The following is a 44618-nucleotide window of genomic DNA, read 5'->3' on the forward strand; positions in this document are numbered from 1 at the left end:
GCAGCAAAATATCGATCAGCGCTTGCCCGACATCCTCGCTTAAGGCCCGTATCAGCAGGTGCTGGCGATAGGTTGTCGGCAATTTTTCATACACTAGCAGATATAAAAACTCGGCATCGGCGCAGATAGCCAGCAAACCGTCATAAAACCCTACGTCCTGCCGCCATTGTTGCTGCAAAGCATGCGGGTTGCTAATTTGCGGATAAAACTCTAAGGCCGGTGGATGGTAAGTCTGCGGTAAGGGCTCGCCTTGGGCCAAACCTAAAGCCGACTGTTGATTACCGTCTGTATCCGTATACTGTCCAGCCAACCAAACCCGGCGCAGATTATCCACACATAGACGCTGCGGGACGAAATCCAGCGCACAGGTTTGTTGCCAGCGGCGTTGTAAATCCACCAGCATTAAAACGTTTTCAGCCCCGCTGACCGCCAAAGCTGCCAGACTGCCGCCACCAATATGTAAATCAACAAAATTACTAAAATCGGGAGCGACAACCGGTGCTAAGCTCAAATCGGCGATACTTTGCGCATCCGGCCTTTCGCTGTTGGCTAACATGGCATGCCAATCAGGGCTTTGCCAATCGGCTTTGACTAAAAAATGCTTGCCATCCGGGCTGATAGCACCGATCTGGCCATAATTATCAATTACCCGTGCAGGAGCATTTTGCCAGGCAAGTAAAGCGTTTTCGGCTGTGATTTCAGGGAAAAAATGCGCTTGCTGTTGTTCCAGCCGAAACACCTGCTGCTGGCCATCCCAAACAAACTTTAACGAGCGAGTGACAAAATCACTGGCTTGTTTGAGGACTAAAAAGGAGCTGCGATTGCTGTCCATATGGCTAACAAATATCCGGAATCACAGGGGTGGGAATCCAGTCTTTTATGGTTTCCCGTTCCGCCGCGCCGCTGACGATACTGGGCGGCAGCGGTGTTTCACCGCGATTATCGGCTTGCACGCTAATGGCTTGTAACTCCGGCAATTGCCAGGGCTGCAAACTCAGGCTTTGACCTTCAGTCAGCGTCAGCCATTGTTTATCGCTATTTTGCACATACAACTGCACTGCACCTATCGATTGCACGCCGCTTACCCGGCCGGCAACGGTGCGTAATTCATTCACATCCACAGCCTGCCCTAACGGCCAGCCCTGTTTTAGTCTGCCCCCCGGCGCTAACGGCCACAAAAACTGCAACAGACTTTGTTCCACAGCCTTATACACCTGCTGCCGGGTTTGCGGATCTTGTTCCAATACTGATACAGAAATAGCCACCGGCAGATACTCCGGACTCAATACATATAATTCGGTACCTAGCAAACTGCGCTGACTTAAATAGCCGTATACATCTTTCAATAAGCCAACGCTGGTTCTAGGAAAGGCCGCGATCGCCATTTCGGCAGGCGGCAACACGAAAATACTGATCACACCCGGCACATTAAAACGGGCGGTGGCCAAGCTGGACCCCGGTAAAAAGCCGGTAATTAACTCGGCTTTTGCTACCGGATTAACCGGATTATCCAAAGCCAGCCGGGTAAAATCATCCCGGGTTACGGCCCGGTTGCGATGACTTAAAAATGCTGAGATGCGTTGTTCCATCTGCGACACGGATTCGGCATCGATACCACCCGTGGTAGGCCAGTCCTGCCGCACTTGCAATCCGGCTGCGGCATTTTCCAATACCTTAATACTATTGCCAGGTAAGTTACCCGCTACACCGCCGCCATACCGATAATAAGCCGCTCTGACGCGTTTGCCGCGGGCCGGCAACTTGCCGCGATAACCGTCGCCAAACCGCAACCTGCCTTCCGCTGCATCCAGCATATAGACCCGATCGTCGGCATTGGCAGCGCCGAAATGATCCACTCGCCGCCAGGGGATAAATTGTGCATTTTCCTCTACATCGATTTGCAAGGATTCGGCATCGATATTTTGCTGTGGAAAGGTCAGTTCCTGATCCGGCTGTCCGCTGGCCAACCCCAGCATCAGATCTCTTTCTACACCTTGACCGATTAGATCCACTACATTGACAGCCAAATACGCCAAACTCAGATCAGCTTGCTCAGGACAACGCAAACGCAACCAAAACAGCATTTGTTCGGGTTTAGTCGAGCCGGGTTGTTCCGGCGGGCTGTTGCGCAAGCCGGCATTGGCTGGGTCGTCAGGTAAATGCGGGGTTAATAAACTAACATCTTTAGGTAAGCGTAAACGCACCACACCGGCCTTGCGGGCACCGTTGGAACTATCGGCCAATTGTTCTAACGGCAGATAATCAAAATCCACTACACCAGATTGTTGCCAGGCCAGCTCCCAGAGCAAGTTACGCGGCAAGGGTTGGCTTTCCTGTTCGGCCAGCAGATCGTCTGCAGGCGCAATACCAATATTTAACGTAATACCGGCCAGATTTTTGCGTAATTCAGTTTTTTGCCCCACCAATGCCAACGGGATGCTGAAACCTAAATACAAAGCCTTATCGACGCTAGTCGCCAAGACCAAATTGTCCCGCCCCGGCAAAAGATGCCGTGGCCTAAAGGCAATCGCCGCTTTACCGGCAGGTGAAGTCAAGCGCAGCTGTTCCGGGGTAATGCCCATTTCCGCCAGCTGTTGATCGCTGATGCTTTCTTTACAGACGATATCCAGCAATAAAGGCGTGGGTTGCAGATCTCCGACGCTACTGAATAATTGCCCGGCAGCCGGAAAATGGCTTTCGGCGGGAATGATGGCGGCCAGATTGGGCGTGCGCTTGCGAGTGGCATCGATACACACCAGGCCACGGGCCGGCGTTGCAGGCCGACGCGGGATTTGCAATAAATTTAAAAATGCCTGGCGCTGGCGTTCCGGGATTAAATTGGCCCGATACAAAATGGTTTCGGTCAACCAGGCAAACACATCCACTAAAGCATGCACTGGGTCGCCCGGCACGATTTGAGTCAACTCCGGCAGACTGTTCAACAAGCGCGCCTTGGCTTCTTCTACCAAGTCATCGAAGCGGCGGTCATCAAGATTGATCATGGGTTTCATAGTCACCTTCGTATTTACGCTGCCGAAAAATATTTCATCTGCCGCTACCCAGTTGCAGGCTCAAATCCAACTGCCCGGAACCGCCATTTTGCCGAATCCGATAATGTATGCTGACGTTGACGACGCTAATCTGTTCCCTATCGGGTAACACTTGCACACTGGTCAGTTCCACCCGCGGTTCCCAACGGGTCACGCTGCGAAACACAGCATCTTTGATCAGATTGCGGGTGGTTTCGTTATTGGGCTGATGAATATAGTTATACAAACCGGCACCAAAATCAGGTCGCATCAGACGTTCGCCGGGACGGGTGGCCAGGATGTTCCAGATCACCTGCCGAATGCTGGGATTATCCTCGGCATAACGTAATTGACCGTTTTCCAATTCAATCTCCAACGGCCAGCTCAATAAGGGCGATAAGCGACTGTTCATTTGGGTTTGGGAATCAAAGTTATGGCATAAGGCAGCCATTGAAAAAACAAATTCAGCAGATTCAACACTATCATCAACAGCAACATGGCGCAGATGGTAATCACCGGCAGGCTAAAGCTGATAATCCATTCCAAACCAAAACTGTTACCGCTTTTTTCTGTCGGCGGCATTTCCAGACCGATTTTTTTTAAGGTTGCCGCCAAATCCTTGGGGGCGACAAAGGTGGCACCTTTGGCCAAGCCGCGTTTTAAATCGGACAATTTCGGCATTTGTATGGCTTGCGGCCGGCTGGCCTCCGGATCAAACGGTGCCGCCACCCGAAATGTTTCGCTGTTGCTGCCCCAGACGATTTGTTCGCAGCCTTTGTCATCCCGATACCGAACAAAGGGTTTGATGTAATAGCTATCGCCCGGGTTTTGTTGGTAGCGTGGAATTTGTAAACTGTCTACATAGTCCTGGGTATGGTTTATCGAGCGCTCGAACAGGTGCTCTCTTAGCGTCATTGCCTGTTGTTCGTTGATAAATAAATGCCAGTCTGCTTCCAGATTAAGCAAAATATCCGCCTGCTCCTCGTCAATACTGGCTTTGGCTAATAACTGAGTTTTGTTGGTATCCAGATAGGTTTGCAGACTTTGCAATTTAAAGTTATCAATATTGGACAAATAACTTTGTAAGGACCTTAAACTGGCATCGGCAGCACTGATAGCGGCTTGTAAGGCAAACACGGCTGGATTAGCTGCTGCCTGAGCGCGAATTTGTTGGGTTAATGTCGATACCCCTGCCAACCATTGCAAGGCTTGCACGGTATCCGCAGCCAAGCGGTCGGCAGCAAAATCATCAGCCTCAAGCAAATTGGGATAGGGTAAACCGGGCTGGCTGGCTCTTTTTATCGCCAAGGCCTGAATTTTCTCGCCCAGATTACCGATAGGCAACAGGCTTAAGGCTTCGGCAACCGCTGTACAATTTTGCCCGACCAGGGCTAATTTTTGTCGCGATTGCTGATAGCGAGCCGTATCCGGCAAACGATAAAAATGCACGTCATTTAATAAGGCATTCAAAGGTTTATTGGCGGCTATTGAGCTGTCCAGTAATTGATAACGACTGACCAATTGATTGATAAGCTTGACCAAAGCCGGTTTGGCAGCGGCATTGGTCATTAAATGCCCATCGCCTGCTTGCCAAACCAGAACAGAATTTTCAGCCTGATCCTGCCGACCGAAAGGCCAGGGCAAGCTATCGACGAAATAATCCTGCCGACTGCGCTGCTCGATGACATTGGTTTGCACCGAGCCGGATAAGGGCAAATAGCCATACAGCAAAGTATGTTTGCGTTGCCGGCCATCGGCACGGCTGGCCGTAATCAATTGCGCGTGTAAAGGATAGCTTTCTTCGCCGCTGGGCAAAGGCTCGGGTAAACGTGGCCGAATCAATTTTTGCCGACGTAATTGCCGTACATGATCCGGGTCATCGTCTTTATTATTACCGGCCTGCCAACCTTGAGCCACACCATTGGTTTGCAGCCAGCGACTGCCATCGCGACGCCGCACCACGAATCCGGCTGAAGTAATGTTTTGCGGATTGAAGGCCGGACTGGCAAAGGTATCGCACACCACCTCGCAACTCACCATGTAAAATGTGCGATGTACCGGCAAGCGCAACCAGGGCTGGCTTTTGTCGTCGGCAAAGCGATCTTCGAAACGCCAGTTTTGCCCCCGATTACCTTGTAATGTACCTTGTTGCATGGCCTGCAAATGCCGAGTAACGAAATCCTCATCCAGATAGCGATGGATCAGGCAGCCATCGCCCTCATCGGCATAATACGGCGCCCGCAGCACGGGTTTATGTTGGGCTACCATATATTTCCCGCTCCCGGCGTGTAGCTACTGGAAACCACCGCGTTGCTGATTAAAGTGTCGCATTTGACCACACCGGAAAACTTGCTCATGCCGGCTTCCACTTCCAGCATACCGGCCGAGACTTTTACCTGCGCAGCTTCGATAGTGACTTTAACCGAGGCGTTGATTTTGATTTCCGAATTACTGAATTCTATGGTTTCGCTGCCTTTTTCGATTAAGACTTTGCCGCCTTCGGCTTCGGTGATTTGCAAGTGATAGCCGCTGCTGGTTTTGATATCGATCTGCGAATCTTCAGTATCGTCGAATTTAAGCTGCGAACCCGAGGGTGTGCGTATGCAATACACATCCTCCACCTCGCGGGCTTCCTGCGGATGACTGTCGCCACCTGAATACAACGCCCCCATCACCACCGCCACTTCCGGACTGATAAAGGCCAGCACCACTTTTTCATCGACTTTGGGCAATAAACTGACGCCATAATCCTGCCCGGCGCTGTTAGTCAGCACTGCAGCCCATAATTCCAAAGCCCCCACAGCACATTGTACTTTTATACGACCGCGATTATCCGGGTCCTGATTGTCCACTACCGTGGCCAAATGTAAGCCTTGCATCGCGCCAAAACTATGCCCTAGTGTTTTCATATCAAACACTCCAGTCGGCACGGTTGAGTTTCAAAAAACTTCTAAAGCCCTGGCTGCTATCGAAGCGATGGCTGCAATGCACGATTTGATAACGGCCGCGCAAACGCTCGGAGACATCGGTCAGTTCTATTTCCCGTCCAGCACCAAACTCCACGTTACCGGTGCAGACGGCTTCACCGGCCAAGAAAGATTTCGCCCGGCTGCGGAATTGACCCACGGCCCATTTATCGGCTTCGGCTTGGGTTTTTGCAAATGGCTGTGGGAAATACCCCTCGCCCGGCCAACCCAGTTCGTTTAACACATCGGCCCCTGAAGTGGCCTGCGGCGGCGGTTGCAAGGCTTCGCTTTGGGCTACAGTGGCTTCATCGGCAGACAGGTCGTAGCCATTGATCTGCGCCGCTGTAGGCTGACCGTTGAGGTCGGCAATCAGGCGCAGATACTCCATGCCATCCTGCGGACTCAAGCGCTGCGGGTTGCTATCGGCCTGTTCCGGTTTGATTCTGAGTTGGCTTTGTTGCCAGCGCACTGCAATGTCATAAGGTGCCAGCAAGCGCTGCATGAAGGACAGATTACTTTCGTTAAATTGATGCCAGTCACCGGTTTGGCTGGAAACCTGAATATCTGTCGACAAACCGGCATCGTCAGCCAAAGTCCGCAATACATCATCCAGACTTTGTGCTTCAAAACGACGGGTATGGCGTTGCCGGGCCAGTAAATGCATTTTATCTTCCAGTAATAACACTAATTGCGGCGCACCATCGCCGTAACGTTCTTCTATGGCGGTGATGTCACCGGTAAATAAAGCTTGTTGCTCTTGTTCACCCAGCATGATGGCAATTTCCGCGCCGTGTCTGAGCTGTTGAAACACAAAACCCGGCTCAGCCGCGCCTTCCACCCTGCCCCAATTGATCAATCTGACCTCCGCATGCGCGCGTCCGGACAATGGCTGCTGAATAGCCACATCCTTGACGGCTTCGGCCATGGCGGTGTCGTCGCGTCCATCGACAACAAATCTGGGGCGAGCATTGATGAAGGCTTCGGCCATGTTCAATCCACCAACAAACGTGCCTGCCGTTCTTGCAGGATTTGCAGTTGTCTAAGTAATAACTCTTCCTGTTCGTTGCTGGCGGCAAACGGCAGCGTAGTCAGTTGCTCGCTACTGTCGGGTTCAACCACTTCGGCAATCACTTCATTGATATAAACCGGCATAGATATCTCCTTAACTTTACGCTTTAAAACGCACCAGGTATCCGGGTACCCAGTGTCTCCGATTGACCATAGTTGTAACCAGCACCATTACCGGCGCCGCTGCCAGTATTGCTTTGGGTCATGCCGCCACTAGGTGGCATCACCACGCCTTGCTGATCACTAAAACGCGGATTATCCATACCGTTATACATCGCGGTATCGCGCCATTGTTTGGGATCGCGGTTGGCGGCCAGATTGGCATCGACCGCGCTGACGCCCTCGCCGTCCACAGCCAGCCGACCTTGCTGACGTAAAGCGGCTTTCAAATCGATGATGTCGAATTGATAGTTGTCCTGCTTAAAAGTCAGTGCCAAAGTGGCTCTGAGCGGCACGCCTTCCGGCGAGAAAAAGTCCAGGGTTTCGTTATAACTGCCGAGCATGCCGATAAAGGAAAAACTGCCCCATTGAAACCGGCAACGCTTGGGTGCTTTGGGTTGGCTGCTTTCAGCATCCTGCGGCTTCATGAACTCGGTAGCGATACGCTGAGTTTGCTTACGCACGTCTTCATGTAACAAGGTTTGGGTGCCATCGGTCTCGGTTAAATCTTCGGCATCTATCACGCTGGTATCGAACACTAATTCAATCGCCAGGGTCGATTCGCTTTTATCGACAAACTGCGCGGCTTTGCTTTGTCCGCTACCGCTATTACTATCTTTTAAGGTGTTCGATAAGGTGACTTTTAATGAAGCAGGATTGAATTGCACGGTAATCCAGGCCTCTTCGGTAGCATCCTGATTTTGCGCATCCAGCGGAATCAATACCGCTTTACTGAGTTTACTGTTAGCCACTTTGCACCACCTGAAACGGTTGATTCCAATCCAGCACAAAACCTTCATGGTTTAAATGCAGTTCTTCTATCGCCACCTGATTGGCGGTGGCGTTGAGATCAGGCCCTTTGAATTTGATCGGTAACACGTTATCCAGCGTCCAGACCATGATGGCTTGATCCGGGTCGGCTGGATTCAACAATTGAATGGCGCAACCCAAGCGACTGGCATAATAACTTTGTCGAAAACTACGATCGAACAAGCGCCACAGGCCTTCGGCATCGGTAATACCGCGTTTTAAAACCACCGTAGCAAAGGTAGTCGGACCGGCAAGTTGCACTTCGCCCCAGTTGCGACCGCCTTCTTTCAGAGTTTTCGGCGTCATGCTGGCTTCCAGGCCGCTGACTTCACTGAATGCGCCATTGCAAACCAAACCGCCGCCGGCCGATTGCGGCAGACTTAATTGCACATGAAAACGAAACGGGATGAATTCAGCCATTTTTGATGTCCAGTTGCCATTGACTGCTGTTACTGCCCAAGTTATGACTGAAATTTAAAATGATACGGTCTATTGGAAACACCGGCGCCAGCTCGATTTCATAAATCACTGTGCTTTCGTTATCGTGGGTGGCAGTTATCGAAAAGGCCTGTTCCGCTAAAGCACCACGTAAGGCACCGGCTTTATGTAAGCGGGTAAAAAATTGCGTCAATTGGGCTTTGCCCAGTGGATCGCGCACATCGCTATTGAACAACCAACTTTCGCCCAAGCGGATTAATTGACGTTGTAACCAGCCCAAAAAACGCGCTACTTCACCGGATTGATAACCTTCCAGCTGAGCAGTCGAAAGTTTGCGATTTAAAAAGCCATTAACGCCGACAACCGGCGCGGCGCGGCGCTCGTCATCCAGTTCCAGCCGGCCTTTATACGACAGCAAAACGCCAACGCCCGGTTGTTCTCGTAAGGCAAGCACTTGTTGACTGGGCACCGGTGGATAGAGTTGCCACATACCCGGCAAGGGCCGTCCGGCTATCGAGCGCCAGGGACCCAAGCGCTGACTGGTTTCCACCATGGCGCCGGCAATCAAGCCCACCGGACTGGATAAGGCTCTGTCTTTATTGCTTAAATACGGGAACAAAAACTGTATGGCATGCAGGCCGGCATTTTCACTGGTTCTGGCCTGTGCAATCGCCTGTTTGGCTTCGTTTGCTACAGTCGGCAAACTGCCTTCGCTGACTTGCTCTAACGGTAAGCTGAATAAACACTGCAGATCCGGCCGGCGTTTTTTTAAGCTTGTCAGTATCGGCGTCAGCAAAGACTGTAAAGTCCAGGGATTGCCGGGATGAGGAATTTCCTCGCTACGGCGACGTTCGCGATGATCGTCGGCAGTAGATTGGGTGCAGGGTAAAAATACCGGATCAGGATTAACCAAGCGCATGCGTCTGACATCCAGTAAATTCGGTGGAATTTGCAAACGCTCCAGATCGGGCATCGCAATGGCGCCTAAATTAGGAATCAGCATAGCCCGGTCAAACCCCTTCAAGCCTTGCGGCTGGCTATAATCGGCCTGCGGATCGGGTAGAAAGCCCTGTTGAGCATCTGCTTCCGGAATACGTAGCAACCAGAGTTTTTTAGCGCCATCGGCGAATGTGCCTGGCTGCGAAGACTGGAAGAAATCGGCAATCGCCGCCGGTAACCAAGCCGTATTGCCGGCCAGTTGGCTGCGGTAAGCGGTGGCTTGACGCTCGGCCTGCGGAAATAACACCTGAAAATGAGCCAGGCTGACCAAAGGTATCGGCAGATTATAAAGCTCCAGCTGGGCTTGTTTGTCGGCGGATAATTGCTTATACACCTCCAATGCGGCCTGATCTATCGGTATAAACTGCTGTTGTGCAAGCTTTTTTGCCATCTCGAAACATTGCATCAACGCCTCGATCTGCTCGCCAAAACCCAGTCGGGCTATTTCTCTGACCGTTTGGGCGTTTTCCAGCAGCAAATCCCAGCGGGCATTGCCGGGACAATGGCCGAGCATGGCTACGTCCAACTCGGCTTCTATTACCGAAGCCGGTCTGACCCGCATTTCCAGTCGAGAATCCGCCAAGGCCATGGCTTATTCCTGATCCACCGTCTCGACCGACAGCACCAGTTCTTCGATGGCCACATCACCGCCACCCTTACCGGTCAGGGTCGGCCCGGTCCATTTGATCGGCATGGCATTTTTTAAACGCCAGGTCACCACGGTGTCGGAACGGTCTTCGTTCAGCAGTTTGATGCTGACATTGCGCTTGGCGGACAGTTTGCCCTGCCGCACTTCATCCAGCCATTCCCACAGATTTTGCGCACCGATGATGCCGCGTTTCAAAGTGACATCGCCGGCTTTGTGTATACCGGGAATCTTAGTCACGTAATTGACTTTAGCATTGCCGTTGCGATATTCGGCGATGGTGACTTCGGCATTCAAGCCTGACACATCGGAAAAACCGGCATCGACCTGATCGCCCTGCCCCGGCTCCAGTTCGACTACATAATTAAAAGCTGAATAAGGTGTTTCTCTAAATACGGCCATAGTCGTTCACCTCTAGGCGTCTGCGGTCTTTTGACCGATGCGGAAAATCACGAACTCGGCGGGTTTTAACGCCGCCACCCCGACTTCGCATACCAGTCGGCCATTATCAAGATCGTTCTGGGTCATGGTGCTGCGGTCGCAACGCACGAAATAAGCATGCTTGGGCGTCGGTCCCAACAAATGACCGTTGACCCATTCGTTGTAGAGAAAATCTTCGATGGATATGCGGATGCTGGCCCATAAAGCTTCGCCGTTGGGTTCGAACACTGCCCATTGGGTGGATTTGTCTATCGAGCGCTCCAAAAACAAAAAATAACGTCGCACATTGACGTATTTCCATTCCGGATCGCTGGAGGTGGTACGGGCGCCCCACACCCGATGTCCGCGTCCCGGCATCGAGCGTAGACAATTGATACCGTTAGGGTTGAGCAATTCCTGTTGAAAACGGTTGATGTCCTGCTCGAAATGCAGCGCTCCCAGCACCACTTCATTGGCTGGAGCTTTATGCACGCCACGGCTGACATCCGTGTTGGCATAGACGCCGGCGATAAACCCACCGGGCGGTAAGCTTAATGAATCGCGTTGTCCGGTAGGATCGCTGGTAACCACCCAGGGGTAATACAAGGCCAAGCGGGTATCGTCCAGATTGGATTTAAAGTCGCGGATTTCGCTGATGCTCATATTGGCTTCGCTATCGACAACCCCCACCCTGTATTGCATGCGTTTGCAATGTTTCTGCATTTCGATCACCACCGCCAGATGTTTAGCGGTATCTAAAGCAGCGGCAGCCGGTGTCATGACAATGGAAATATCTTCGACTTGCTCAAATGTAGCCAGGCCGGTGTTGCCATCTTTATCATGAATTTCGCCGGCATAATCGCCACTTTCCGGGATGTCGCCATCACTACCATTTTGCAATTCAATCAGATAGCGCGGGCCGTTTACAGGATGCGGATTGTTCAAGGCATCTGCATCAAACAAGGCGTGTAACAGCGCAAATACGTCGGCATCGTTTGCCACTGTACAGGCAATCGGTTGCGTCAGTTGCGCATCGCGGGTACCCGGTTTATCCAACAATTTTTTGCCTAGCGAATCATCTGCGATTGCCGATGTAGACAAACCGCCGACTCGGTAGACGATCTCGCCACTGGCACCTTTGCGCAGTTTGTCGATATCGGCTATACGCAGTACATCCAGATCAAAATTTCGCCGCACCAACAAGGCACTGACATTACCAGGCAGTGCGGCGAGGGCTGAAATGGGAAAATCAATATCGGCCAGTACGCCTGCATTTTGGGCCACAGGAATGCTAAGCAAACTCAGTTTGCCACCGGCATCCAGTTTTAACTGGCCTTTCAGTACTTTTAGACTGCCCCAATGGGCTAAGCCGCTGACGTTGGATAAATCTGTGACGGCAGATAAACGTAATTCCACCGCAACACCCGCCTGCAATTTGCCGCTGGCGGGTGTACGTAACTGGATACGACTGACTTTACTGGTCGCTGTAGGCAATTGCGCAATCACTAAACGCGTCAAGGCCACTACCACATCGTCTTTATCCTTGATTTCGCCGGATAGCACATCGTAATTGGCACCATTGCGGCGAACCCTGGCTTTGATTGAAAGCGGAAATTTCCCGGCTTCCAAATCGCCAGCCACTACTCGCACTTCTTTTGGCACTTCACTGGCTTCCAGAAATAGTTCTTCGCCATCCACCGGTGCGGTGGTGGCTGCTATCGAAAACAGGTTTTCACTATCTTGCCAATGCAGCTCAAGAACATAATTACCCACCTTTCCGGGAAATCGACTTTGAAATTTCAGTTTGGTATCGGCACTGATACGCGAAGCTCTGACTGCACTGCTGCCATCGCCTGAAGGATTACTGCTGTTGACATCTTTCACTACACGACTGACAAACAACTGTTTACCGCCATTATCAAAAAAAGCTCGCGCGGCAAGTGCTGTGTAGTTTAATTGCGTGATGGAAGCTGCGAACTGTAAGTCCTCAAGATCACCGTAGATACGTTCGAATTCGGCAAAACTGGTGACCACTTCCGGTTTGCCACGAAAGGGTCCGGTTCGAGTCGGCCCGACGATGGCCGCCACGCTGGTGCCAACGCCTTCTATGGAACGGGCTCGAAAGCTCTTTTCTTCTATGTATACACCAGGGGCGAGATACTCAGGCATGGGTGCCTCCTTCAACGATCTTGAGATGAATAAACCTTATTAAGGACTTTTTAACTCCAGGGTGGTAACGCGTGTTTCATCGGGCACGAAACCCAATATCAGGCGATGCTGCTTTTGTTCGGCCAGCACGTTGATGCTGGCAGCGAAAATATTGCTATCGGCCAAGCCAATCAACATGGCCGTCATTTGATCAGGATCCGGAAAGGCACTGCCGCTCTGAGTTTTATCGGCTTTAACTGTAAGTGAGGCCGTAAAACCCATGCTTAGCATGGTCAGTGACAAACGGGTTAGCGGCAGCCGAAAATACCCCTGACTGTCGGCTTGGGCGTTAAAAATAAAACTATCGCCGGTGCTGCTGAGATTGACTTGTAAGGTCACTAAAGCCCATGAGGCCGGTTTTGCCGTAATTTCATCGGCTAGGTTTTGATAACTCAAAAGCCCTTGCAAGGCTTTATGCTGACTAAGTCGGGTACCATCCGGTGAGCGATATAAAGCAATTTGCGGGTAACTATTGTTGCCGCAGTTTTTTTGAAAAACCCGCGGATTAAACGTCCCGCTCGGATCGCTTACCGTGCCTTTTAACAAATAAGACACTTCGAGCGGACGCTGTTTTTGCTCTTCAGTGGCTCGGCCACTGTCTATGCTGCGCTGCAATTGTTGATTGTCACTCAATTGCGAACGCCAGATGACGCTGCAACCCGGTTTATGCAACAAAGACAAGCCTTGCACCGGCAAATCTTGATCCAGCTCGACCAGCAAATTATTTAAAACCGGCACCGATTGCCCTTCCCTGCCGGTGGCATCCAGCCAACAAATCACATCGCTGGCTTGGCGTATCAAGGTTTCCTTGACCCGGATCATTCCGGCTCTCCGATAGGCAACACAATAGTTTGTACCGGGCCAATGACTTGCTCTGTCAGCGGCTCTAATCGCAGGGTTTTGATGATGTAAGGTGCAGACAGGATATAGTCATGCGGCAGGCTGTCCCACATGCGCATAAAGTCTTCGCTGGACATGTCTTCCGGCAAAATCTGTACCCGGTCTTGATCCTGCCAGCCACTGCTATCGCCGCTGATGTGATCTTCGATATCGGACACATCCAGTTCGGTGCCGGAGCCTAAAATCTGCATGGCCCAGGCCAGCAAAATATGCTCGAAACTGGTTTTGCTCCAGCCGATTAATAAAATGTGTAAATTAAGCGGTAGTTCTTTACGAGGCTGATTGCCGAGACCGGGTTTGGCCGGCAAATGTCGGTTTCTGCCGAAGGGATCGATAGAGATGCGGTGTAGATAGATGCCGACTTTGTTGGTCGCATCGACCGGACCGGCTTTTAGACCTTCACTGCTGAGGATTTCTACGCTGACTGATCCGGCACCAGGCAGGTCTTTATACTGCTCAAGATAAGACTTGAGCGCTTCAAGAACCCCGGAAACAGCCGTAAAACTCGCCATAGCCTACCCCTTACGTCGATTTGCCATTGCCGGATCAGCCCGGACGCACAATAAATGGCAATCACATTTTTATTATTAAAATAAAAGGGTAGTTCATGTTTTTAAGCTTGCAAGGTTGACAACATTAAAATTTAATGAAGATCGTAATTATTCAATCAAAACAGCATAAAACACTTGCTGGATAAGTGAAGCGCATCCGGAAATGGCTGTAGTGGGTGCGCACGGCCTTGTATGATGAGTTTTAACAACCGATAGCCTAAAAAACCGATTAAGCAGTCATCGCTGATTGGGAGACTGTTCCACCCTTGCGTGAGCGTTGATTTGTTAGGCTTACTTGCGCTAACCTCCGAGTGCTCGGCGTGCAGCGAATATTGCTTGAGCCAGATGCCGCGGTGAACATCATCCGGTAAGGCCGCTTGACATCGGATCATTAGAGCCTATAGTGACGCGAAAAATTATATAGGCAGATTTGCCCGAATTTATGGCTAATATCAGGTTATCAAGGCAAATTTGCCCGGCTTGGGTGTTATCAGGGCAAATGTGCCTGAAAAGACCGCTAATACCAACTTATCAGGCAAATTTGCCTGATAATCAATAGTTATGCCCCTATTAGATATGAATAAAAAATTCAACATATCACTTACAATACAAGCAGCCCTTATAATCTGCTTTTTAGTCTTTACTCATCAAGCAGACCAAGCCATGAGCAAAGATGGTATTGGTGATTTACAGCAATGGCAAAAATATACAAATATTAGTACAGGTGCGCTTTACCTGTTGTGCGCCACTTGGCTTTCAACAATATTTTATGCTGCAATAACAAAGTGTTTTAAAACTAAGTCTGCGCAGCTAGCAATTGGCCTGCCACCATTATTTGCAGTTTCGGGTTGGGCATCCTTATGGTTTATATAAAACTACAAAGGCATAACAAGTTTGCGCACAATCGCGCAATAAATTGCGCTGGACTGCCACTGCTTCGCAGCGTCAGCCTGTGGCAAAGGCGTTAGGCATCAAAGAAAATGAAGAGCATTGAATTAAGGAAAATCAGATGCATTGACGGACTGCACTATTCTTTTGAAATTCTGGAATCATATCAAGCAAGTCTGTATATGGATTGTTGTGAAATTCAGAACAACAACAGTGCTGTTATAAAAGTTATTTCAGGTAGTTGGGGGTTTATTGATGCTTTACACAGAATAAGGGAAATAGCTCAATCGACACCCGGTATAAATGTCAAACATCAAGAAATGAGGGCATTTCTGAACGCTACCGAAATAGCAGAGGATTTTAGGCACTATATCCAACATTTACGAGGAGAATTGGCAAATGACCCTCCAAATACATTTCCTGTCTGGGGTTCTATTTCATGGGTAGATCCAAATAAACCCAATCGGTGCCATACCGCAATGTTCGGAGCACAAATACAAGGCACACAATTTTCAAGCTGTGTATATGATCGGCTCGAGGGTAAATGGGTAAGCAAGGTGGCACTTGGCATTGGTGGGAAATCATTCAACTTCGATCTAATGTACGAGGCAGTAGTAAGAGTACGGAAGTACCTAATTCCTGCAATAGTCGAAGGCTCTTCAGCTGAAATAGAGTTCCATGAAAAATTACCAATTCTTACTGTAGATGTGGAGATACCGAAAAATGCCTAACAAGCTAATCAAGATCGCCCCTTTGGGGCTGGGACCTCGCTACCGCTCGGCCCCTTATTTAAGTCATTATGTCTGACAGGAAAACATGACACTTTGGCAAAAATCGAGATATGTTTTTGCAATCATCGCCCAGGGAGTCGGTATCGTTTGGCTAATGATGGCAATTTATTTTATTGCCAAGTATTATCGTGATACAGAGAATCCCCTTCGTCACGAATATTGGTTTGCTGTGTGGATAGGAATTATTTATTCAACTGGTTTCTGCCTATCAAGCGCCTTACTCGCTGTTACCGTAAAAAACGCTATCCCAAGAGTTGCTTTCCGACTATTGACAGTACCTGCTCTAATCATTGGTTTGTTATTATTGATTATTTACCTCGGAAGTATGGCTTATGGAATTATGGTCAGAACATAACAAGCGCATAAACACGGACCAAAAGCTACGCGATGCTTCGCTTTTTGTGTCCGGTTATGCTTTACGTTATGGCAGCCCGCGTAGGTCCGATTAGCCCTGCGTAATCGGACGCATGCTGTTAAGACAATGGTTATGATCAAGGCTTTTCTATACAGGAAAGGGGATGCCAAACTATAGACGTGCATTGATTCCAGGCGGAACATGGTTCTTTACCGTAAACTCAGCGCAACGGGGTTTGTAACCCTGTTGTCGGCGCGACGGGGTTTGTAGCCCCGTTGCTTACGTTTTATTTCTGGAGCGAGGATGGTTACGCAAAACGTTACGGACGGGTTTACAAAACCCGTCCGGCTTTAGACCTGCACGAAAAGCCGTGCAAGCCAATGATTTCAAACTCTAACCATCAAAGGCACTCACCGATGCGAATAGACGAAATTGCCGAGTATGTCTGGCTGAATAGTAAAGAGATTGAGTTTGGTGAAATCGATGCCTGGGATGAAAGCCTATTTACATCCAAATGGGCTAAAGGCAAACCTTTTGAAAGCGCATTAAAGGACTCCGGTGCAGGATGGTATTGGTTTTTGGTAAACATGAATTATGATGACCTTCACGATGTTGTTAAACCGCCGACACTACCCGATAAAGGCTGCAACATTGGTTTGCTTTCCCACGAGAATAAAGAAGTTTTCGGTTCTTCTTTGTTATGCGCCAACGAGTCAGGCATCACGGTGATTTACAACGGCCATGAGGCAAATGTCACGTCACGCATCCGCGCACACTTTGCACTTAACAACAACAGCACAGGTGCGTTAGGAATAAAGCACTATCCACTTAGCCAAAAGAAATGGGCCGTTCGTTACTTCTCATCACCTTGCTTCACTAACATAGCTGCAAGTGATAAGTCGCGCATCGAGTTGTTAATGAATTCTTATTCTGGTCGTTGTGCCGTGGAGTCAGCATGGCGCGTCAAAAATGGTTGGCCTGTCTTATGCAAAGAGTGATGGCTAACAAATCATTCCAGCGGACCGTCAAAAAGCTATACTTTTCACTGTCAGCTTAATTCAACCGCTAAATTAACAGGGATAATCCTATGAATGAGCAACAACTTGCACAAGAAATTGCCATGAAAGTACTTAAAGACGTCCAGTTCTGGTCGGCTATAATTGGTTTAGTTGGCGTTATTATTGGTGCATTTATAACTATCGCTGGTAATTTTTTACTCCATTCGTACCAACAAAAAAACCAAAACAAACTAGATGAAGCGCGAAAAAAACTATTACGCGAAATGCTTGATAACCAAGGCTTCAAAGATGGAAGGTCTTTTGAAACCCTATCTAAAGTTACGGGTGCAGCACCTGAAGAATGCAGGCGCTTGTTAATCGAAATTGGGGCGAGAGGATTTACATTAGGCGATGACAGAGAAGGCTGGACATATATTAAAAACCGCCCTCTGAGTTCGCAGTGAATCTAACCCATCATTCAAGCCCGTGTAGATTAGCCCTCAATGCCATTAAGTTAAGAAAAAGCTCCCTCTCCTGCTGGAGAGGGTTGGGGAGAGGAGATTTATAATAAGGCAAAAAAGCTTTATTTAATCCCCTCATCCTAACCTTCTCCCGGAGGGAGAAGGGATTGTTCTTCCTTAACTTAATGGCAGTGACGCGAAGCGTAGGAACGATGCGCTTGGATTTCGGGATGTTATTTCCAACCATATCCTAAACAACCAGTTCGAGTACCTTCAAATCTTCCGACCAGCAGCCTATGGGATGACCCAAATTGAGTTCTTTATCCTCAAACCTTACCAGGAAAACGCTACGTTCGGGCGCTTCTTCTACATAGCCTTTCATGACGATGACGCCACGAGCGCCCTCTTCTGCCAGCACTTCATCTTCCTCGCTCTCCGGCATACTGCCATCATTAGTGATGCTGTGTGCCGCATAAACCACATCGCCTAAATCCAAATCTTCAATATTCATCATGTTCTCCTGAAACAGGTTTGTAGCAAAACCGACAAAAACAACCGGATTGTAATTAAACAGCTTGCCAATAAGGGTTGGCCAGCGGCCTTGGTCTGTGCAAATTCAGTGGCTTAGCTGAAGTTTTCTCGCATGGCATGCTGGTTGCTTTATCTCTTTACAAAATCAATGCCAAACCGTTCAGGAGATATAAAGATGATTACGTTAACAGATAGCGCTATTACTGCAGTAGGCCGTTTTATCAGCAATTCCGACAAGCCGAACGCAGGGCTACGTATTGAAGTGACCGATGGCGGTTGTTCCGGCCTGTCCTATGGTTTGCGTCTGGAAGATATGGAAACCAAGGAAGACACAGTGATCGATTGCGGTGAAGTCAAAGTATTTGTCGATCCGACCAGCCTGCCACATCTGGATGGCATGTCCATCGATTTTGTCGACAGCCTGGATGGCTCCGGTTTTAAATTTAACAACCCTAACGCCGTTAAGAGCTGCGCTTGCGGTTCGTCGTTTACAACCGCCAAGGATGGTGGAAGTGCTGGAACTGACGGGATCAGTTCCTGTACCACCGGCGAAAGCGGTGGCACCCCAAAAACCTGTTCTTAAGCTGCGGAGGCCTTAGCTATGTGGGATTATTCAGATAAAGTAAAAGATCATTTTTTCAACCCGAAAAATGCTGGTGCTGTGGTCAATGCCAATGCCATCGGTGAAGTGGGCTCCATTAGCTGCGGCGATGCCTTAAGGCTGTCATTAAAAGTTAACGAGGATTCCGAAGTCATCGAAGATGCTGGCTTCCAGACCTTTGGTTGTGGTTCGGCCATTGCCTCATCGTCGGTGTTGACCGAGATCATCAAAGGTATGACTTTGGACGAAGCCTTGAAAGTCACCAATCAGGACATTGCTGCCGAATTGGATGGCTTGCCACCGGAAAAAATGCATTGCTCTGTAATGGGCCGCGAGGCTTTACAAGCAGCGGTTGCCAATTATCGAGGCGAAGAGTGGAAGGACGACCATGAAGAAGGCGCCTTGATTTGTAAATGTTTTGCCATCGATGCGGTGATGATTGAAGAAATGGTTTGGGCGAATAAACTCCGCACCGTGGAAGACGTTACCAACTACACCAAAGCCGGCGGCGGTTGTGCGGCTTGCCATGAAGACATCGAAGCCATTCTGGAAAAAGTCTTGAAAGAACGCGGCGAAAGCTTTGATCCGACGGCTGCCTCTATCGAAAAAGAGGCCGTGGTTGCCGAGAAAAAACCCCTCACCAATTTGCAACGCATCAAAAAAATTGAAGAAGTTTTGACCGCATTGCGCCCGCAATTGATGGCGGACGGCGGTGATGTTGAACTGGTGGAAGTGATTGGTAATACGGCTTATGTGAACATGACCGGCGCCTGCAATGGTTGCCAAATGGCCGCTATGACGATTGCCGGCATTCAACAGCGCTTGATGGAAGTGCTGGGCGAATTCATCAAAGTTGTCCCCGCTTCGGAAATGTCAAAATTGGTCAACATCCAGGAGGCTAGCCATGCATGATATTTATCTGGATAACAACGCCACTACCCAGGTGGATCGCGCTGTAGTGGATGCCATGATGCCGTTTTTTACTGAACAATTCGGTAACCCATCATCGATTCATCGATTTGCCGACGGCGTGGCACGCGGTATCAAAAAAGCCCGCAGTCAAGTGCAGGAGCTGCTAGGTGCTGAGCACGATTCGGAGATTATTTTTACCTCCTGCGGTACTGAATCCGACTCAACGGCTATTTTATCGGCCATCAAAGCCCAGCCAAATCGCAAAGAAATCATCACGACTGCGGTTGAACATCCGGCGATTTTGAGCCTGTGTGATTACCTGGAAAAAGAAGGCTATACCATACACCGGATGCCGGTAGATAAATGCGGTCGCTTGAATCTGGAAGCCTACAAAAATCTGCTATCGGATCAGGTGGCTATTGTATCGGTGATGTGGGCCAACAACGAAACCGGCAATATTTTCCCGGTCGAACAAATGGCCGAAATGGCCAATGCCGCTGGCGTGATGTTTCATACCGATGCGGTACAGGCCGTCGGCAAAATACCGATGATGTTGCAGGATACCAAGATTGACATGCTGAGCGTATCGGGCCACAAACTGCATGCACCCAAAGGCATAGGCGTGTTGTACTTGCGCCGCGGCACCCGCTACCGACCTTTGCTACGCGGCGGACATCAAGAACGTGGTCGCCGGGCCGGCACCGAGAATACAGCATCTATCGTGGGCTTGGGAAAAGCCTGTGAGCTGGCGATGGAGTTTATGGAATTTGAAAACAACCAAGTAAAAGCCATGCGAGACCGGCTGGAGCGCGGCATTGTGGAACAGATTCCGCATTGCTTCATCACCGGCGATATAAATAACCGCCTGCCTAACACCACCGATATTGCTTTCGAATACATTGAAGGCGAAGCTATTTTGATGTTGCTGAACAAGGCTGGTATCGCGGCGTCCAGTGGTTCCGCCTGTACATCCGGCTCATTGGAGCCGTCCCATGTGATGCGGGCGATGGATATTCCGTATACCGCCGCCCACGGCACCATCCGCTTCTCGTTTTCACGCTACAACAAAATGAGTGAAGTCGATGAAGTGCTGAAAGTCATGCCGGATATTGCGGCGGCTTTACGAAAACTATCGCCTTATTGGGATAGCGTTAACAATGCCCCGGTTACCGATCCCGAGCAGGCATTTCAGCCGACGTATGCCTAATAATACGCGTACGAAATAACTTCAACGCCTTGCGCCCTCTCCCACCGGGAGAGGGCTAGGGTGAGGGAATTAAATGATCGAGTTAATTCGCGCGCATTCCGGCCTACCTGGTTTCTATTTAAACCGTCCATTTATCAGAGGATTTTTATGGCCGAAGACCTTATAGCACTCCGTTCAGTATTATCTCGAATGGAAAGTGCTTTGAGCAATATCAGTGAACTCGACGCAGAAGTGCTTGAGTTCATTGATGCACATTATCCGGATATGCTGAATGATCAAAAAGTGATTCAGGTGTTTAAAAATGTCGGTGATGCGGAAGATGAATTACAACGACAATTTAATTTCCTGCGCGCACGCTTAACAGCTGGCATACCAGAGTTTAAAAGCCTTTGTGATGCAGAAGGTTAGTCAAAATACGTAGGGTGGGCACGCTTTTTGTGCCCACACGGCATTAAAGTTATTGCCCTAAAGGGTGGGCAGAAAAGCATTACCCACCCTACAACTGTCCTTGGCTATATTTAAGTCATTGCATCGACAGCATTTATTCATAAGGCATTTAAATGTGTTTTGAACCAGCAATATTTACCTCTCATCCCACATCTGCCAACAAACTTTCATAAGGAATACGTAAACCATCATGCAGGCGCTTGATCATACGCAGACTTAACGGGCGTTTACGGTTGAGCACTTCCGACACTCGGCCACTGCTGCCGATATAGGCTTCAAGGTCACGGGCGCTGAGGTTTTGTTGTTCCATACGGAATTTTATGGCTTCAATCGGGTCGGGCGGCGTGATCGGATAATGTTTGTTTTCGTATGCTTCGATCAGGGTTACCAATACTTCCATTTCATCGGCCTCCGGGGTGCCATCATCGGCCTGGAATATTGCTTCCAAACGTTCAAATGTGGCTTTTAATTCTTCGTTGTTTCGGATGGGCTTAATAGTCATTTACAGTCTCCACATCGATCATGTCGTATTGGGTATGAGTACCGACAAATTTTATCCAGGCAATGCCAGCACGATATTGCATTTCCACTACCAATCGGTATTTGTTGCCAACAATATTGAATACCACTCGGTTGTTACCGCAAATGCTGGCATTACGGTACTGCGCTTTGATTTCTTGCGGCGATGCCCAATTGGCTTTGATAACTTCTTCGTACCAACTTTCTAGTGGTCCTTTGGCATCTCGATACTCGGGCTGCTCCCAGAATTTCTTGATCGTACTTTTAGCGATGATACGCATGATTTAAAAATTATTTTCTCCCGTAATGGGAGGATTATAAACAACTCAAACATATTCATCAAACCCGGAGGCAAATACTGCAAATGTGCTTGGGCACAAAAGCCTTGCCCATCCGACCCTTGCTAACCGTCAGTCTCAACCGGTTGAGACATCATAAAACACCCCATCCACACTATCCATCCAGCTTTGTAGGTTTTACGACAATTTGCTTTTCCTGCTGGGTATTATCTTGTCGATGTTGCGCCAAACAACCCTCTCATCCCGCTAATTTCGGCTTTTTCAACAGTTGGCAAGCGTTTTGCTTTGTAAGTTATGACAGCGATTTTCGCTAACTGCTTACTTAAGGTATAGCCATGATATTTGACCCTCGCAGCATCATTATCGACGACACCACGCTCCGCGACGGCGAACAATCGGCTGGGGTAGTGTTTTCGCTGGAGGAAAAACTGACGATTGCCCAACAGCTGTCTGCCATGGGCGTACCGGAACTGGAAATTGGGATTCCGGCTATGGGTGAGCAAGAACGGGAAGAAATAAAAGCGATTGTCGCATTAAATCTGCCCAGCAATTTATTGGTGTGGTCCAGGATGCGCAGTGACGATTTAAAGCATTGTTTAGGCTTGGGGGTTGGCATGGTCGATTTGTCGATTTCTGCTTCTGACCAGCATATACAACACAAACTCAAACAATCGCGTAGCTGGGTGTTGGCAACCATAGAGCGTTGCGTCAAAACCGCTATCGATGCAGGCATGCAGGTTTGTGTCGGTGCCGAAGATGCCTCCCGGGCCGACAGCGACTTTCTGGCCCAGATGGCAGAAACCGCACAAAAAGCCGGCGCCAGTCGGATTCGGTTTGCCGATACGGTCGGCATCATGGAACCATTTGGGGTTTTGGATGCTATTCGAAAACTGCGGAGCGTTACCGATATGGCGATCGAAATGCACGCTCACGATGATTTGGGTTTAGCTACTGCCAATACTCTAGCCGCAGCAGTAGCCGGGGCCACGCATGTGAATACAACGATTAACGGCCTAGGCGAACGCGCCGGTAATGCGGCATTGGAAGAAGTGGTCGTCGGTTTGAAACAGCTGTACAACATAGACACCGGCATAGACCTGAGGAATTTCACGGCTTTATCGCACCAGGTGGCCACAGCTTCCGGCGACACCATTGGTAGTCGCAAAAGCTTGATTGGTCGAGATGTTTTTAGTCATGAAGCCGGCATACATGTCGATGGTTTACTGAAAGATCCCAACAATTATCAAGGTGTGGATCCGGCCCTGCTCGGTCGTAACCATCAACTGGTTTTGGGCAAGCATTCCGGTAGTCAGGGAGTGATGTATGCCTATCAACAACTGGGTATTGTGATTAACCGCCTACAGGCCGGGCTTCTGTTACCGCAGATTCGACAATTTGTCAGTATCAACAAGCGTGCGCCGCAATCTGCGGATTTGAATCAATTTCTTCTGAGTCTTTAGTGAGGTTTGTCATGAATGTAAACGCCAAAGTAGTCTCGATGCCTTGTAGCGTCTATGAAAATAGATCAGAAGTTACAGCCAGCATTTCGCAAGCTGAATCGCGGCTGCCTGAGATCAATGAAGACGACCGCTATCCTGGGTCATTTTTCAGAGTACCAGGTTTGCCCACGCCGGGAAATACTACCTGGAGCTTAGCAAAATGATGTTTTTTTCGCCGCATTCTTCCAGTGTTAAGCAAAGTCTTTGGCAAGACTGGCGAGCCGATGTCGCTTGTGTATTTGCTAGAGACCCAGCAGCCCGCGGCGTATCTGAAGTTTTGCTGGCTTACCCGGGCGTACATGCGGTGTTATTGCATCGAGTCAGTCATCGTTTATGGTTAGCGGATTGGAAACTGACCGCTCGGTTAACAGCAGCATTTGGTCGCTGGTTGACTAATGTGGATATCCATCCCGGTGCGACGATAGGCAAACGTTTTTTCATTGATCACGGTGCCTGTGTAGTGATTGGTGAAACGGCGGAGATCGGCAATGACGTTACCTTGTATCACGGCGTCACCCTAGGCGGCACCACCTGGAACAAGGCTAAGCGCCATCCTACTTTAGGAAACAATGTACTGATTGGAGCCGGCGCTAAAGTTCTGGGTGCCATCACATTGGGCGATAACGTCAGGGTAGGCGCAAATTCGGTGGTGGTAAAAGACGTGCCAGCCTGCTGCACGGTGATCGGCATACCCGGTCGCATTATTCAGCAAAAAGGCACCAAGATTCAAAATTCACACGGCATCGATCTGGATCATCATTTGGTGCCAGACCCAATGGGCAGGGCCATCAATTGTCTGATCGAACGTCTGGATAAACTGGAAGCCAATCAAGAAAAATTTGTGGTAATGGAATCGGAAAATTGCGATGGCTGTGAAGCGGATGCTGTTTGCCACAGTGAAGGAACAGTCATGTTAAAGCAAGCCGCAGGGGGAAGATGATGGACTTACTGGATTTCGAAGCCAAGGATTTGTATTTCCAACAGGAAGATAGCCAGGAAGTGCAGGATCTGATCAAGTTTGCTTCCGAACTGTATGCCCAAGGGGAAGCCGAATTACCGTTATTAAAAGCCTATTTGAGAGCACCGGAGTCTTTAAACGTCTTGGTTGCGTTAAACAGGTTTTATTACTATCAGCATCGCTTGCCAGAAGCCTTGATCATCTCAGAAAAAGCACTGGGCCTGATTCGAAGCGGTATCGACCTTCCAGAGGATTGGCGTCTACTGGAAATGTCACATATCAGCGATGCACCCAAACAGACATTAAGCCGGATTAGACTGTATTTGTTTACCTTGAAGTCAATTGGTTTTTTGAACATGCGGCTGGAAAATTTGGATTTAAGCCGCAGCATTTTCGAAAAACTGGTAGCAGTGGATATCAAAGATCGTATAGGCGCCAAAGGACTGTTGGAACTAGTTTTACAGCGACAACAGGCTATAGCTTGATGCTTTAAATCTATCAAACCGGTTTATTTTCATTGATAAAAACGAGGTGATTGAGATGTTAAAACATTTGAACGCGACCCTGCTGCCAATAGTGCTGTTTGCATTGCTGGTGATTTATTTAATTGGCAGTGACCCCAACCAAATTGGACCATTTTAAAACGGCAGCATAAACCCTGCAGCTTGTAATTGTCGGTGGCTAATACCCATCCTAAATCTAAAGGTGATTGTCATGATTAAGCATAAATCCGATCCATTTCTGACCCAAGCATCTGTGATGCTGGTGATTTTGTTTGTTATGTATATTCTGGGTGGCGATAGCGGCAATCTGGATCACTTGATTGCTGCGAGGTAGCCCTATGAGTTTCGAAGATGATATGGAAGAACTCGAATCTGCCGAAGACTTTTTACAATATTTCGAATTGGATTACGATCAAACAATAGTCCACGTCAACCGCTTGCATATATTACAGCGCTTCCACGACTATCTGGACAAGGGCGGCGAGCAATTGCCGGAAGATGAAGACAGCAAGCGCCAAGTGTATAAAACGCTGCTGTCTCGGGCCTATATGGATTTTGTCGATTCCGATGCCCAAACTGAAAAAGTCTTTAAGGTATTCAATATGCCGGACCCTGCAAACGTATTTATTGCGCTGACTGACATTAAGACATGATTGAAGATCGCTACGACGAAGAACGCTTCGATTTTGGCGAAGCCGTGCGGGTGACGCGAAATGTACGCAATGATGGTACATATCCCGGCATGCCGGTCGGAGAACTCCTGATGCGACGAGGCAGTGTCGGTCATGTCATCGAAGTAGGCACTTTTCTGCAAGATCAAGTGATCTATACCGTGCATTTTTTGGATCATGGTCGCATGGTGGGTTGCCGAGCTGAAGAACTGATACCGGCAAGCGCACCTTGGAACCCTAGTCGATTCGAGTTTCGCGACAAAGTCGTTTGCAGAATTGATTTAGGCATGCAAGGCAAAGTCATCGTCGACAAAGGTTCGGAAGGGGAAGTATTAAAAGTGCTGCGAGAAAGTCTGCCCTTGCAATATCACGTGCGATTTCCCGGTCGCACTCTGCAAGTACCGGAATCCGTATTGGAACCGGCCGACCCGGAAAATTTCAGAGAACCGGAGGAGTAAACATGAATCAAACTCCCGAGTCAGTCATCGAGCCTTATACCTTGTTACGGGCAGCGTTGAGCCTGTTCAAAAAACCACCGGCCGACCTGGGAAACCAGGAATTGTCGCAAGCCCAAAGGCAAGCCAGAAACGAATATGACATTGAAACCCGGGTGCTTAATTCCAAACAGGCTATCAATGTGATGGTCTCGGAACAAGAGTTAGCCATGGCTTTCGCTGAGGTGCAAGGTCGATTTGAAGATGAAGAGGCATTTGCGGCTGCATTGGCCGCTAACCAGCTTTGCGAAGAACGCTTGAGAGCCGCCTTGTCCAGACAATGTAAAGTAAATGCAATTCTTGAGCGAGTTGCCTCGCAAGCACCTAAAGTCAACGACGTGGAAGTGGGTATTTTTTATCACTTACATCCGGAAAAATTTCACGTCCCGGAACAGCGGGTTGCCCGGCATATTTTGATTAGCATCAATCCGGATTATCCGGAAAATACCCGGGAGAATGCGCTTCGACGCATAGAAGAAATAGCCGAGACTCTACAGCGCAAGCCGCATAAATTTGCTAATCTGGCTTTAAAAAACTCGGAATGCCCTACTGCCTTAAATGGCGGTGAGCTCGGCAGCCTCGTTAAGGGCAAGCTTTATCCTGAATTGGATGAAGCGTTATTTATGCTGAAAGAAAACCAAATTAGCTCTACGGTGGAAACGGAAATCGGCTTTCATCTGATCCAATGCCTGAAGATCATTCATGCCGAAACGTTGTCTTTAATAAAAGCTACACCAAAGATCAAACAATTGATGCAAGATAGGTCTCGGCGCAATTGTCAACGTACCTGGTTGGCCAGTTTGCCGGCAACAAATCCAGCTAAGGTTGAATGATTATTTGCCCTTATTACTACCCAGTTAACGCAGGATGAAAAACATGGTCAAAGAATCCAAGCATTGTTCGTTTTGTGGCATAGAAGCTTCCGCTTCGGTGCCTATGATTGCCGGCACCGAAGGCTTTATCTGTGAGGCTTGCGTCATGCTGGCCAGTCAGGTGGTGTCCAGTTGGGGTAAGAAAAAAGAGCTGAAAGAAATGCAGGCTGCTTCACCCAAACCGGCCGAAATAAAAGCCTTACTCGATCAATACATCATCGGTCAGGATCTGGCAAAAGAAATCTTATCAGTAGCGGTTTACAACCATTACAAGCGTCTGAAACACGAAGGCGTCAAAAATGATGGTTTGGGTAACGCAGCTACCAATGTGGAAATAGGTAAATCCAATGTTTTATTGATTGGCCCCTCCGGTACCGGCAAAACGCTGTTGGCTAGCACTTTAGCCAAGATCGTCGGAGTGCCATTTACCGTAGCCGACGCCACTACATTGACCCAAGCCGGCTATGTGGGCGATGACGTCGAAAATATCCTGGTGCGCTTGCTGGATGTGGCTGAAGGACAGGTTAGTAAAGCTGAATGGGGCATCGTCTATATAGACGAAGTCGACAAAATCGCCCGTAGCCCGGAACAATCCATCAGTACCCGTGATGTGTCCGGCGAAGGTGTACAGCAAGCTTTATTGCGTCTAGTTGAAGGCTCCCACGTCAAAATTACCGCCAAAGGTCGACGTAAAGATAGCGGTAATGACACGCTGATGATTGATACCAGCAATATTCTATTTATTGCCGGCGGTGCATTTCCAGGTCTGGAAAAGCACGTAGAAAAACGCTTGTTGCCACCGAAAACAGCGATCGGTTTTCATGCGGAAATGAATGACGCCAGTCAGAAACCGGCTTTGGAAGCCTTGTTAAATGCAACACAGCCTGACGACTTGAAACGCTTTGGTTTGATTCCGGAGTTTATCGGCCGCTTTCCGGTGCTGGCCCCGTTGGAACCACTAGATGTAGATGCCTTGATTCAAGTCTTAACCGAGCCGAAAAACGCCTTGGTTAAACAGTATCAGCAATTATTTGCTTATGACGATGTAGAGCTTGAATTTACCCACGATGCGTTAGTGGAAATCGCCGAAAAAGCCATTGCCCGCGATACCGGTGCCCGTGGCCTGCGAGGCATCATGGAGCATGTATTACGTCGCACCATGTTTGATGTCCCGTCCCGCGACAATGTTCAGCGCTGCATCGTCAATGCCGATGTGATTAAAGGCGACAGTGAAATTCAAATAATTGAGCGTGAGACTAAAAATGATGATTTGCGTTCATCGGCGGCTGGATGAAGGCATTTAAGGGAGATGAATGGAAATACTTCACGCAACCCAAACGCTGGAGCATCCCCGACGGGGTTCCCACGCAAAGCATCACTGCCATTAAGTTAAGGAAGAACAATCCCTTCTCCCTCCGGGAGAAGGTTAGGATGAGGGGATTAAATAAAGCTTTTTTGCCTTATTATAAATCTCCTCTCCCCAACCCTCTCCAGCAGGAGAGGGAGCTTTTTCTTAACTTAATGGCATTGACGCAAAGCATGGGAACCATAAGCAGAAGTTAATTTGGCTAGGCAGTAACCAATCTAAATTTGTCGGCTGCGGATGACAGACCTTTTGAAATTATCAGGCAAAACTTCGAAATATACCTTTTTGAGATATTAATTATGAGCACCAAAGAAACCATACTGAAACAACTTGCCGATAACCCGATCATCCTCTACATGAAAGGCGTGCCCACTGCGCCTGAATGCGGCTTTTCCGGCAAGACGGTTGAAATCCTGAATGCCACCAAAGTGCCCTTCGCTTATGTTGATGTATTGAGAGCACCTTTTATCCGTGATCGCTTACCTTCAGTATCGAAATGGCCCACTTTTCCGCAGTTATTCGTCAAAGGTGAGCTGGTTGGCGGTGCCGATATTGTTGAATCCATGTACAACGATGGCAGTCTGTTACCTTTGCTGCAGTCTGCAGTAAAACCCGTAGATAACGCGGCAGATAATAATGTCATCACTCACTCGGAAGTAGAAGCATTGATCCTCGGTGATTATTCGGATGCGCAAATCGCCATCGAAGGACAAGGCTGTAACTTAACCATACGCGTGGTAAGCGGACAATTCGCAGATCAGAGCATGGTCAAACAACATCAAGGCGTCATGGCGACCTTAACAGAACCACTGGCAAACGGACGCTTGCACGCCGTGACTTTAAAAACCTTTACACCTGAACAATGGCAGACACAGACGCCGGATGCCAAGCCCGGCTTGTTACAAATTCAGCTTTAATTTTCTAACCAGGAGTCACAATCATGGCAAAAATAGGCATTTTTTTTGGAACCGATACTGGCAATTCGCGTAAAGTCGCTAAAACCATACATAAGCAATTGGGCGACGATTTAGCAGACAAACCAGTAAACATCAACAAAGCCAGCATCGATGATTTGCTGGCATACGATGTATTAATCATCGGCACCCCGACATACGGCGACGGCGAACTGCCAGGCCTGACAGCAGGCACCTCGACTGAAAGCTGGGAAGAGTTTATGCCAAATCTAGCAGGCGCAGATTTTTCCGGCAAAACCATTGCCCTGTATGGCTTAGGCGACCAGGAAGGTTATCCGGATAATTTCGTCGATGCTATGGGCATGCTCTATGACGCTTTCGCTGATTGCGGTGCGCAATTTGTCGGCGCTACCAGTACCGAAGGTTTTACTTACAATAGCTCTAAGGCTGCTATGGGTGATGAATTTGTAGGCCTGGTACTGGATGAAGACAATCAAAAGGAGTTGAGTGATCAGCGTTTGCAAGACTGGTTACAAGCAATCGAATCCAGTTGGGCCTGATGTAAGCACGATGCAAATCCTGCCTGCAGAAGCGTTAGCCGAAAAAGCATTCCTGACGGTCGATGTGCGGTTGAACAGTACATCGACCCGATCCAGTCAGGCCAATGTCGTGGTGTTTCGTTATCTGGGTCGGGTTTATGCTTATGTGAACCATTGTATGCATATGCACAAACCGTTGAATTGTCAGCAAGATGCCATTTTCGATGCCGAGCGACGCTGGTTACGTTGCTCGATGCATGGTTTCATTTTTGAACCTGAAACCGGCGTTTGTATCAGCCCGGTCTGCGAAGGACAAGCACTGCAAGCCATCAAAGTTATCGAGCAGGATGGCATGATCGTATTTAAAGAAAAGTACCTGCAAATCCTCACAGTTAATCTACCTAAACCTGCAGTCTCGGGGGTAAGCCATGATTGAAGAAACCGCCATCGTTACGCGCGTTATGGATGGTCAAGTCTGGATCAAAAGCCTGCAAAGCGGTGCTTGCGGAGGCTGCAGTCAGCAAAGTAGTTGCGGTACGGCAACGTTGTCAAAATGGTTACCCAAACGCGAATTTTCTGTTGAATGTGATCGCTCGTTAAAAGTCGGTGATCAGGTCAAAGTTGCCATCGACGACTCGCAACTGCTATTGAGTTCATTACTGCTGTACCTGCTGCCTTTACTGATCACATTAACCGGAGTAGGCCTGGCGAATACTTTTTTGCCAGTGACTTTAACCGATGCCTGGCTACCGGAAATGGCTTTGTCGCTTTTGTTGCTAACCTTCTGGCTGATAAACCGCTTGCAAAGCCTGTTATTGTTGTATTTTTGCTTTCGCCCACAAATCTTAGGCAAGCTCTAACTCCCCCTCAAACTTGATCACCTTGTAATGCTGACGGTGCAATATCCAGTTATATTGCACCTTTGGAACTACTCAATTGCCTATAGCCGATTACACGCCCGGTTATTTCCGGGTGCGTTTTTTAGAAACCGGAGCTAACGGCTGCTCAACGGGGGTAGAAGTGATATTGGTTGGTAAACGCGCGGTAACTTCAGTTAAAAAGTCGTTTTCCAACTTATTAGATGACTGACAAGTCACATTAGTGGGTTTATAGGCCACATCGACGGTTTTAGTGTCAGGTTCGCGTGAAGTGAAATTCCATTCACCGATCGATTCGATTCGATCGCCGATTTTCTGGGTAATTTTTAACGTGTATTGACTATTGATTTGTATATTGGTTTTAGTGTCCGATACCGGCCGAGCCATCACGTTTGCTCTACCTGATAAATGCATTTGTACATCACTAATAGTCATGTAGTTGATTGCCGATTTTGGATCGGGATGCGGATTTTTATAGGCTGCTTGAGTGCTGACAAATTCACCACAAGTGACATAAGCACCCACATTACCGCGCATATTGTCGTATTCCAACGTCATCAGACCACTACCCTTGTCAAAATTCTTGATGTTAAAAAAGGTGGCCCCTGCGACATTGGTAATAGCTGACCAAGTGGCATCGAAGTTGGCATTGACCTCGCGAGAATAATCCAAAGTTTGTGGCGCTTGTGGCGGTTGATACACGCCAGCGGGGACGCAGCCAGTCAGTAAGCTAGCACTAGCTGCCGCTGTGACAACAAAGAGTTTGTTCATGATTTTTGTCATTATTTTTCCATTATGTTTATAAAACACTCATGCTGAGTGAGTTGGTCATATCTGAAACAATCAGAACCGTTAGATGTGATATCCAATGCTATTAAATCCCAGATAGAAATAATTATAACCCTAGCATTCTAAGTGAGGGGTAAGAATATCTAACTTACCTACAAAAGTCGGACTTTGTAATCTAAGGCTGTCTCTAATACTGCGATATCCGGCAGTATTTAACATGATATTTGAGGCTCTACTCACCAAAATCAGAAACATTAATACCTGCCCAATTGAACAAACTTATTTCAATAAGCCGACTGGCGACCTGTTGGGCGAACATGTTAAGCGTTAACAAGAAATTTGCCTGATACACCTTATTTATGCTATTCAACAACAACTATTCAGCTACAAGCACGCCACACCCATAAGCCTATCCTTAAATAGATAGGTAAAAAGCACTGCTGAATGGCTAGGTGATTATCAAGAACAGAGAATAAAGTGGCAGCGGATTTGTGTTCATTTACAAGATTCGAATAAAGGCAAAACTTTACACTGCAACATTTTTCTAGCAACCCTGGCGGCCAACAATCGCAATAGTTAAAAACCTGCAAACTGGGTCTATTTTTAAAGTAAATCGCCTGATATGTAAAAAACCAAGGTAAGCCAAAATCGCAATAACTTTTTAATTTAAACAGGAGTTCAAAAAATGGGTCTTTTCAATTTTGTACGTGACATAGGCAAAAAAGTATTTGGCAGCGAAGAAGAAGCTCCGCTGGCTTTGGAAAATTTCATTAATGCTGATAACCCCGGCCTAGATAACATGAAAATCACTGTTGAAGATGGCGAAGCCACTTTGACGGGTGAAGCATCTTCTGCATCAGCCCTAGAAAAAGCAGTGTTGATGATAGGCAATGTATTAGGAATAGCAGATGTCAACGCCACCAGCGTCGTCATTAAAGACGGTAGTCAGGTAGGACAGGATGATGAGTTTTATGTGATCCAAAAAGGCGATACCTTATGGAAAATTGCTGAACAAACCTACGGCAACGGCTCCAAATACACTAAAATTGTTGAAGTAAATCTGGAAGTCATCAAAAACGCCGACCTTATTTTTCCAGGTCAAAAAATACGCATTCCCAAAAACATATAAGCGGGGTCTTAACCATGAATTCGAATGATCTTATGCAAATGGGAGCTCAGTTATTTAAGAGCCAACTGGACAACAACCGCGATGGGAACGTAGACATCACCGAGATAAGCTCGGCTTTGAATAGCCTGTTTTCAGCCGGTCAATCTCAAAGCAATAGTGGAGCCGGCGGCTTGGCTGGAATAATTTCAGGCATGCAAAGTAGTGGCAATTCCGATCTTTTATCCTTAGCGGCTTCCTGGTTAGGTAGTGGCACAAATAAGCCGGTTTCCGGCAATCAATTAGAGCAAATATTTGGTGAGGATAAAATTTCTGCATTTTCGCAACAACTGGGTATTAGCCAGGAACAGGCTTTAAGCGGCTTACAAGCCACAGTTCCGGATGTGGTCGATAAAGCCTCTCCTAGCGGTAACATTGATTTAAACGCAATGCTGGACTCCATCGGCGGTATTCAAGGCGCTCTAAATATGGCGGGCAAATTTTTTGCAAAATAATCCTATTCAGAACTGTATGTATGCAACAACATGAGGTAATTGCGCTTGCGCCGAATGATCCGATAAGTCGATAAACCCTTGCTTGGCTAGTGATATGGTTGGAAATAACATCCCGAAATCCAAGCGCATCGTTCCTACGCTTCACGTCACTGCCATTAAGTTAAGGAAGAACAATCCCTTCTCCCTCCGGGAGAAGGTTAGGATGAGGGGATTAAATAAAGCTTTTTTGCCTTATTATAAATCTCCTCTCCCCAACCCTCTCCAGCAGGAGAGGGAGCTTTTTCTTAACTTAATGGCATTGACGCGCCGCGTGGTAACCATAGGAGGAAGTTAATTTTGGCGAAATCCTAAGCTGTTAGCCCTGCTATTATTCGGCAGCTCTGCTTCTGCCTTTTTGGTCGGTCGCAAGGTTTAACTTAGACATCAGCATCAACCCATATTGGGCTGATGCTGATTGCACTAATATGACGATCAATGTTGCCCCGGTTCCAGTTTCACCCCACGCCGCTCGTACGTCACATAAGCTTGAATGGCGATCATTTTCGGATCATCCGCCGCCAAGGGTTGACCTTCCAAAGGATTACGCAAACACCAGTTGATCATCTCCCACAACGGAATCACCTTGCCTATTTGCTTTTGGAACTTAGGATAGGTTTCTGGATGAGTATTTGCAGCATTCGGGTGGCACTGGGCGCAGGCGACGCCATTGCTGCCTAGCGTCGGACTAGTCCACAACGCCCTACCCTGCTTCACCACATCCATAAATTGTTGCTGCCAGCGCTGTTCGTCTTCCTGGGTAAATTCATCCGCAAGTGCCAGATTAATACTGCTTGCCAAACAGATGCAGACCAGCCCCTTGATCATCGTTTTAAATGTCAACATATTGCTCTCCTGTTAATAGTGGCGCTGCGGATCGATACGTGCTTTTTCGGCTTGATAATCCTGGTCTTCCGGATGTTTGTTGGCTTTACTAAAACGCACTACCCGGTCTTTGTTGTTATACAAGGTAAAGTTTAAATCGACATTGCCGTTGGCTAGATTGACAAATTGCCAACCGGTAGCATCACGATCGAAGAACGGATCGGCGCGGTTCATTGGCACCGTCAACTTGGGTAGATACTGTTCGGCTTGCGCGTAGGATTGCGGATAAGGCCAGGGCCAAGCAGTGGCCATCACCGAATTAAAGCTGATGTTGCCGATCTGGTTATATTGAATCTGATGCACGTGACCATAGATCACCGAGACTTTTTTGTACGGTTTCAGCAAGGCTTGAATTTGTTCTGCATCTTCGGTCCAGAAATTCCAACCCTTGTAGATTTTTTGCAGCGGCGAATGGGAGAACACCACAATCGGCGTGTCCTTATTAACCTTGGTCAAATCCTGTTTCAGCCACTTGCGCTGCTCTTCACCGACCATGAAAGGCGAGCCGTTTGGGTTATCCAGGCCGGCCATTTCCAGCATACGTTGTTCGGCGGTCGGCCAGCGCTTATAGGTCCAATCGTCGTAAGTACGGATGCTATTCAAGACAATAAAATGCACGCCTTTGTGATCAAAACTGTAATACTGCGGACCAAACAATTTTTCCCAATAAGCCCCCAGATCCAAATAGTAATCGTGCTCACCCATCACGTATTTCAGCGGCTGCTTTAATGCCGACATGATTTCCGCACCATGATCCAATTCTGCCTGACTGCCCAATTGCGCCAGGTCGCCACCAAACATGACAAAATCCGGTTTTGGCGTCAGTAAGTTGGCTTCTGCCACAGCCCGCTTTAATCCCATGTCCCAGTTGCGCACAAAACGATTACCTTTTATGTGCTGTATATGTGCATCAGAAATATAGGCAAAAGTAAAATTCTGGCTGGATTCTGCAAAAGCCAACTCCACCAGACTGATAGGCAACGTACTCCCCAACGCCACTAGACCGCCAGTCTTCAGAAACTGGCGACGGCTTTGATTGATGTTACTCATGACGACCTCCTGTTTGGCTATCCGCGACTTGGGTTTTGGGGTAGTAGTCGCTGGTCAGGGCTTCCAAAAACGCCACCAAGTCGTCGATTTGCTTATCCAGTAAATTCAAGGGGCGGATGCCGCCGCTCAAATAAGGGTTAACAGGCGCAGTGGCCGGCGTAACGCCGCCGTTGTTGTAATGTATCACCACCTCCTTCAAGGTTTTCAGACTACCATCGTGCATATAGGGTGCAGTCAAACTTACGTTGCGCAGGGTCGGGGTTTTGAATGCACCGATTTCACTGAGGCCATCAGTCACCGCAAACCGGCCCAGTTCGGAAGCCTTCTTATCGGTCAACACCATTTTATCAACATCTCCGCCCTGGTTTTTAGCTGCCAAAAACGCTTCCGCCAGCCTGGGCACATCATCCTGCACTGCATTCATGCCAATACCGATATTGTGAAACCGACTGTCGGTAAACAAGGCATGATCTTGTTCAAGAGTATGACAAGATACACAGCGACCCTGCCCCAAAAACAGCTCAAAGCCCCGCTGTTGCTGTTCAGTGATGGCATTTTTATCACCTCCGAAGTAAAACCGATCAAATGGCGAATTACCTGCCACGATAGTTCGCTCAAAACTGGCTATCGCTTTGGCAACATGATCCATCGTCAACTGTTTACCAGCCACATTAAAAACATCTTTGAACGCAGCTTGGTAAGCCGGGTCCGTGCGCACAATTTCTAAAATCGGCTCATGACTGGGCAAGCCGGCTTCCACCGGATTGATGAAAGGCCCTTTGGACTGACCTTCCAAATCCGGTTCGCGACCATCCCAGAACTGAGATTTGTAGAACGCTGCATTAATCACCGTTGGCGCATTGCGAGTACCGGTCAGGCCACCATGACCCACCGACACCGGCAAGTTATCGGTAAAAGCTTGGTTGTCATCATGACAAGAAGCGCAACTGATTGTGCCGTCGATGGAAAAGCGTTTGTCGTGAAATAACTTGTCACCCAGGTTAACTTTGGCAGGGGTTTGCGGGTTGTTTATCGGAATCGGAACCGCTGGCAGGCCGAGAAGAGAATTTACAACAAGAGCGTTTGCTTCAGAAGCTGGCGGGGAATTGACTGCCGACGGTGAAGGCTGTTGACTGAATACCGCCGGACTAAAGCTAAAGACGACTGTACTGAACGTGAATAATAACAATCGGCACATAATGGCCTCCTTGTAATTTTTATTTTTGAATAACGTCTTTCAGGATCTTAACAAACATTTACTCCATCAGATTACTCTTCTCTAATGATTTAGCAAACCTCTTGCAAAATGACTATGCAGACCTGCTAATCTGAGTAAGGATTTGGTTTGGAATAAATTCCCGAATCGGCATCACCATGCAAAACATCGTCGTTCCGGCATGACGTGCTTGGATAGCGGGAAGATATTTATGGTAAATTCCAGGCGGTACTGCAAATTGCCCTGCGTATTTTGTGCAACGACAAAGACCTGATCGCTATTAAACCTGCCATTTGCACAGGCGTTTAGGCCTACCAGACTTGGTATTGCAATACGCAAAGACGTTGACAGTGTAGGGCGGGCAACGCTTTTCTGCCCACCAATTTAAGCGCTTACCTTGATTCCGCGTGGGCACAAAAACCGTGCCCACCCTACCGGACTTAATGGAGACAAACTTGCCAGTTGAAATAGAAACAGTATCGACGGATGAAGACATTGAATGTGTCGCTGCTCTCGCAAGAGAGATTTGGACACATCACTACGTACAAATCATCGGTGAAGAACAAGTTGAATATATGCTGTTGAATTTTCAAAGTTCAGCTGCGATTAAATCTCAAATTGCTGATGCTGCAGAATACTATCTCGTGAAACTAGAGAATGAGCCGGTGGGATACATCGGATTGAGCGCTGATAAGAATAAAGACAAAATGCTGCTTAGCAAGCTTTACCTAAGAAATGTCACCCGAGGAAAAGGCGCGGGTAAAGCGATATTGAATTTTGTTGAAAGCAAGTGTGTTGCGGAAAATATCTCTTTCGTTTGGCTGACCGTTAATAAAATGAACGCTGCAGCAAATAATTGGTACAAACATCGTGGCTTTGTGGTGATAGATGAAGTCAAAAGCGATATTGGTGGCGGTTTTTTCATGGATGACTACATCATGCAGAAGAGCATCGGAGGCAATGCATAGGACAAGCGAAGAAAACCACCCTGTCCGCCGGAGCGGGAACCGGCATTAAATCAGCCCGCTTAGGACGCAATAAGCAACGGGCATTGCTCCGTATTTAATTTGCAAAGCAGGCAATTATGAACAAATGGATTACCGGCGAATTTGGCATCCTGGCGGAACCTTTTTTTACTATCAATTTGTTGCAGACAGCGTAGGGTGGGCAACGCTTTTCTGCCCACCAATATAGAGCACTTACCTTGATTCCACGTGAGCACAAAAACCGTGCCCACCCTACTCGACTAATCACCGTGTTCCCACGCCGGAGCATCAATGCCATTAAGTTAAGAAAAAGCTCCCTCTCCTGCTGGAGAGGGTTGGGGAGAGGAGATTTATAATAAGGCAAAAAAGCTTTATTTAATCCCCTCATCCTAACCTTCTCCCGGAGGGAGAAGGGATTGTTCTTCCTTAACTTAATGGCAGTGACGCCGGAGCATGGGAACAATAACCGCATCATTCCTCAACCTTAACCACATCCCCCAAGCCCCGATACAAAATCTCGGTATCGTACATGCCTTCGGCAAACACCGACGGCACTTGGTAAGTGCCGGAATTCAACGGTTTCAAACGAAACTCGAAGTATTTTTCGCCGCCATCCAGATCGCCGAACAGCACCAATCTATCCTCTTGCACGTCGATGCAGTCCGGTTGCCACAGGGGTTTCTTGTCGATTGGCAACGATTTACGTTCGGCCAGACCGTGTTCGCTGAGGTCGATTTCGAAGCCGCCGGGGATCAGCATCACTACTGCCACATCCTGCATGGCCTGATCCGGATGCAGGGCTATGCGGATGTGCAGTTTGTCTTGTAAACCGAGGTGATCTATGGTTTCGCCTTTATCGTTTAGCAATTGCCGATTGATGCTGAGCTTGTTGGCTATCGCGGCACTGGGCGGTGCGCGTTCGTAGCCGGTTTCGCTGAGTTGGTAATACAAGCTCCATTTACCTTCGCCGCGTATTTCCAATGGCCGGCTGGTCGGCGTCAGCAGTGCGGTTTTGATGGATTTGCCTTGCAGTTCCAATTGCGCCAGCGGAGTGCCGGCCAGTACGGTAAAGCTTTGTTGCTGATCTTGCTCGAAACGGGTCCACAAACTGCCCAGACCCAGCAAGGCCATGGAGCCGCGGAAGGAGTTCATCCGCTGTCCGACCAAGTCCTGGCCTAGTTCCAGCAGATAACCGCCGAATTTAGGATCTTGGATATCCAGCAGCTCCGGCAGGTGTTTGCCGACCAGAAACAAATACAAGCTCAGGTCTTCCGGATTGTTTTGCATATCCTTGGGCAAGATGCCGCTGGCCTGCCATTGTCGCTGGATTTCGCCAAAATGGCGCTCGGCATCCTGATCCAGATGATGCAGTTTGTAGGCTGCGCCGATAAAGAAGCGTGTCCGGCTGGCGATTGGTTCACCGCTGCTTTTGCTTTGCGCCTGCAAATCGGCTTCGAAAGCCCGTAGTCGTTCGGCGACATTTTGGCCGTTGCGGGCCAGCAGGTAAAAGGCATAGGCTTTAGCGTCATGCTGATCCTGGCTATATTGACGGGATTGGGCAAACTCGTCGGCATAGCTCAGCGCCCGCTGCAACATGGATTCCGGCACGTTATGGCCGCGATCCTTGGCTTCCAGCAACATATGGGTGGCGTACATGGAATAAAACGGCATGCCGTCATCCGACGCCGACCAATAGCCGAAACTGCCGTCATGCTTTTGCCGGGTTTGCAAGGTGTGGATGCTGCGTTCCAACAGTTTTTGCACGTCCTTGGCCGACAAACCCAGCTCCGGATTGGCGCCCAGCACCACCGCCGGAAACGCCTGACTGGTGATTTGCTCGGTACAGCCGTACGGGTAGTTTTTCAAAAATTCCACGATGCCGCGCAAATAGGCAGCCGGGGTTAACGACAGCGCCAGTTCGGTTTGCCGCTGTTCCGGGTACATATCGCGTTGTAAATCCAATTGTCGTACTTCACCTTTACGTTGCTGATCCACGCTCAGCACGCCGCCTTGCAAGGTGGTCAGCAAAGGCTGTGACGGGCGGATACTCATTTCCTCGCTGTAAACGGCGGTTTCAGCAGCACCCGAGACCTGATAGCGCACATTCACCGGCCCCAGTTTATCCTTGACCCTGGCATGGAAACGTACCGTACCGTCCTGGCCTTGCGCCAAGCTCAGGGTTTGCGGATTGGCCGACAGCAATTCCAGCACCTCGCCGGCCACTACGCTGACTTGCAATTCTTGTTTGCCGGCCTGCTCGCTATTATTGGCGACCAGCACGCCCATGTCGAATTCGTCGCCCGGTGCAGCCACGTAAGGCTGCTGCGGCTGAATCACATAGGCCTGGGCGGCCACCGTATAAGATACCGGCACAGCCAGTTTACCGGCATTGACGGCCACGGCAATCACCCGAATCTTGCCGTTAAAATAATCCGGCACCGGTATGGATAATGTATGTTCGCCAGGTTGCGCATCGATAATGCCTGACCAAAATGCCATCGGCGCTTTGTGTTTACGGGCGAAGGGATTTTTGTATTTACCCAACTGCGCATCCTCGTCGCCGCCCGGTGTGGACAGATTATGCACCAGGGCGAAATCCGGCAGGATCAAATCCAGAATCTGATGACTCTTGACTTGCAAGGCGCGTTTACGGAAAAAATAATCCAGTGGCGTTGGGTTGCTGTAATGAGCAAATTGCAAAATACCTTCGTCGACTGCATAAATCACCAGCTTGGTGGCTTCCTTGACCTGGTAGCTGACATCCAGGTTTGTACCGGGTTGGACTTTTTCCGGCACTTTTAGGCTAACCTGTTGGGTATAACGCTGTTTGGAAATACTGAACGGCACCACTCCGTAACTGAGCGGGCTCATGTAAATTTCCCGCGAATCCAGTGAACGCACAAACGCCACCGACAGATAGGCATTGCCGCTGATGTTATTCGGCAAGCTTATCTTCTGCGTGGAGGCCGTGGTGCTGGTCTTGAACCACTGACTGCTCAACACCCCATCCTGCTCAACGGTAATCAGGCCGGCGCCTTGATACGGGGCGACGATTTGTACTTCCAGGCTTTCGCCGGGCTGGTATTCGGTTTTGTTCAAGGTCAGATTCAATTCGGCGTTGCGCTCAATGTTCCGGGTGACGTTGCCGTCGCCGGCCACCGTGTAATCAACCCGATTCAAGGTTTCGCCGTCGGCATTTTTAAACAATACATAAAAACGACCTGGATTTTCGCTGGGCAGGGTAAAGTCCGCCATACCTTTGTTTAAAGTCAGTAACTCGGTTTTGCGCAATTCCTGCCGCTGCACGGATTGGTATTGATACAAGCCGTCTTCGCGCTTGACCAGGGTCGACACATAACGGATTTCGTAGATATCCGCTGTCAAAGTCTCGGTTTGGCGCGGTTGAAAATCGGCGCCCAAGGCCAGCAAACTCAGTTTGCGCGGACTATCCTTGGCAATGTAATCCAGGCTGCCGTCGGCTTTATAGCCCAGCAGATAAGCCTGTCTGGACACCAGCGCTGTGGCCATGGCGATAACCGAACGGCCCGAGCCTTTCTCGAAACCTTCGCCGGCCAGAGAAATCTCATAAACCGGTTCGGCGATACTGGCCAGCGGCAGATCGAAAATAGCTTCGCCTTCGGCATTGGTTTTAACTTCGCCCAAAGCTTGCGGGGTATCGGGAATGTTCTCCGGTGCCGATCTGCGGAAGCGGTAATCGCTGTAACCCGGCACCTGCCCTACCCAAGGTCGGGCGGTCAACTCCAGTTTGGCGATATTACCTTCGGCTGCGGTGCCGAATAAATTACGCACCGTGATGCGCGCTTTTGCGCCGTCGGCAGTAATCCAGCCCTTGGCCGGTGCCGCCAGCAGTTCGGTTTTGACTTGCAAACGGTCAGGCTGGAATTCCTCCACCCGTACCCGAGTGCTGCCCAGGGATTTTTTGCTTTTATCGGCCACGATCAGTTCGATTCGATAGGTACCGGTTTTACCCGCCGTCGGACTGGTCCAGCTGATTTCCTCGAAGCCTTCGGCGCCGAAGCCTATGGTCCGGCTCCAGACTTCCTGCATTTCAGGATCGCGGATCACGGCTTTCAGCGGCAAACCGACCGGCAATGTTGACCAATCGCGCTTGCGCAAAATCAGACCGATATTGACCGTATCGCCGGGCCGATAAATGCCGCGATCGGAAAACAAATAGGCTTGCAAGCTGTCGGCACTGTCGTGCAGACCATCAATATCGAAGCGGGACACATCCAACTGCCGGTTGTCGCGATTAAACGGCAAGAACGACAAATCGCCATCCTTTTCAGCCAGATACACGGTAGGAGTTTTTTCGGCTTTTAAACCTTCGGTGGTCGGAAAGCTGACTTGACCTTGCGCGTCGGTTTTGCCGCTGAATACCGCTACCCCGTTCATGCCCAACAGCGATACCTGCGCGCCAGCCACCGGCTGACCGCTACGGAACGACATCACGAATACAGTCTGCTTGCCGTCGGCAGCGGTTTTGGCCAGCAACCCCATGTCAGTAAGCAACACCAGTCGTTTGTCCTGATCGACTTCGTCATCGGTATCCGCATCGCAACCATTTTGTTCCGAGCCGCCCGCTTCGCTTTCAGCATTTGCCTGGTTTTCGTCGGCGTTGTCATCGGCCGCCTCCAAACTCTGACAATTCTCGGCCGGCTCGGGCTTTTTCTCAGCCACAGACAGGATAAACAAACCGCGCGGCGGATAGCCGTTATTTTTGCTAAAGCGGGCAAAATCCACTGCAAAATACTGCCGCTGCATATCCTGGCCGGCCGGCAAAATCTCGTCGTAACTGAATTTTTCAGCAAAATGCTCTATCGGCAAATTGAAATCCGGATTTTGGAAACTGCCGGAGGTGAACTGCACCAAATGATGCATGTTGTGCGGCAGGATGCGTTGCAATTGCACCTTGACCTGATTGATACCACGGGTGGTGACGCCGAGTTTTTTATCGCCGCTTAAACTCAGTAAAGAGCCTTCATGCAATATCTTCAACTCACGTTTATTAGCGCCCAATTCTTTCAGATAACGGGCATCTTTGCTTAAGCGAAAACCGTCTATGCTTTCCAGACCTTTGTTCACCACAACCAGTAATTGCTTGTTCTCCGGCGCGGTGAAATTCATGTGCTGAAGGGTTTTATCCTCGCTATCGGCATCGCTCCACTTAACGGCTACCGGCGTGGCGGCTTTCAGCACTTCGGCATCGACCTGATTGGGGCTTTGCCATTCAGTCACTTCTTTTTGCGCACAAAACTTCGGCCGCTGAGGATTTTTAAGCGCGCAATCCGGCAAAATATACACCTGAACGGCATGCTCCAGCTCGGTGGGGTTTTTCAGCGGCACGGTGGTTTTCAATACGATCAGCCGCTCGATGCTGTCGTCTTCCTTAATCACGCTATTGAGTTCCAGTTCTGTGACTTGCAGGTAATCCTGCGCGCTGGGAATACTTATGCTGCTGTGGGTATCCCGCTTGCTGGGTTCGCCGCCTATAGCCGCGACTATGCTTTTGTCGAGCACGATCTTGATTTCGCTGGGCGCAGCGCCGATTTCTATCGGTGCGGATTTCAAATAAGCCAGTTTGGGATGCTTTTCGTCGTAACTGATTTCAAAGGCCAAGGCATTATCAAAGCTTTTGGCCGGCAAGGTCCGCGACCACAGTGCGGTCTTGGCGGCCAGACTGTCGCGTTGCGGCGGATAGCTGAATGCCAGACTGGCCGTCACTCGTTTGATTTTCGGTGCTTGCGGATCGCTGTAGAGTTGCACAGAGAGGATATTTGCCGCCATCTCCGGCATATTCAGTTCGGCACTGTATTGCGGCTTTTCGAAACTCAGATTCGGGAAAGCCGCTTTTTCGACCGTCACTTGATAACGTGAACCTGGCTTCAATAAATCCGCCGATTTCGGCGTAAAGACCAAATCGGCGCCAGCCGCCGCTTCGCCATAATGCCAGCTGCCTTCGATGGCCGGACTGATGGCGATACCGGCAGTAACCGGTTTGCCGGCATTCAGCTTAGTGGCCGATTCGGTCAGCGCCTGTCCTTTTAAGGAGATCAGCAACTTATCGTCGATTCTATCGACCGCTATGCCATTAACGATTGGCGTTTGCTTGGCATCGGTTTTATCCCAATCGCTGCGTTTAAGCGGAAATTCACATTCCGCACCGTTTGCCAATTCGGCCAGTTCGACCAGTTTTGGATCGGCTGTCAGCAACTGCACGCTGCCGGCCACAAACACCGCCTTGATACTGGAGTCTTCGGCGGGGCGCAGCAAGGGATCACTGACTGCCATGATGCGTGCCCCGTCGTCAGCATGCATAGCAATCGCGCTGCCGTTGGCCAGAGCGGCGCTGAAAATGGGCTTGGCCAATGGATAATTCAGTTCCACTAAAAATTCCAGCGATCGACGTAACGGCGCCTGGTCCGTGTCCATCCAACGGCACTGCTGGCGTATCACCTGCAGTTCTGGCGTATGAAATTTCAGCTCGGTTTTTTCTAGGCTATAGCTGGGATGCAGCTTCAGGTCTTTGAGTGAGATTTTTAAATCGATGTCAGGGGCGAGGGTTTGCTGCTTGGGGAAAAACACTAGTCGCGATGGATCTTGCCAACGCCATTCGCCTTCGATAGCCGGCTGCAGTTGCGGGTGAGCTTCGGTTAATGGTTCGCCGTTGTCTTCCGGCGGTGCGATGGCATCGGTAAAATTCAACACCAATACCGTGGTCCAGTGTTGATGGTTTAGCAGATAGATAGATGGCACCGCTGCGCTGTGGGTTTGCTCCCGGCAAGCCGACAATAGCAACATTAAACACAGTAGAGTGGCTAATCTTCCGATTAAACCGTGGCGCGATGACATGATCATAAACGACTTGTCCTTTTCATCCGGCTGGAATGCGATGATTTTTGCGGTATGGCAAGATTGGCGTGCCGAACCGGTCGGCTGCAAGCATAGACCAAGACGCCGCCGCCAACCACCGATTATTGATGGCGCAACACCGAATCAAGCCCTTAGGAATATGCATGGAATATCATATGCAAGAATCTTCTGTAGGTGCAGATTTATCCGCACAGTGCGAATAAATTCGCACCTACAGCTGACGATCTTGTTTCATGCGCATTCCT

General features: G+C 49.1%; 47 protein-coding genes (1 of these 47 only partly in view). 25 read left to right on the top strand and 22 right to left on the bottom strand.

Annotated elements, in window-relative coordinates; all coding sequences use genetic code 11:
* The 14 genes in view from A1359_RS07965 to A1359_RS08025 are tightly spaced (at most 39 nt apart) and all read right to left on the bottom strand, a layout consistent with a single transcriptional unit that may run on beyond the window.
* Nucleotides 1-832, bottom strand: the beginning of a protein-coding gene (locus tag A1359_RS07965; RefSeq protein ID WP_066980645.1) for a phage tail protein. It extends 1565 nt beyond the left edge of the window; only the first 832 of its 2397 coding nucleotides appear in the window; the start codon lies at nucleotides 830-832; its stop codon lies off the left edge, out of view.
* Between the two features lie 4 nt (nucleotides 833-836).
* The gene (locus A1359_RS07970) at nucleotides 837-3011 is read right to left on the bottom strand and encodes a putative baseplate assembly protein (RefSeq protein WP_066980647.1); all 2175 of its coding nucleotides are present in this window, start codon (nucleotides 3009-3011) and stop codon (nucleotides 837-839) included.
* Nucleotides 3012-3045: 34 nt separating this feature from the next.
* Entirely contained in the window at nucleotides 3046-3441 is a 396-nt protein-coding gene (locus A1359_RS07975; protein ID WP_066980650.1) for a GPW/gp25 family protein, read from the bottom strand.
* Complete coding sequence (locus tag A1359_RS07980; RefSeq protein WP_066980653.1) at nucleotides 3438-5297, bottom strand: hypothetical protein; 1860 nt, start codon at nucleotides 5295-5297, stop codon at nucleotides 3438-3440. Before A1359_RS07980 ends, A1359_RS07975 begins: the two co-directional genes overlap by 4 nt.
* Nucleotides 5291-5938: a phage baseplate assembly protein V gene (locus tag A1359_RS07985; RefSeq protein ID WP_066980656.1), complete on the bottom strand. Its 648-nt coding sequence runs from the start codon at nucleotides 5936-5938 to the stop codon at nucleotides 5291-5293. Before A1359_RS07985 ends, A1359_RS07980 begins: the two co-directional genes overlap by 7 nt.
* A gap of 1 nt (nucleotide 5939) precedes the next feature.
* On the bottom strand, nucleotides 5940-6983 hold the full coding sequence (locus A1359_RS07990) for a phage late control D family protein (protein ID WP_066980659.1): 1044 nt from the start codon (nucleotides 6981-6983) through the stop codon (nucleotides 5940-5942).
* Between the two features lie 2 nt (nucleotides 6984-6985).
* The gene (locus A1359_RS22325) at nucleotides 6986-7147 is read right to left on the bottom strand and encodes a hypothetical protein (protein ID WP_157200502.1); all 162 of its coding nucleotides are present in this window, start codon (nucleotides 7145-7147) and stop codon (nucleotides 6986-6988) included.
* 23 nt (nucleotides 7148-7170) lie between these two features.
* Nucleotides 7171-7974 carry a CIS tube protein gene (locus A1359_RS07995; protein WP_066980662.1) on the bottom strand — a complete coding sequence of 268 codons (804 nt, stop codon included), beginning with the start codon at nucleotides 7972-7974 and terminating at the stop codon, nucleotides 7171-7173.
* On the bottom strand, nucleotides 7967-8452 hold the full coding sequence (locus A1359_RS08000) for a phage tail protein (protein WP_066980665.1): 486 nt from the start codon (nucleotides 8450-8452) through the stop codon (nucleotides 7967-7969). Before A1359_RS08000 ends, A1359_RS07995 begins: the two co-directional genes overlap by 8 nt.
* Nucleotides 8445-10058: a hypothetical protein gene (locus A1359_RS08005; protein WP_066980669.1), complete on the bottom strand. Its 1614-nt coding sequence runs from the start codon at nucleotides 10056-10058 to the stop codon at nucleotides 8445-8447. The genes A1359_RS08000 and A1359_RS08005 overlap by 8 nt, the downstream gene beginning before the upstream one ends.
* Before the next feature lie 3 nt (nucleotides 10059-10061).
* Nucleotides 10062-10517 carry a phage tail protein gene (locus A1359_RS08010; RefSeq protein ID WP_066980672.1) on the bottom strand — a complete coding sequence of 152 codons (456 nt, stop codon included), beginning with the start codon at nucleotides 10515-10517 and terminating at the stop codon, nucleotides 10062-10064.
* A 12-nt stretch (nucleotides 10518-10529) separates the two neighbouring features.
* Entirely contained in the window at nucleotides 10530-12704 is a 2175-nt protein-coding gene (locus tag A1359_RS08015; RefSeq protein WP_066980675.1) for a phage tail sheath family protein, read from the bottom strand.
* A gap of 39 nt (nucleotides 12705-12743) precedes the next feature.
* Nucleotides 12744-13565, bottom strand: coding sequence for a hypothetical protein (locus A1359_RS08020; protein ID WP_066980678.1), 822 nt, complete (start codon nucleotides 13563-13565; stop codon nucleotides 12744-12746).
* Nucleotides 13562-14155, bottom strand: coding sequence for a DUF4255 domain-containing protein (locus A1359_RS08025; RefSeq protein ID WP_066980681.1), 594 nt, complete (start codon nucleotides 14153-14155; stop codon nucleotides 13562-13564). Before A1359_RS08025 ends, A1359_RS08020 begins: the two co-directional genes overlap by 4 nt.
* A 702-nt stretch (nucleotides 14156-14857) precedes the next feature.
* Between A1359_RS08025 and A1359_RS08035 the strand changes: the two genes are divergently transcribed.
* From A1359_RS08035 to A1359_RS08055, 5 genes are all read left to right on the top strand, one after another.
* Nucleotides 14858-15067 (top strand): hypothetical protein, encoded by a 210-nt coding sequence (locus A1359_RS08035; RefSeq protein ID WP_066980687.1) that lies wholly within the window; start codon nucleotides 14858-14860, stop codon nucleotides 15065-15067.
* A gap of 107 nt (nucleotides 15068-15174) precedes the next feature.
* Nucleotides 15175-15813 (top strand): hypothetical protein, encoded by a 639-nt coding sequence (locus A1359_RS08040; protein WP_066980690.1) that lies wholly within the window; start codon nucleotides 15175-15177, stop codon nucleotides 15811-15813.
* A gap of 85 nt (nucleotides 15814-15898) precedes the next feature.
* Nucleotides 15899-16228 (top strand): hypothetical protein, encoded by a 330-nt coding sequence (locus tag A1359_RS08045; RefSeq protein WP_066980693.1) that lies wholly within the window; start codon nucleotides 15899-15901, stop codon nucleotides 16226-16228.
* 416 nt (nucleotides 16229-16644) lie between these two features.
* A complete protein-coding gene (locus A1359_RS08050; RefSeq protein WP_066980695.1) occupies nucleotides 16645-17226 on the top strand; it encodes a hypothetical protein in 582 nt (193 codons plus the stop codon).
* A gap of 89 nt (nucleotides 17227-17315) precedes the next feature.
* On the top strand, nucleotides 17316-17690 hold the full coding sequence (locus tag A1359_RS08055) for a hypothetical protein (protein WP_066980698.1): 375 nt from the start codon (nucleotides 17316-17318) through the stop codon (nucleotides 17688-17690).
* Between the two features lie 247 nt (nucleotides 17691-17937).
* On the opposite strand, the gene A1359_RS08065 is transcribed toward A1359_RS08055, so the two are convergent.
* The gene (locus A1359_RS08065; RefSeq protein ID WP_066980702.1) at nucleotides 17938-18198 is read right to left on the bottom strand and encodes a nitrogen fixation protein NifZ; all 261 of its coding nucleotides are present in this window, start codon (nucleotides 18196-18198) and stop codon (nucleotides 17938-17940) included.
* A gap of 195 nt (nucleotides 18199-18393) precedes the next feature.
* Here A1359_RS08065 and A1359_RS08070 point away from each other — a divergent pair, with 195 nt between their 5' ends.
* From A1359_RS08070 to A1359_RS08085, 4 genes are all read left to right on the top strand, one after another.
* Nucleotides 18394-18801 (top strand): HesB/IscA family protein, encoded by a 408-nt coding sequence (locus A1359_RS08070; protein WP_066980705.1) that lies wholly within the window; start codon nucleotides 18394-18396, stop codon nucleotides 18799-18801.
* An 18-nt stretch (nucleotides 18802-18819) separates the two neighbouring features.
* Nucleotides 18820-19731 (top strand): Fe-S cluster assembly protein NifU, encoded by a 912-nt coding sequence (gene nifU / locus A1359_RS08075; RefSeq protein ID WP_066980709.1) that lies wholly within the window; start codon nucleotides 18820-18822, stop codon nucleotides 19729-19731.
* The gene (nifS, locus tag A1359_RS08080) at nucleotides 19724-20938 is read left to right on the top strand and encodes a cysteine desulfurase NifS (RefSeq protein WP_066980712.1); all 1215 of its coding nucleotides are present in this window, start codon (nucleotides 19724-19726) and stop codon (nucleotides 20936-20938) included. The genes nifU and nifS overlap by 8 nt, the downstream gene beginning before the upstream one ends.
* Nucleotides 20939-21085: 147 nt before the next feature.
* Nucleotides 21086-21346, top strand: a complete 261-nt coding sequence (locus A1359_RS08085; RefSeq protein ID WP_066980714.1) for a hypothetical protein — start codon at nucleotides 21086-21088, stop codon at nucleotides 21344-21346.
* Nucleotides 21347-21527: 181 nt separating this feature from the next.
* Here the strand turns inward: A1359_RS08085 and A1359_RS08090 are convergent, their stop codons facing one another.
* The gene (locus A1359_RS08090) at nucleotides 21528-21887 is read right to left on the bottom strand and encodes a helix-turn-helix domain-containing protein (protein WP_066980717.1); all 360 of its coding nucleotides are present in this window, start codon (nucleotides 21885-21887) and stop codon (nucleotides 21528-21530) included.
* Nucleotides 21877-22185, bottom strand: coding sequence for a type II toxin-antitoxin system HigB family toxin (locus A1359_RS08095; RefSeq protein ID WP_066980719.1), 309 nt, complete (start codon nucleotides 22183-22185; stop codon nucleotides 21877-21879). The genes A1359_RS08090 and A1359_RS08095 overlap by 11 nt, the downstream gene beginning before the upstream one ends.
* A 353-nt stretch (nucleotides 22186-22538) precedes the next feature.
* Between A1359_RS08095 and nifV the strand changes: the two genes are divergently transcribed.
* From nifV to A1359_RS08160, 13 genes are all read left to right on the top strand, one after another.
* Nucleotides 22539-23663, top strand: a complete 1125-nt coding sequence (gene nifV, locus A1359_RS08100) for a homocitrate synthase (protein WP_066980722.1) — start codon at nucleotides 22539-22541, stop codon at nucleotides 23661-23663.
* Between the two features lie 11 nt (nucleotides 23664-23674).
* On the top strand, nucleotides 23675-23866 hold the full coding sequence (locus A1359_RS08105) for a hypothetical protein (protein WP_066980725.1): 192 nt from the start codon (nucleotides 23675-23677) through the stop codon (nucleotides 23864-23866).
* Nucleotides 23863-24642, top strand: coding sequence for a serine O-acetyltransferase (cysE, locus tag A1359_RS08110; protein ID WP_083960557.1), 780 nt, complete (start codon nucleotides 23863-23865; stop codon nucleotides 24640-24642). The genes A1359_RS08105 and cysE overlap by 4 nt, the downstream gene beginning before the upstream one ends.
* Nucleotides 24639-25145: a hypothetical protein gene (locus tag A1359_RS08115; RefSeq protein ID WP_332310074.1), complete on the top strand. Its 507-nt coding sequence runs from the start codon at nucleotides 24639-24641 to the stop codon at nucleotides 25143-25145. Before cysE ends, A1359_RS08115 begins: the two co-directional genes overlap by 4 nt.
* Nucleotides 25146-25374: 229 nt before the next feature.
* A complete protein-coding gene (locus A1359_RS23455; protein WP_269747894.1) occupies nucleotides 25375-25497 on the top strand; it encodes a hypothetical protein in 123 nt (40 codons plus the stop codon).
* A gap of 4 nt (nucleotides 25498-25501) precedes the next feature.
* Nucleotides 25502-25816, top strand: a complete 315-nt coding sequence (gene nifW, locus A1359_RS08120) for a nitrogenase-stabilizing/protective protein NifW (RefSeq protein WP_066980730.1) — start codon at nucleotides 25502-25504, stop codon at nucleotides 25814-25816.
* Entirely contained in the window at nucleotides 25813-26292 is a 480-nt protein-coding gene (locus A1359_RS08125; RefSeq protein WP_066980733.1) for a nitrogen fixation protein NifZ, read from the top strand. Before nifW ends, A1359_RS08125 begins: the two co-directional genes overlap by 4 nt.
* Nucleotides 26293-26294: 2 nt before the next feature.
* Nucleotides 26295-27161: a nitrogen fixation protein NifM gene (gene nifM, locus A1359_RS08130; protein ID WP_066980735.1), complete on the top strand. Its 867-nt coding sequence runs from the start codon at nucleotides 26295-26297 to the stop codon at nucleotides 27159-27161.
* Nucleotides 27162-27204: 43 nt separating this feature from the next.
* Complete coding sequence (clpX, locus tag A1359_RS08135; protein WP_157200504.1) at nucleotides 27205-28494, top strand: ATP-dependent Clp protease ATP-binding subunit ClpX; 1290 nt, start codon at nucleotides 27205-27207, stop codon at nucleotides 28492-28494.
* A gap of 371 nt (nucleotides 28495-28865) precedes the next feature.
* The gene (gene grxD, locus A1359_RS08145) at nucleotides 28866-29483 is read left to right on the top strand and encodes a Grx4 family monothiol glutaredoxin (protein WP_066980809.1); all 618 of its coding nucleotides are present in this window, start codon (nucleotides 28866-28868) and stop codon (nucleotides 29481-29483) included.
* Nucleotides 29484-29506: 23 nt separating this feature from the next.
* Entirely contained in the window at nucleotides 29507-30040 is a 534-nt protein-coding gene (locus tag A1359_RS08150; protein ID WP_066980742.1) for a flavodoxin, read from the top strand.
* Nucleotides 30041-30050: 10 nt separating this feature from the next.
* Nucleotides 30051-30455: a Rieske (2Fe-2S) protein gene (locus A1359_RS08155; protein WP_066980745.1), complete on the top strand. Its 405-nt coding sequence runs from the start codon at nucleotides 30051-30053 to the stop codon at nucleotides 30453-30455.
* Nucleotides 30448-30879: a SoxR reducing system RseC family protein gene (locus tag A1359_RS08160; RefSeq protein ID WP_066980748.1), complete on the top strand. Its 432-nt coding sequence runs from the start codon at nucleotides 30448-30450 to the stop codon at nucleotides 30877-30879. Before A1359_RS08155 ends, A1359_RS08160 begins: the two co-directional genes overlap by 8 nt.
* Nucleotides 30880-30981: 102 nt before the next feature.
* Here the strand turns inward: A1359_RS08160 and A1359_RS08165 are convergent, their stop codons facing one another.
* Entirely contained in the window at nucleotides 30982-31680 is a 699-nt protein-coding gene (locus A1359_RS08165; RefSeq protein ID WP_066980753.1) for a hypothetical protein, read from the bottom strand.
* A gap of 691 nt (nucleotides 31681-32371) precedes the next feature.
* On the opposite strand from A1359_RS08165, the gene lysM reads away from it, so the two are divergent.
* Complete coding sequence (lysM, locus tag A1359_RS08170) at nucleotides 32372-32815, top strand: peptidoglycan-binding protein LysM (RefSeq protein WP_066980757.1); 444 nt, start codon at nucleotides 32372-32374, stop codon at nucleotides 32813-32815.
* A 14-nt stretch (nucleotides 32816-32829) separates the two neighbouring features.
* On the top strand, nucleotides 32830-33306 hold the full coding sequence (locus A1359_RS08175; RefSeq protein WP_066980761.1) for a YidB family protein: 477 nt from the start codon (nucleotides 32830-32832) through the stop codon (nucleotides 33304-33306).
* A 471-nt stretch (nucleotides 33307-33777) separates the two neighbouring features.
* On the opposite strand, the gene A1359_RS08185 is transcribed toward A1359_RS08175, so the two are convergent.
* The 3 genes from A1359_RS08185 to A1359_RS08195 are packed head-to-tail and all read right to left on the bottom strand — an operon-like array spanning nucleotide 33778 to nucleotide 36475.
* Nucleotides 33778-34188 (bottom strand): cytochrome C, encoded by a 411-nt coding sequence (locus A1359_RS08185; RefSeq protein ID WP_066980766.1) that lies wholly within the window; start codon nucleotides 34186-34188, stop codon nucleotides 33778-33780.
* Nucleotides 34189-34200: 12 nt separating this feature from the next.
* On the bottom strand, nucleotides 34201-35277 hold the full coding sequence (locus A1359_RS08190) for a metallophosphoesterase family protein (protein ID WP_066980770.1): 1077 nt from the start codon (nucleotides 35275-35277) through the stop codon (nucleotides 34201-34203).
* On the bottom strand, nucleotides 35270-36475 hold the full coding sequence (locus tag A1359_RS08195; protein ID WP_066980773.1) for a cytochrome-c peroxidase: 1206 nt from the start codon (nucleotides 36473-36475) through the stop codon (nucleotides 35270-35272). Before A1359_RS08195 ends, A1359_RS08190 begins: the two co-directional genes overlap by 8 nt.
* A 473-nt stretch (nucleotides 36476-36948) precedes the next feature.
* Here A1359_RS08195 and A1359_RS08200 point away from each other — a divergent pair, with 473 nt between their 5' ends.
* Nucleotides 36949-37461, top strand: a complete 513-nt coding sequence (locus A1359_RS08200) for a GNAT family N-acetyltransferase (protein ID WP_198159295.1) — start codon at nucleotides 36949-36951, stop codon at nucleotides 37459-37461.
* A 489-nt stretch (nucleotides 37462-37950) separates the two neighbouring features.
* On the opposite strand, the gene A1359_RS08210 is transcribed toward A1359_RS08200, so the two are convergent.
* Nucleotides 37951-44442: an alpha-2-macroglobulin family protein gene (locus A1359_RS08210; RefSeq protein ID WP_066980782.1), complete on the bottom strand. Its 6492-nt coding sequence runs from the start codon at nucleotides 44440-44442 to the stop codon at nucleotides 37951-37953.
* Between the last annotated feature and the right edge of the window lie 176 nt (nucleotides 44443-44618).

The organism is Methylomonas lenta (genome assembly GCF_001644015.1).
GTDB lineage: Bacteria > Pseudomonadota > Gammaproteobacteria > Methylococcales > Methylomonadaceae > Methylomonas > Methylomonas lenta.

Bases quoted from the DNA above. Each gene is read 5' to 3' on its own strand.
- A1359_RS07970 (WP_066980647.1), bottom strand. From the start codon at position 3,011: ATGAAACCCATGATCAATCTTGATGACCGCCGCTTCGATGACTTGGTA.
- A1359_RS07975 (WP_066980650.1), bottom strand. From the start codon at position 3,441: ATGAACAGTCGCTTATCGCCCTTATTGAGCTGGCCGTTGGAGATTGAA.
- A1359_RS07980 (WP_066980653.1), bottom strand. From the start codon at position 5,297: ATGGTAGCCCAACATAAACCCGTGCTGCGGGCGCCGTATTATGCCGAT.
- A1359_RS07985 (WP_066980656.1), bottom strand. From the start codon at position 5,938: ATGAAAACACTAGGGCATAGTTTTGGCGCGATGCAAGGCTTACATTTG.
- A1359_RS07990 (WP_066980659.1), bottom strand. From the start codon at position 6,983: ATGGCCGAAGCCTTCATCAATGCTCGCCCCAGATTTGTTGTCGATGGA.
- A1359_RS22325 (WP_157200502.1), bottom strand. From the start codon at position 7,147: ATGCCGGTTTATATCAATGAAGTGATTGCCGAAGTGGTTGAACCCGAC.
- A1359_RS08000 (WP_066980665.1), bottom strand. From the start codon at position 8,452: ATGGCTGAATTCATCCCGTTTCGTTTTCATGTGCAATTAAGTCTGCCG.
- A1359_RS08005 (WP_066980669.1), bottom strand. From the start codon at position 10,058: ATGGCCTTGGCGGATTCTCGACTGGAAATGCGGGTCAGACCGGCTTCG.
- A1359_RS08010 (WP_066980672.1), bottom strand. From the start codon at position 10,517: ATGGCCGTATTTAGAGAAACACCTTATTCAGCTTTTAATTATGTAGTC.
- A1359_RS08015 (WP_066980675.1), bottom strand. From the start codon at position 12,704: ATGCCTGAGTATCTCGCCCCTGGTGTATACATAGAAGAAAAGAGCTTT.
- A1359_RS08020 (WP_066980678.1), bottom strand. From the start codon at position 13,565: ATGATCCGGGTCAAGGAAACCTTGATACGCCAAGCCAGCGATGTGATT.
- A1359_RS08025 (WP_066980681.1), bottom strand. From the start codon at position 14,155: ATGGCGAGTTTTACGGCTGTTTCCGGGGTTCTTGAAGCGCTCAAGTCT.
- A1359_RS08035 (WP_066980687.1), top strand. From the start codon at position 14,858: ATGAGCAAAGATGGTATTGGTGATTTACAGCAATGGCAAAAATATACA.
- A1359_RS08040 (WP_066980690.1), top strand. From the start codon at position 15,175: ATGAAGAGCATTGAATTAAGGAAAATCAGATGCATTGACGGACTGCAC.
- A1359_RS08045 (WP_066980693.1), top strand. From the start codon at position 15,899: ATGACACTTTGGCAAAAATCGAGATATGTTTTTGCAATCATCGCCCAG.
- A1359_RS08050 (WP_066980695.1), top strand. From the start codon at position 16,645: ATGCGAATAGACGAAATTGCCGAGTATGTCTGGCTGAATAGTAAAGAG.
- A1359_RS08055 (WP_066980698.1), top strand. From the start codon at position 17,316: ATGAATGAGCAACAACTTGCACAAGAAATTGCCATGAAAGTACTTAAA.
- A1359_RS08065 (WP_066980702.1), bottom strand. From the start codon at position 18,198: ATGAATATTGAAGATTTGGATTTAGGCGATGTGGTTTATGCGGCACAC.
- A1359_RS08070 (WP_066980705.1), top strand. From the start codon at position 18,394: ATGATTACGTTAACAGATAGCGCTATTACTGCAGTAGGCCGTTTTATC.
- nifU (WP_066980709.1), top strand. From the start codon at position 18,820: ATGTGGGATTATTCAGATAAAGTAAAAGATCATTTTTTCAACCCGAAA.
- nifS (WP_066980712.1), top strand. From the start codon at position 19,724: ATGCATGATATTTATCTGGATAACAACGCCACTACCCAGGTGGATCGC.
- A1359_RS08085 (WP_066980714.1), top strand. From the start codon at position 21,086: ATGGCCGAAGACCTTATAGCACTCCGTTCAGTATTATCTCGAATGGAA.
- A1359_RS08090 (WP_066980717.1), bottom strand. From the start codon at position 21,887: ATGACTATTAAGCCCATCCGAAACAACGAAGAATTAAAAGCCACATTT.
- A1359_RS08095 (WP_066980719.1), bottom strand. From the start codon at position 22,185: ATGCGTATCATCGCTAAAAGTACGATCAAGAAATTCTGGGAGCAGCCC.
- nifV (WP_066980722.1), top strand. From the start codon at position 22,539: ATGATATTTGACCCTCGCAGCATCATTATCGACGACACCACGCTCCGC.
- A1359_RS08105 (WP_066980725.1), top strand. From the start codon at position 23,675: ATGAATGTAAACGCCAAAGTAGTCTCGATGCCTTGTAGCGTCTATGAA.
- cysE (WP_083960557.1), top strand. From the start codon at position 23,863: ATGATGTTTTTTTCGCCGCATTCTTCCAGTGTTAAGCAAAGTCTTTGG.
- A1359_RS08115 (WP_332310074.1), top strand. From the start codon at position 24,639: ATGATGGACTTACTGGATTTCGAAGCCAAGGATTTGTATTTCCAACAG.
- A1359_RS23455 (WP_269747894.1), top strand. From the start codon at position 25,375: ATGATTAAGCATAAATCCGATCCATTTCTGACCCAAGCATCTGTGATG.
- nifW (WP_066980730.1), top strand. From the start codon at position 25,502: ATGAGTTTCGAAGATGATATGGAAGAACTCGAATCTGCCGAAGACTTT.
- A1359_RS08125 (WP_066980733.1), top strand. From the start codon at position 25,813: ATGATTGAAGATCGCTACGACGAAGAACGCTTCGATTTTGGCGAAGCC.
- nifM (WP_066980735.1), top strand. From the start codon at position 26,295: ATGAATCAAACTCCCGAGTCAGTCATCGAGCCTTATACCTTGTTACGG.
- clpX (WP_157200504.1), top strand. From the start codon at position 27,205: ATGGTCAAAGAATCCAAGCATTGTTCGTTTTGTGGCATAGAAGCTTCC.
- grxD (WP_066980809.1), top strand. From the start codon at position 28,866: ATGAGCACCAAAGAAACCATACTGAAACAACTTGCCGATAACCCGATC.
- A1359_RS08150 (WP_066980742.1), top strand. From the start codon at position 29,507: ATGGCAAAAATAGGCATTTTTTTTGGAACCGATACTGGCAATTCGCGT.
- A1359_RS08155 (WP_066980745.1), top strand. From the start codon at position 30,051: ATGCAAATCCTGCCTGCAGAAGCGTTAGCCGAAAAAGCATTCCTGACG.
- A1359_RS08160 (WP_066980748.1), top strand. From the start codon at position 30,448: ATGATTGAAGAAACCGCCATCGTTACGCGCGTTATGGATGGTCAAGTC.
- A1359_RS08165 (WP_066980753.1), bottom strand. From the start codon at position 31,680: ATGACAAAAATCATGAACAAACTCTTTGTTGTCACAGCGGCAGCTAGT.
- lysM (WP_066980757.1), top strand. From the start codon at position 32,372: ATGGGTCTTTTCAATTTTGTACGTGACATAGGCAAAAAAGTATTTGGC.
- A1359_RS08175 (WP_066980761.1), top strand. From the start codon at position 32,830: ATGAATTCGAATGATCTTATGCAAATGGGAGCTCAGTTATTTAAGAGC.
- A1359_RS08185 (WP_066980766.1), bottom strand. From the start codon at position 34,188: ATGTTGACATTTAAAACGATGATCAAGGGGCTGGTCTGCATCTGTTTG.
- A1359_RS08190 (WP_066980770.1), bottom strand. From the start codon at position 35,277: ATGAGTAACATCAATCAAAGCCGTCGCCAGTTTCTGAAGACTGGCGGT.
- A1359_RS08195 (WP_066980773.1), bottom strand. From the start codon at position 36,475: ATGTGCCGATTGTTATTATTCACGTTCAGTACAGTCGTCTTTAGCTTT.